Consider the following 55,941-nt stretch of genomic DNA (forward strand, 5'->3'; position numbering starts at 1 on the left):
GAGCGCGAGCGCGGCGCCGAGGATTAGGTGACGCATAATTGTTTTCCTCCTTATGAGCGGCCGAAGCCACCTTTGGTTATGGCAGAGCTTACGCTTTTAGAACAGATTGAGACTGGAAACGCCCGAACCCGCGCTCCTGTCCTGCGACGAAACGAAGCTTCACGGCATAGGTTTCGTCCGCCCTCCGGTATCCGGAGCGTCCACGGGATGCGGTCGCCGCCGGTTTGGCCTACACTCGGCGGCAATCGCCCCCTGCGCCGCGCCAAGGTCTAGACCGGCGCGCCTGAGCGCAGGCTGAAGGCGAATCGATTGCGAGGAGCGCCCATGTCGATCGCCTTTCCCGTGCCGGATGCCGGTGTCGTCGCCCGCCGCGATGCGATCATTGCCGGCCTCGCCCCCCTGGTCGCCCCCGAGGCCCTGGTGATCACCGAGGACGAGCGCCGCGCCTTCGAGACGGATGGCCTCACGGCCTACCGCAGGATGCCCTTGGCCGTGGTGCTGCCCTCGACCACGGCGGAGGTCTCGGCCGTGATGGCGTTCTGCCACGCCAACGGCGTGCGGGTGGTGCCGCGCGGCGCCGGCACCTCGCTCGCCGGCGGCGCCATCGCGCAGGAGGACGCGGTGATCCTGGGTGTGGCCAAGATGAACCGCATCCTCGCCGTCGATTACGAGAATCGCACCGCGCGGGTCGAGGCCGGCATCACCAACCTCGCCATCTCGGGCGCGGTGAGCCACGAGGGCTTCTTCTACGCGCCCGATCCGTCGAGCCAGCTCGCTTGCACCATCGCGGGCAATATCGCGATGAATTCCGGCGGCGCGCACTGCCTCAAGTACGGGGTGACCACCAACAACCTGCTCGGCGTCACCCTGGTGATGAACGACGGCACCGTGGTGGAGATCGGCGGCGAGCACCTCGACGCGCCCGGCTACGACCTCCTCGGTCTCGTCTGCGGCTCGGAGGGGCAGCTCGGCATCGTCACCGAGGCCACCGTGCGCATCCTGCGGGCGGCGGAGGGCGCGCGCCCGGCGCTGGTGGGCTTCGGCTCGGTGGAGGATGCGGGCGCCTGCACGGCCGCCATCATCGGCGCCGGCATCATCCCGGTGGCGATCGAATACATGGACCGCGAGGCGATCCTCATCACCGAGGATTTCGCCCAGGCCGGCTACCCGCGCGACGCCGAGGCCATGCTGATCATCGAGGTCGAGGGCTCGGACGCCGAATGCACGGCGATGCTCGCCCGCATCGAGGCCATCGCCAGCGACTTCAACCCGACCAGCATCCGGGTCTCGAAATCGGAAGCCGAGAGCGCCGCGATCTGGAAGGGCCGCAAGTCCGCCTTCGGCGCCACTGGCCGGATCTCGGACTACATCTGCATGGACGGCACCATCCCGACCGGTCAGCTGCCCGGGGTGCTGGAGCGCATCGGCGCGATCTGCGCCGAGAAGGGCCTGCGCGTCGCCAACGTGTTCCATGCCGGCGACGGCAATCTGCACCCGCTGATCCTGTTCGACATCAACAAGCCCGGCGAGATGGAGAAGGCGGAAGCCGCTGGGGACGAGATCCTCAAGCTCTGCGTCGAGGTCGGCGGCTGCCTCACGGGCGAGCACGGCGTCGGCATCGAGAAGCGCGAACTCATGCGCTTCCAATACGCCCAGGCCGATCTCGAGCAGCAGATGCGGGTGAAGAACGTGTTCGACCCCGGCTGGCTGATGAATCCCGCCAAGGTGTTCCCCCTGGAGGGGCGGGTCGGGATCTGATCCGGCCCCGGTCGGGCCCGCTCACTGCGGGCTCGACAGCTTCATCAGGACGAGGCCGGACACGATCAGGGCCGCCGCGGTGAGCCGCATCGCGCTCGCCTGTTCCCCCAGCACCGCGATGCCGACGAGGAAGGCGCCGACGGCGCCGATGCCCGTCCAGATGGTGTAGGCAGTGCCGAGCGGCAGGGTGCGCATGGCGAGCGCCAGCAGCCCGACGCTGCCCACCATCGCCACCGCCATGATCGTGGACGGCCAGGGCCGGGTGAAGCCGTCCGACAGCTTCATCGCGTAGGCCCACACGACTTCGAGCACGCCCGCGGCGACGAGATAGATCCAGGCCATGGCAGCCCTCCTGAAAGGGCCGGGCCGTCCCGGACTTCTGCCCCGCGCGTGCGGGGGGAGGACGTGGCCTCGCGAGCGGGGAGGTAGGTTGCGGGGGCGGGCGGGTCAACCGTTCCGCGCGCCGGGCAGGGCGTGCGCCTGCCTCCAAGAGGCCGACTGCCTGGACGAAGCCGACCCCCTCGATTAAGCCTTGCGACGTGAGCCCGACGCTCGAGGATCCGGTCGATCCTGTCCCGCCCGGACCCGTGACGCGTGTCCCGCCCATCCGCGGGACGAGGCCGAGAACATCAGGACCCCATGAAGGCAGTCATCCTCGCGGGCGGTCTCGGCACGCGCCTCTCGGAGGAGACGGTGACGCGCCCGAAGCCCATGCTGGAGATCGGCGGGCGGCCGATCCTCTGGCACATCATGCAGATCTTCGCCGCCCACGGGGTGCGCGAGTTCGTGATCTGCCTCGGCTACAAGGGCTACGTCATCAAGGAGTTCTTCCTGAACTACCGGCTGCACCTGTCCGACGTGACCGTCGACATCGGGCGCGGCCACGTCGATTTCCACCGCAGCACCGCCGAGGATTGGCGCGTCTCGCTGATCGAGACCGGCGAGACCACGATGACGGGCGGGCGCCTGAAGCGGGTGCGCGAGTACCTCGGCGACGACGATTTCTTCATGACCTACGGCGACGGTGTCGCCGACGTCGACCTCACAGCGCTGGCCGCCTTCCACCGGGCGCACGGCAAGCTCGCGACGCTCACGGCGGTGACGCCGCCGGGCCGCTTCGGGGCGCTGGAACTCGAGGGCGGCACGGTCCGGCGCTTCCGCGAGAAGCCCGCCGGGGACGGGGCGACCATCAACGGCGGGTTCTTCGTGCTCTCGCCGCGGGTGCTCGACCGGATCGCGGGCGACGCCACGGTCTGGGAGGCCGAACCGCTGGAGGGCTTGGCCGCCGACGGGCAGCTCGCGGCCTACATCCATGCGGGCTTCTGGCAGGCCATGGACACGTTGCGCGACAAGAATCACCTCGAAGCCCTGTGGGCGGGGGACGCGCCGCCCTGGAAGTGCTGGTAGTCTGACGCGCCAGCGAAAGATCGTTTCCGGAGATCGTTTCACAGCGTGCAGCCCTCGCCCTTCCCCCTGCCGCGCACGCGCGACCCGAATCCCGATCCCGCCTTCTGGGCCGGGCGGCGCGTGCTCGTCACCGGCCATACCGGCTTCAAGGGCGGCTGGCTCTGCCTGTGGCTCGAGCGCCTGGGCGCGCGGGTGAGCGGGCTGGCGCTGGCCCCCGACACCGCGCCGAGCCTGTTCGCGGTCGCCGGCATCGGGGACGGCATCGACTCGCACCTCGCCGACATCCGCGACGCGGCGGCCGTGCGCGCGTGTCTGACGGCCACGGCGCCCGAGATCGTCATCCACATGGCGGCCCAGGCCCTGGTGCGCGCGTCCTACGGCGATCCGCTGGGGACCTACGCCACCAACGTGATGGGCACCGCCCACGTGCTGGAGGCGGTGCGGGCGACGCCCTCCGTTCGGGCCGTCGTGGTGGTGACGAGCGACAAGGCCTACGCGAACCGCGAATGGCCCTGGGGCTACCGCGAGACCGAAGCGCTCGGCGGCCACGACCCCTACAGCAGCTCCAAGGGCTGTGCCGAACTGGTGGCGGCGGCTTACCGGACCTCGTTCCTCGACCAGCAGGGGTGCCAAGTGGCCACCGCCCGGGCGGGCAACGTCATCGGCGGCGGCGACTGGTCGGAGGACCGGCTCGTGCCCGACATCGTCCGCGCCTTCGCGCGGGGCGAATCGGTGGAGATCCGCGCCCCCCACGCCACCCGGCCCTGGCAGCACGTGCTCGAACCCTTGAGCGGCTACCTCCGCCTCGCCGAATGCCTGTCGGGGGAAGGGGGCGCGCGCTACGCCGAGGCCTGGAACTTCGGCCCGGCCGAGGAGGATTGCCGCCCGGTGGCCCACCTCGTCGACGAACTCGCCCAGGCCTGGGGGGCGGACGCCCTGTGGCACCTCTCGCAGGCGATCCACCCGCACGAGGCGACCTTCCTCAAGGTCGACTCGGCCAAGGCTCGCACCCATCTCGGCTGGGACCGGCGCCTGCGCCTCGACGCGGCCCTGGCCTGGACCGCGGCCTGGCACCGGGCGCAGGCCGGCGGGGCTTGCGCCCGCGACCTGACCCTGGCGCAGATCGGCGCCTACGAGGCCCTCGGAGCGTGACCGGCGTGAGTGCACATCGTCCCTGCCGCGTCTGCGGCGCGCATCTCGGCCGGAGCCTGGTCGATCTCGGGCTGTCGCCGCTCGCCAACGCCTACGTGCCGGCGGATCGCGCCAACCGGGGCGAGACCTTCCACCCGCTCCACGCCTTCGTCTGCGATGCCTGCTTCCTGGTGCAGCTCGAGGCCTTCGAGACGCCCGAGGCGATCTTCTCGGACTATGCCTATTTCTCGGGCTTCTCCGCAGGCTGGCTCGCCCATGCGGAGGCCTATGTCGCGGCCATGCAGGCGCGCTTCGGCCTCGGGCCCGAGAGCAAGGTCGTGGAGGTGGCGAGCAACGACGGCTACCTGCTGCAATACGTCGTGGCGCGGGGCATCCCGGCCCTCGGGGTGGAGCCGGCCGCCAACGTCGCTGTGGCGGCCCGCGCGCGGGGCGTGCCGACCGAGGTCGCGTTCTTCGGGGCCGAGACCGCCAGGCGCCTTCACGCGGCCGGTCACGCCGCCGACCTGATGGCGGCCAACAACGTGCTCGCCCACGTGCCCGACCTGCATGACTTCGTGGCGGGCTTTGCCATCCTCCTGAAGCGCGAGGGTGTCGCGACCTTCGAGTTCCCGCATCTCCTGCGCATGATCGAGCAGCGCCAGTTCGATACGATCTACCACGAGCACTTCTCGTACCTCTCCCTCGGGGTGGTGATCGATGTCCTGCGCCAACACGGCCTGCGGGTGTTCGACGTCGAGGAATGGCCGACCCATGGCGGCTCGCTGCGCGTCTTCGCCTGCCGCGAGGACGCCGGCCACGCCCCGACGGAGGCCCTCGAGCGCGTGGTGTTGACCGAGCGGGCGGCCCGCCTGTTCGAGCCCGCCGGCTATGCGGGCTTCGGACGGGCGGTGGCCGACATCAAGTGCGCGGCGCTGCGCTTCCTCATCGCGGAGCGGGAGGCGGGCCGCACGGTCTGCGCCTACGGGGCGGCCGCCAAGGGCAACACCTTCCTCAACTATTGCGGCATCGGCCCCGAACTGGTTCGGGCGGTGGCGGACCGCTCGCCTCACAAGCAGGGCATGCTGCTCCCCGGCAGCCGCATCCCGGTGGTGGCGCCGGAGGCCCTGCTCGCGCTGCGGCCGGACTGCGTTCTGATCCTGCCCTGGAACCTGCGCGACGAGATCGCGGGCGAGATGGCGGCGATCCGCGCCTGGGGCGGGCGCTTCTTCACGGCGATCCCGCATCTGGCCGAGTTCTGAGCCGATGCGCTTCGAGGCCCTGCCGCTCGCCGGCGCGTACCGCATCATCCCCGAACCCCATGCCGACGCGCGCGGCTTCTTCGCCCGCACCGCCTGCGCCGAGGACTTCGCCGCGCGCGGACTGATCGGCGCCTTCGCCCAGTCCAGCATTTCCTACAACGCCCGGCGCGGCACCGTGCGGGGCCTGCATTTCGCGGCCGAGCCTCATGCGGAGACCAAGCTCGTGCGCTGCACGGCCGGCGCGATCCACGACGTCATCGTCGACCTGCGGCCGGATTCCGCCACCTATCTCCAGGCCTACGGGACCGAACTCGACGCCGTGAACCGCCACGCCCTCTACATCCCGGCCGGCTTCGGCCACGGCTTCCAGGCCCTCAGCGACGGCGCGGAAGTGCTCTACATGATCGACCGCCCCTACGTGGCCGGCAGCGCTCGGGGCCTGCGCTGGAACGACCCGAGCCTCGCCGTCGTCTGGCCGGAGCCCGTCACGGTGATCGCCGAGCGCGACCTCGCCTATCCCGACTGGGTGCGGTGAGCGGCCGCGTCCTCGTCACGGGTGCGGCCGGCTTCGTCGGCCGCCACGCCGTGCCGGCCCTGCGGGCACGCGGCTTCGAGGTCCACGGCGTCGGGCGCAGCGCGTCTCCCGGGGCGGACTGGCACGCGGCCGACCTGCTGGTGCCCGATGAGCGGCGCGCGCTGATCGCGAAAATCCGGCCGAGCCATCTCCTCCACCTCGCTTGGGACGCGGAGCCGGGCCGCTACTGGACCTCGGCGCGCAACCTCGACTGGGTCGCGGCCAGCCTCGACCTCGCCCAGGCCTTCGCGGCGGCGGGCGGGCGGCGCTTCGTCGGCGCCGGCACCTGTGCCGAGTACGAATGGGGCGCGGCCCGCTTCGACGAGGCGACGACGCCCTGCCGGCCCGCCACGCTCTACGGCGCTGCCAAGGACGGGACCCGGCGCATCCTAGAGGCCTACGCCGCCACGAACGGACTTGGGCTCGCCTGGGGTCGCCTGTTCTACCTCTACGGACCCGGCGAGCGGCCCGGGCGCCTCGTCCCGGATGCGATCCGGGCCCTGTCGACCCGCACGCCGTTCCCGACGACGGCAGGGCACCAGCGCCGCGACTTCCTGCACGTCGCCGATGCCGCCGAGGCTCTGGCCGCCCTTGTCGCGAGCGACGTGACCGGCCCCGTGAATATCGGCTCGGGCGAGGCGATCCCGGTGCGCGAACTTCTCGACGCGCTCGCCGTCCGGATCGGGGGCGCCGAGCACCTGGATTTCGGAGCCCGGCCCCTGAATCCGGCGGAGCCGGCCGTCATCGAGGCCGGGACACACATCCTCACCGGTGTGGTCGGATTCCGGCCGCGCTACGATCTGGTACGCGGCCTCGACGATACGGTCGCGTGGTGGCGTGCCCAGGGGAGCGCGCCGGACTGAGGACGTCAGGTCTTCAGCAGGGCAGCAGGCCCTTCAGCTGCGAAAGGATGTCTTCGCCGGTGCAGGGCCGCGCGATGAACCGGGCGCCCGCCGGCATGCGCTCGGGATCCGGAGCGGCGCGGCCCGAGACGATGACGATGGGCAGTTTGGGCCGGGCTTCCGAGACCGCCGTGGCGAGTTCGAAGCCGTTGGTCTTGCCGGACAATTCGACGTCGGTGATGAGCCCACAGATGTCGGGGCGGGCCTGGATGATGCCCAGCGCACGCTCGGCGGAGGCGCATTGCACAGTCTCGTAGCCGCCATTCTCGAGGACGTCGCCGAGATCCATGATCGTCAGGGCCTCGTCCTCGACCAGGAGGATCACCGGCCGATCGTCGTTCACGTTCGTCGCCTCATCCACCACGATGCACCCTCCAACCTGTTTGCCGGCAGGCACAGCCCCGGAAGACCTGACCGACGCGTCCGGAGCGCTTGGCTCGCGTGACGCGGTCGCGGGCGCAAGGCTGGTGCCACGTACCCCAACGAGCGAAGGGAGCGCAGGTTGCAAGGCGTGCCGCCCGCCTGCGCAGGTCTCCGGGCACCCTCTCAGGGGGCGGTCTCGGCCACCACGGCGCGCATTGCCTCGAGGAGGTGCGCGAGGTCGTCCGCCCCGATGGTGAGGGCCGGCGTCAGGTAGACGATGTCGCCGAAGGGCCGCACCCAGGTGCCCCGCGCGAGGAAGCGGCGCTTCAGGTCGGCAAGGTCGGGCGGCGCACGGAACTGCACGGCGCCGATCGCCCCCAGGACCCGGATGTCGGCCACCTGCGGCAGGTCCCGCAGGGGTTCGAGGCCGTCGGCGAGGGCCGCCGCGATGGTGGCGGCCTGGCGGAGACGCGGCTCTCCCTCGAACAGGTCGAGGCTGGCATTGGCCGCCGCGCAGGCGAGCGGGTTCGCCATGAAGGTCGGCCCGTGCATGAGGGCGGCGGCGGGATCGTCGGACAGGAAGCACTCGAAGACGGCCCCCGTGGCGACGGTGGCGGCCAGCGCCATCGTCCCCCCGGTGAGCGCCTTCGACAGGCACAGGATGTCCGGCACGATGCCGGCCTGCTCGCAGGCGAACAGGGTGCCGGTGCGCCCGAACCCCGTGAAGATCTCGTCTGCGATGAGGGGCAGCCCGTGGCGCTCGGCCAGCCGCGCCACTGTCGCCAGCACCTCGGGCGGGTGCATCCGCATGCCGCCGGCCCCCTGGACCAGGGGCTCCACGATCACCGCCGCCAGGGTCGCGCGCTCGGCCGCCAGGGTTGCGTCGAGGGCGGCGACCTGCGCCGCCGTCCGGGGCAGATCGCAAAACACCTGGGCCGGCAGGTAGGCGCCGAAGCGCCGGTGCATGCCCTCGTCGGGGTCGCAGACCGACATCGCCCCCAGGGTGTCGCCGTGATAGCCCTCGCGGAACGACAGGATGCGGGTGCGGCCGGAAACGCCCCGGTTGATCCACATCTGCACCGCCATCTTCAGGGCGACCTCGACGGCGACCGAGCCGGAATCCGTGAAGAAGACGTGGTCGAGATCGCCGGGCAGCAGGGCCGCCAGACGCGCGGCCAGGCGCTCCGCCGGGGCGTGGGTGAGCCCGCCGAACATCACGTGCGGCATCGCCTCCAGCTGCGCGGCCACGGCGGCGCGGATGTGGGGATGGTTGTAGCCGTGGGCCGCCGTCCACCACGAGGCGATGCCGTCGATCAGTTCGCGCCCGTCGGCGAGCACGATGCGCGATCCATGGGTGCGCACGGCCTCCAGGGGCGGGGCCGCCGACTTCATCTGCGTGTAGGGCCGCCAGAGGTGGTGTTTCTGGGAGCGGTCGTTGGGGCTGGTCATGGCCGGGCAGGGATGTGAGCGCGACGCCGCCGGGTCAAGGCCGCGCCGCGCGCGGCAGATCGGCGGGTTCGCCGGTGCCGAACATCCCGTCGGCGGCCTGTATTTTAGAATACGTCAAGACTGGCGTCCTTTGCTATGCCGTTGCTTTGATTGGAGCGCTTCTAATCTTTGCATCGCAGGTTGTGAATCTGGGTGCGGCGCACTAAGGCGAAGCTTCCGTTCCCCCCGAGACCCGACATGTCGTGCGCCGCCCCAACACCCCGCCATCCATTCCGGCGCCGCCGGCTGGCCGGGGGCGCGCTCTGGCTTCTCTCCGCCGGCGCGGCCTCGGCGCAGGACGCGCCCTCCGCCGTCACCCTTGAGGAGCTCAGCGTCGCGGGCCTCGGCAACGGGCTCGCCACCATCGGCTACCAGCCCCGGCGCTCAACCTTCGGGGCGGGTGCCGACACCGCGATCCTCGACACGCCGGCCAACATCGCCGTGGTGCCGGCCCAGGTGCTGCGCGATCAGCGGGTGATCTCGCTGGACGAGGCCCTGCGCAACGTCAGCGGCATCGCCCAGACCAACAGCGTCGGCGGCACGCAGGAGGCGGTGGTGCGCCGTGGCTTCGGCACGTTTCGCGACGACTCGATCCTGCGGGACGGGCGCCGCACCGTGCTGCAGCAGAACTTCAGCTACGCCATCGAGCGCGTCGAGGTGCTGAAAGGTCCGGCCTCGCTCCTCTACGGCATCACCGACCCGGGCGGGCTGATCAACCTCGTCTCGAAGCGGCCCGAATTCACGCCCCACGGCTCGCTCAACCTGACGAGCACGAGCTTCGGCGGCGGCCTCGTGCAGGGCGACCTCACCGGCCCCGTGGAGGGCACCAACCTCGCCTACCGGATGGTGGCGGACATCCAAAGCTACGATTACTGGCGCAACTTCGGCCATCTCAGCCGGCAGGTCGTGGCGCCCTCGCTCACCTGGAAGGGCGACGACACCACCGTGACGGTGGGCTACGAGTTCAGTCATTACCGCGTGCCCTACGATCGCGGCACGATCTTCGATCCGCGCACCGGGCGCCCCTTGCGGGTGCCGCGCGATCGCCGCTTCGACGAGCGCTCGAGCCAGCACGAGGCCACGAGCCATCTCGCCAGCCTCGACGTCGACCACCGCTTCGACGACGACTGGAAGCTGCATTTCGGCTACACCTACTCCCATCTCGGCTACGACGAGGACCAGATCCGGCCGGTCAGCTACAACGCGGTCACCGGCCTTCTCACCCGCCGGGCCGACGGCACCCGAAACGCCGACTTCAACGCCCACGTCGCCCGCCTCGACCTGACAGGCCGGTTCGATACCTTCGGCCTGCGCCACGACCTCCTGGCCGGCGTGACCTACGAAAACATCGATTACGGCCGGCCCGACATCATCCGGGGTCCGAACCGGGCGGGCTTCAACCCGTTCCGGCCGGTCTACGGCACCCTCGCCACGGTGCCGGTGATCTCAGCCCCCGACAGCAACCTGCGCGAGCGGCTCTCGAACACCAGCCTCTACCTGCAGGACTCGCTGCACCTCAGCGACCAGTGGATCCTGGTGGCCGGGCTCAGCACCCAGATCTTCGACCAGTTCGGCGCCAAGGGGACGCCGGCGGTGGCCTATACCGACATCGACGGAGTGCGGGTCCTGCCGCGCGTCGGCCTGGTCTACAAGCTAGCCCCCAACCTGTCGCTCTACGGCAGCTATTCGCAGTCCTTCAAACCCAACACCTCGCTGGCCAACATCGTGGGTGCCCTGCCGCCGGAGGAGGGCGAGGCCTTCGAGGTCGGCGTGAAGGCGGACGTCGCCGCCGGGCTCACCGTGACGGGCGCGATGTTCGACATCGAGAAGGCGAACGTGCTGGTGACGCAGGTCGTCAACGGCCTCACCGTGGCGAGCACCGCCGGCAAGGTGCGCTCGCGCGGGTTCGAGATCGACGTGGCCGGGCAGATCCTTCCCGATTGGGCGGTGATCGCGAGCTACGGCTTCACACAAGCCCAGGTCACCGACGATCCGGCGCTGGCGGGCAAACAACTCCTGAACACCCCGCGCGTCACCGCCTCGGCCTTCCTCACGCACCAGTTCGGCGCGATCGCGGAGGCGGCGGAGTTCGGCTCGACGCGGCTCGGTGCGGGCTTCCTTGAGGCGGGCTTCGGCGCACGCTACGTCGGCGCCCGGCCCGGGGACGCCACCAACAGCTTCAAGCTGCCCGAATACGTCGTGTGCGACGCGTTCCTGGCCTACAACACTCAGGTGAACGGCTTGGCCACCACGCTCCAGCTCAACCTCAAGAATCTGTTCGACCGCACCTACTATCCCTCCTCGGGGGGCAGCAACCTGCTGGTGGCGGTCGGCGAGCCCTTCCAGGCCCTCGTGACCGCGCGGGTGGCGTGGTGAGGTACCTGCGCGCGGTCCTGTTCCAGCTGCACTGGCTGCTCGGGCTCGGCGCCGGGCTGGTCCTGGCCGTGGCGGGCGTCACGGGCGCTCTCCTGAGCTACGAGGATGCGATCGGCGAGGCCTTCGACGCCGACCTGATCCGGGTCGCGTCCCATTCGGAAGACCGGCTCGCGCCGGATGCGCTGCTGGCCCGCTTCCTGGCCCAGCGGCCCGACACCGTAGCGAGCCTCACCATCGCCGCCGAGCCCGGGACCGCCGCGATGGTGCGCCTCGGCCGCGATTCCGCCACCGGCCAACGCCCGCCCTCGCTCTACCTCGACCCCCATGACGGCACCGTGCGAGGCGCGGCACGGACGGAAGAGGTCTTCGCCACGATCCGGCGCCTGCACCGCTGGCTGCTCCTGCCCGGTGACGGCAAGGGCTGGGGTCGCACCCTCACCGGCGCGAGCCTCGTCGCGCTCCTCGTGCTTCTCTGCACGGGGCTCTATCTGCGCTGGCCGAAGGTGATGTCCCTGCGCATCTGGCTGAAACCCCATCTGCGCCAATGGGGCCGGCCGACCTACTGGTCGCTGCATTCCGTGGCCGGCACCTGGGTCCTGCCCGTCTATATCGTCATCGCGCTGAGCGGCCTGTGGTGGTCCTACGACGGATATCGCGAGGCGGTCACCGCTTTCCTCACGGGCGGCGAGACCATCACCCGGATGGCGGATGGCAAGCCGCCGGCAGGGCAAGAAATCAAGCCGCCGGCACGGAAGGCGATGCCGGAGGCGGATCGCGGGACCAGGCCGGCCGGCCGCAAGGAAGAGGGGCTGGGCAGCTCCGGCGCACCGTCCCTCGACACGGCCTGGGCGGCCTTCCGGGCGGCGGATGCCGGCCGGTTCACCCGCGCGACCTTGCTGCTGCCGGCGGGTTTCGGCGGGCCGGTGCGCATCCGCTCCGAGAACCGGAACGGCTGGCGCGACGACACCCGGATCGAGGCCGCCACCGGGCGCATCCTCGTGCGTGAGGTCGGCGGGGAGCGGCCGCTCGGCGTGCGCATCGCCGGCAATATGCTCGACGTGCACAGCGGCCGCATCTTCGGCGTGCTGGGGCCGCCGATCTTCCTCGTGGCCGCACTCCTCATGCCGCTCTTCCTGATCACCGGGCTGCTGCTCTATATCGGGCGCCGCGCGGCCAAGGCCCGGCGGCGGGCGGACTCCATCATGCCGGCCGGGCCCGCGACCCCCGCGCTCGGCCGGCGCGCTTGACCCTCCGGACGGTTTTCGACAGGTTCCGCCGCCACAGTTTTCGACCCCGACCGCTGCAACTCCCGAGATCCGATGCCGTCAGGCGACGAACCCGCCGTCCCGCCCGCCGCATCCATGCCGGGCCCGAGTCTTCCCGCGCGCGCCCAAGGCTTCACGATCTGCCGCGCGGACGAACCGGTCCCGCCGGCCATCGCCGGGGCCATCGCGGCGATCGGGAATTTCGACGGGGTGCATCTCGGCCATCGCGCCCTGATCGCCGCCGTGCGCGAGACCGCGCGGGCGGCCGGCCGCCCGGCGGTGGTCCTCACCTTCGAGCCACATCCGCGCGCCTACTTTGCGCCGCATCTTCCCATGTTCCGCCTCACCGACGCGGACGCCAAGGAGATCGTGTTCGCCCATCTTGGCCTCGACGGGCTGATCGTGCGCCGCTTCGACGCCACCCTGGCGGGGACGGGCGCGCGCGACTTCGTCGAGGGGTTGCTGGTGCGGGACCTCGGCGTGGCCGGCGTCGTCATCGGCCACGACTTCCACTTCGGGCGGGGTCGTGAGGGCACGCCCGCCCTGCTCGCCGAGCTTTGCGCGGAAGCCGGCTTGAGCTGCCGCATCATTCCCCCCGTCGCCCTGAACGAGGGCGCCGCGCCGGTCTCGTCGAGCGCGATCCGGGCGGCCTTGGCCGAGGGCGCGGTGGCGCGGGCCAACGCGCTCCTGGGCTATCGCTGGTTCGTCTCCGGCGCGGTGCGACACGGCGACAAGCGCGGGCGCACCCTCGGTTATCCCACTGCCAACATGGCGCTTTCCGATTGCGGGCTCGCGCACGGCATCTACGCGGTGCGGGTGCGCCTGCCCGATGGCGCCGTGAAGGACGGGGTGGCGAGCTACGGCCGGCGCCCGACCTTCGACGACGGCGCGCCCCTTCTCGAAGTCAACCTGTTCGATTTCGCCGGCGACCTCTACGGCCAGGAGATCGCGGTGGAGTTCCTGGACTTCATCCGGGGCGAGGAGCGCTTCGACGGGGCCGAGGCCCTGATCGCCCGCATGCACCTCGACGCGGCCGAGGCCCGCCGGATCATCGCCGGGGATCCGGTGCCCTCGATGTTCGCAGCCTGATAGGACCGCGATGAGCGTGACCGATGGGTCGGGCTCACCGAGACCTGGTGTGAGGCGCGCCTACTCCGCGTCGTCCTCGGTCTCCGGCGTGCGGTTGGGCCAGGTCACGATCCGGTCGAGGAGTTCGTCGGCCGTGAACTCCTCCTCGTTGCCCGAAACCCGTCCGCGCACGGAGATGCCGGCCTCGTGCACGCTGGCGGCGCGGCCCGAGACGAGGGGGTGCCAGTCGTAGAGGTCCCGGCCCTCGCGGACCAGGCGGTAGGCGCAGGTCGGCGGCAGCCACGGAATCGTGCGCACGGCTTCCGGCGTCAGGCGCACGCAGTCGGGCACCCGCTTCTGGCGCCGGGGATAGTCGCGGCAGCGGCAGCCATGCCCGTCGAGCAGGGTGCAGCCCACGTCCGTGTGGTAGACCTCCGCTGTGTCCTCGTCCTCGAGCTTGAGGAGGCAGCAGCGGCCGCATCCGTCGCACAGGCTCTCCCACTCGGCCGGCGACATCGCCTCGAGGTCCTTGGTGCGCCAGAACGGCTCGATGGCCGGGGGGGCGGTGGGGGTGGTTTCGGAGAAGGCCCGCGGCGTCGGGGAACGCGCGGCCGAGCGGTCCCGCATGGGGAACACCTTGGGCTGGAGGCGGCAAAGAAATCCGGGTGGTCCGCCCCTGTGCCGCAACGCGAGGGGCGGGGCAAGCGTTGCGGGCTTCGGGGTGCGTGAAAAGTCAAGGCGATCGCGCCACCCGCCCGCCCCAATCCGGCGTCAAGGTTAACGACAGGTTATGGCCTGCGACGGCAGGCCACTTGGCCTACGACGGGCTTTCCCCGCAACGAAACCTCGCGGCGCGGCGCGGGGCTTGTTAGGATCGTCGGGCCCGCCCACGCGCCGGTGCCGGGTGCTCAAGGACTGGAACACAGGTGCGCCTGCCCAAAGCGACCTCGCTGACGACCCGAATCAAGCACGCCGCCCTGGCCTTCGACGCCTGGGTGAACGCGAGCCTGTACGATGGCGGCCGCACGGCCGGGGAGACCTACGAGCGCTTCCAGGAGCGCATGAACGTCTTCGCGGTCCGCGGCTGGAAGCGGGTCGCCCTCGACCTGACCAGCGAGGGCGTGACGATCGGCACCGCCGGCGCCGTGCTGATGCTGGCGCTCGCCCAATCCGCCTTCAACCAGACCAGCGACAACTGGCTCAAGGCCCAGGACCTGGCCGTGACCTTCCTCGACCGCTACGGCACCGAGGTCGGCCGGCGCGGCATCAAGCACGACGATTCGCTCAAGCTCGACGATTTTCCCGACATCATGATCAAGGCCCTGGTCTCGACGGAAGACAGGCGCTTCTACGAGCACTGGGGCATCGATCCGATCGGCACGGCCCGTGCCCTTGTCTCGAATTCGCGCGGCGGCGGCAACACCCAGGGCGGCTCGTCGATCACCCAGCAGCTCGCCAAGAACCTGTTCCTCACGAACGAGCGCTCCATCGAGCGCAAGATCAACGAGGCCTTCCTGGCGCTCTGGCTGGAGAGCCACCTCACCAAGAACGAGATCCTGAAGCTCTACCTCGACCGGGCCTACATGGGCGGCGGCACCTTCGGCGCCGTGGCGGCGGCGGATTATTATTTCGGCAAGCCGCTCAAGGACATCAGCCTGGCCGAGGCCGCGATGCTGGCCGGTCTGTTCAAGGCGCCGACGAAGTACGCGCCCCACGTGAACCTGCCGGCGGCGCGCGCCCGCGCGGCCGACGTGCTGCACAACATGGTCGAGGCCGGCTTCGTCACGGAAGGGCAGATCCAGACGGCCCTGCGCAATCCGGCGACGCCCGTGACCCGTACCCGCGACATCACGGCGGATTATTACCTCGACTGGGCCTTCGGCGAGATCAAGCAGATGGCCGATGCGGGCCGCTTCCGCAACGACCGGGTGCTCACCGTCAAGACGCCCCTCGACCTCACCATCCAGCGCAAGGCCGACGAGGTGGTGCAGGGCACCCTGCGCCGCTTCGGCGACCAGTACGAGGTGGACGAGGCCGCGATGGTGATCCTCGATCCGGACGGGGCCCTGCGCGCCATGGTGGGCGGCGCCGATTACGGCGAGAGCCAGTTCAACCGCGCCACCGACGCGCTCCGCCAGCCCGGCTCATCGTTCAAGCCCTACGTCTACGCGGCGGGCCTGGCCGCCGGCCTGTACCGGCCCGACACCCGCGTGGTCGACCGCCCGGTCTGCATCGGCAACTGGTGCCCGCAGAACTACGGGCGCTCCTTCTCGGGCGCCACGACCCTCACCGTCGCGGTGGCCAAATCCATCAACACCATCCCGATCCAGGTCTCGATCGCGCTGGGCAAGGCCATGGGCATCTCCCACGAGGCGCGGGCGGCGGCGGCCGGGCGCAAGAAGATCATCGAGACGGCGCACGCCATGGGCATCACCACCCAGCTCACCGATTCCGTCTCGCTGCCCATCGGCTCGGCCGAGGTGAACGTCATCGACCAGGCGGCCGGCTACGCGGTGTTCGCCAATGGCGGACGGAAAGCCAAACCCTACGCGGCGATGGAGGTGAAGAATTCCTCCGGCGAGGTGATCTACCGGCACGCGGATGAGCCGATGCCGCAGGTGCTGTCGACCCAAGTGGTCGGCGACATGAACTTCATGCTCACCAAGGTCGTCGAGGAGGGTACCGGCAAGCGCGCGGCCCTGGAGGGCATCAAGGTGGCGGGCAAGTCCGGCACCACGAACGCCTACCGCGATGCGTGGTTCGTCGGCTACACGGGCAACTTCGTCGGTGCCGTCTGGTTCGGCAACGACGATCACACCTCCACCAACAAGATGACCGGCGGCTCGCTGCCCGCCATGACCTGGCACGACGTGATGGAGGTGGCCCACCAGGGCATCGAACTCAAGCCCATGCCGGGCCTGAAGGATCCCGGGCGCGCGGTCGCCCAGTCGGGTCCGAGTGCGGCGCCCGTCAACGCGGCGGCGAGCGCGGCCGGCAAGCTCTCGCGGCGCTCGTTCGAGGTCATCGGCAGCATGAACGGCCTGTTCCGGCAGGTCGAGAAGACTTCGGAGAAGACCTCCGCCCTGCGTCCCGTGAGTGCGCCGGGCGACCTCGCCGAAGGGGCCCGCACGGTCGGCGGCCGCATCGGCATCCCGTAACCGGCATGCGCATGACATTGGCCGACACGGTCGCGCGCCTGCGCCCGGCCCGACCCGCGTTCCCCGAGCCCCGTTCCGGATCGGGCGGCGCGGACGCCCCGCGCCCCGGGCCCGGCCGGCGCGTAGCCGACCTCCTGCGCGACGGGGGCCGGCGGGCCTCCACCGTCACGCTGGTGCTCTACGCCCTGGCGCTCGGCGCCGGACTCGGGCTCCTCACCGCCGATTACGCCACCCGGGGCGGCTATCCCTTCGGCGGCGTGCGCGTGGGTGCCTGGACCGCCTGGCCGCGGGTCGGCTCCCCGGGGGCGGACCCGTATGCCCGCGCGGTCAACGCCCGGCGCGGTGAGATTCCCTTGACGATCGGCGAGGGCATGCTGCTCACCGCCGACCAGGACGATACCGGCCGCGCCCTCGACGCCGCTTGCACCTACGCGGTGGCGGGGGTGACGCCGCCCGCCCGGGCCTGGACCCTGACGGTGGCCGGTCGCGGCGCACGCGAGCCGGGACCGATACCCATGCGCGAAGGCTTCACCGCCACCGAGATTCTGCGCGAGACCGACGGACGCTTCGTGATCACCCTCTCGCCCGAGGTGCAACCGGGGAACTGGCTGCCGATGCCCCGCCCGCGCGGCCCTGTACGGCTGGCGCTTCGCCTCTACGACACGCCCGTTGCGGCGAGCGCGGGCAACCTCGACCGCTCGGCTGTGCCGGCCATCACCCGGGGAGCCTGCGCCGAATGAGCCCGCGCGGACGCTTTCTGCTGGCGACCCTGGCGGGCCTCGTGCTCGCCGGGCTGGTGCACGGGGTCGTGGTGCTGCTGATCCCGCGCCTGTCGGAGACGGACGCGCTGTCGCGGGCCCGCTCCAGCGAGGCCCTGGACCACCCGATGCCGGTCAACACCGTCTCGGCCGGCGATGCGGCGGGCCAGGCGCCAGGTCAGGCAGCCGGCCAGGCCCCGGGTCGAGCCGAGACCTGGCTCCCGATTCCCGACCCCTCGGTGGCGGTGGGGCTCTGCGCCTACGACCTCGCCGACGGGCCGATGCGGGTCTCGGCCCGCACGGGGCCGCTGATGATGTCGCTCGCGGTGCACGGGCGCCGGGGCGCCTTCTACGCGGTCACCGATCAGGCGGCGGTGCGGGGCGCCCTCGACCTCGTGGTGCTCACCCGCGCCCAGTACGACGAGGCGCTGGCCAATGCGGACGAGGACGAGGTCAGCCACGATGTCCGCATCGTCGCCCCGGAGACCCGGGGCTACGTGGTGGTGCGGGTGATCGCCGCCCTGCCGAGCCAGCGCCCGGCCGCCGACGCGGCTGTCCAGGCCGTCTCCTGCACGGTCGACAGTCCGGCCGAGGATGCCAAGCCGGGCGGTTGAGCGTGGCCCGGGCTCAATACTTGGCGATGACGGGAGCCGCTGCGACGGGCGCTGCCACGAGGTCGGCCTCCGGCAGGAGGCCGCAGCGGATCTCGGCCTCCGGCGGCACCAGGGGGTCGAGGATCGGCCGGCGTCCGTCCAGGGCCGCGAGGGTGCGCTCCACCTGAACCGCTTCCGGCCCCGGCGCCTCGATCAGGAGGTGCTCCAGGGCGTAGCGGTAGCCGGCCGCCCGCAGGCCGGTCTCCAGGCGGACCCAGGCGATCAGACAGCGGTTCTCGGCCACACGCATGGCGGCGTGCCGGACATCGCGGTCGTCGAGCGTCTTCACGAAGGGCAGGCTGCGCAGGCGCAGCGCATCCGCCTCCTTCACCCGTGCGGCCAGGGCGGCGAATTGCGGGATCAGGCGGGCGTCGGTGCCGATATCCTCCGACAGGCGGCGATAACGCGAGACCGGCGAGCGGAAGGCGTCTCCCATCAGGGTGTCGTGGTAGTCGGCCGGGTCGGCCGTGCGCCAGGAGGGGGGCAGCAGGCGGCTGCGTGTGAGGTTGGCCAGCACGTCGGTGAAGGCGTCGCGCCCGGCCGCGGGCATCAGGAAGCGCCAGGCCCGGTCGCGCAAGCTCCGCTCGTCGTCCGTGAAGGGAAAGGCGGATGCCGGCTCCGAGCGCTCCCGCGCGGCCAGGGTGCCGGTGGTCTCGACGAGGCTGTTCCACGCGCTCGGCTTGGAGCGCCCGAAATCTCCCTCCTGCGCGCAGCCGGAGAGGAGCGCGAACAGGGCGAGACCGGCCGGGCCGGGCCGCCACGGCGGACGGGCGCTGGGCCGGCCCGTGTCGAAGTTGGGCGACATGCGGGCCTTGCGTGGGGTGCGATTCAGGAGCGGCGGCGCAGGCGCGGCGCGGGGGCGTCCGCCTCGGGACTCCGCTCGTAGCGCACGCCCGTGAAGAGCAAGATGGCGCCCCGGGGGGCATCCGCATCCGGGCGCCGGAAGCGGCGGCCGGTGGGGGGGAGCGCCACCACGGTGGCCGTGGGACGCTCGGCAAGGCGCTCGGGGCCTCGCGTCGGGTGCAACCTGTCGGAGTTCATCGGCTCTTTTCCGATCCCATTCGTCCTCTGGGCGATCCGTCACCGGGTTTCGCCGCCCCCGCCTCCGGGCGTTCCGGCGTACCGGGGGGGCCGGCAGAGATCAGCATGGGGTGGTTAACGGAATGTTGCCGTGGGCCGCCTCGGCCGAGCTTACCCGGCGCGCCGTCGCACCCAGCGGGCGTGCCCCGCCCGAGTGTGTTTTTTCTGCCACGCTCGCGCTCAATCGAGCTGGCGCGTCATTTGCATGGCGGATGAATGCCCATGGCGGGCATTTCCTCCCTTGCACTCGGCCCCGCTCGCCCGGCGAGCGGGGCTTTTTTGTGCGGGCGGCTCGGATCCGCTTTCCCGCCGGGCAGGGAGCGGCGGGAACACCCGGCGCCCGAGGCGCTTGCTAAGGGCGGGGCAGGCCCGATATTCCGGCAGCTTCCGAGCGAAGGCTCGCGCCACGTCCCGACGCCGTTTCATCCAGATGCCATCTCATTCGCAACGAAGGACGCCGCAGCATGCGCGTGGTTACCGCACGACCCTCGAGTTCGACCGTCTGCCTCGGCAGGGTCCTCAAGATTGCGCCGTTCGCCCTGCTGATGCTGGCGGCCAACCCTGCCCAGGCCCAGCGCGAGGACCAGGGCCTCCAGCTCGGCTGCGCGAACGATTACTTCCGCCTCTGCGCCGGGGTCGATCCCAACAGCACCGATGCGGAGCGCTGCATGGAGCGCAACCGCCCGCGCCTCTCCCCCGAGTGCAAGAACGCCATCGGTGACTACGATCGGCGCACCGGCGGCCGGTCGCAGAAATAGGCGGGGGCCCTCCGGCATCGCGGGCGTCGTGCACGGCCGGGGCAGGTTCCAGGACGGAGATGTGAAACCATGGCCCTGACCGTCGCAGTCCAGATGGACCCGATCCAGGCGATCCGGATCGCCGGAGACACCACTTTCGCCCTGCTGCTGGAGGCGCAGGCCCGCGGGCACCGGCTCCTGCACTACACTCCCGACCGGCTGTCGATGCAGGGCAACACGGTGACGGCGCGGGTCGAGGCCCTGACGGTGCAGGACGTCGAGGGGGCGCACGCCACCCTCGGTGCGCCTGAGCGCATCGACCTGTCGGGTGTCGACGTGGTCCTGATGCGCCAGGATCCGCCCTTCGACATGGCCTACATCACCGCCACCCACATGCTGGAGCGCATCCATCCGCGCACCCTGGTGGTGAACAACCCGTCGGAGGTGCGCAACGCGCCCGAGAAGTTGTTCGTCCTTGATTTCCCCGAACTGATGCCGCCGACGCTGATCACCCGCGACAAGGCGGAGATCGAGGCCTTCCGGGCCGAGCACGGCGCCATCGTGATGAAGCCGCTCCACGGCCATGGCGGTGCGGCGGTGTTCCGGGTGCTGCCGGAGGACGCGAATTTCGGCTCGATGTTCGACCTGTTCTCGGTGACCTTCCGCGAGCAATGGGTGGTGCAGCGCTTCCTGCCGCGCATCACCGAGGGCGACAAGCGCATCATCCTCGTCGACGGCGAGCCGATGGGGGCCATCAACCGGGTGCCGGCCCTCAACGACATCCGCTCCAACATGGTGCGGGGCGGGGCGGCGGCGGCCTCCGACCTCACCGAGCGCGAGCGCGCCATCTGTGCGAGCATCGGTCCCGAACTGCGCCGGCGCGGCCTCATCCTGGTCGGCATCGACGTCATCGACGGAAACCTGACCGAGATCAACGTGACCTCGCCCACCGGCATCCGGGCGATCAAGCGCCTCGGCGGGCCCGACCTCGCGATCTCGGTCTGGGACGCGATCGAGGGGCGGCTCGGCGTGGTGGGCTGAGCGTCGGGCGCGGCGCGCGCCGGCCCCCGCATGCCGATCGGTTGATCTCAAACATCGGGCAAGCGCTGGAACGAGCGCGTGAAGCTTGTCGCGACCCTGTTCAACTCCGTGGCCATCGTCACGCTTGCGGCCGCGCTGATCAATCCCATCGCGAGCAAGCACGACGATGTCCTGGCCGATGGCGGAGGAATTTTGCTTCTCGGCGCGGCGTCCTCACATATTGTCGGACAGATCGTGCTGACGTTCTTTCGAGCCGAGGCGTGAGCGCCATGACATACGGGTATGCGCTTCCGGGTATGCGCTTCAGGTGGCGGGAATCATCGCCGGGATGTCCGTGGCCTGCCTGACCGCCCTGACGATCGCCCCGACGATCTTCGACCGCCATACGCGTGCCGATGCCGCGCGCGCGACGGTGGAGGCCGGCAAGGTGCAGGACCGCCATCGGGCCGTTTAGCGGACCCGCTGCGCCGGGTTAATCCGACCCCTCCGGCTTCGGTGCGTAGATCCAGATGGTGTACTCTCAATTCTCCCCGCGCGGGGTCGCGTTCATCTCGGCCCAGTCGAACTCCTCCTCCAGCACGTAGTAGGCGTCGTCGCCGATGTCGCCGGAGCGGCGCAGGGCCAGCACCCGGTCGCGCGCCGCCTCGATGGCGCGCCGCCGGGCGGCGTCGGCGGGCAGCGCTTCGGAGGCGAAGCCCGTGTCGCGGGCCTCGGCCTGCTCCAGGGCGACGCGGAACTCCTCACGCAGGGCCTCGGACGGGGCGTCCCCGGCATTCGTCAGGGTCTCGAGGGCGGCGCGGTAGGCCTCGGTCCGGCCGTGCCCGATCTCGCGACCGACGGGGTCGTTGTCCTCCAGGCCGAGGCGGCCGAGCAGGAGGCGCAGGGTCAGTCCCTGGATCGTGAGCGTGCCGATGATCACGCAGAAGGCGGTGAGCACGATGAGGTCGCGGTAGGGAAAGCCCGGATCGCCGTCGGGCAGGGCCAGCGCCGTCGCGATGGTGACGATCCCGCGCATGCCCGCCCAGGACACCGCGATGCCGGCCGAGAGGCCACGGTCGCGGGTCGCGGTGCCGTCGGCGCCGAGGCGGGCGAGGTGCGCCGTCGGCAGGACCCAGAGGAAGCGCACCACCACCACGGTGAGAAACACCGCTGCGCCGACCAGGGCGTAGGAGACCTGCTGCGCGTGGGTCAGGCGCTCCAGGATCGGTCCGATCTGCAGGCCGATCAGCACGAAGGCGAGCACGTTGAGCACGAACACCGCCGTGTCCCAGACGGCGTAGGACACGATGCGGGTGCGCGGCGGCGTGTGTCCGGGGGCGATGCGCGCCACCGTGATGGCGAAGGTGACGACGGTGAGCACCCCGGACAGGTGGACGTGCTCGGCGCCGATCCAGATCCCGAAGGCGGCCACGAACTGCAGCACGATGACGCTCGGCGCATCGGCGACCGGGCGCGTGGCGGCGCTGTAGAGCAGGGCGAGGACCGGCCCGGCGATGAGGCTGCCGAGGATGCCGACGACGAAGGTCGGCCCGATCTCGGCGACCGAGAACGTACCGGAGACCGCCGCAGTGACGCCGAGGCGGTAGATCAGCAGCGAGCCGGCATCGTTGAGCAGGCTCTCGCCGCGCAGGATCGTGGTGAGGCGATGGGGCAGGGTGACGTGGCGCAGCACCGAGAGGGCAGCGACCGCGTCAGGGGGCGCCACCACAGCGCCGAGGACGATGCAGGCGGCCCAGGGCATGTCGGGCACGAGCCACTTCACCATCACGGCCACGGCCGCCGTGGTCGCCACCACGGCGCCGAAGGCGAGGCCGGCGATCGGCCGCCAATGGGTGCGCAGGTCCCGCACCGAGGTGTCGTAACCCGCATCCAGCAGGACCGGCGCCAGGAACAGGGCCAGGGCCAGGTCCGGATCGAGGACGAGGTTGGGCACCGCCGGAACGAAGGCGAGGCCGATTCCGCCCAGCGCCAGGAACACCGGATAGGGGGCGCCCAACCGCCGGGCGAGGCCCGCCAGGAGTACGGCGCCGAACAGGACGCCGACGATCCACTCGAAAATCATCATGTCGTCGAAAGCACACCATCGCGGCGCCCGGGCGCGGCGCCGGGCGGGGCACCGGGATCACGGACCCCGATGGAGAAAGCCGCCGGCGCGGATCAGTCCTGCGCGGACCTGGCGTCCCGCGCAGCGGAAGGTCGGGCGAGCGCGACGGCGAGCTCCGGCTTGTGGTTCAGGGTCTGGAACACGACGCAGTAGCGCTCGGTCAGCTTCAGGAGCTGGTCGAGCTGTTCCTGGGGGGCGTCGGTGTCGAGCGCGAAGGCGAGACGGATCGCCTGGAAGCCCACGGGCGCCTGCCGGTCGACCCCCAGGGTGCCGCGGAAATCGAGGTCGCCCTCCGCGCTCACCGTACCGGAGCGCAGGTCGACGCCGATCGCGGTCGCGACCGCCTTCAGGGTCACGCCCGCGCAGGCCACCAGTGCCTCGAGCAGCATGTCGCCCGAGCAAAGTTCGGCGCCGGAGCCGCCGGTGGCCGGGTGCAGGCCCGCCACCGCGAGGGCGCGGCCCGTCTCGACCTTGCAGGCGATGGAGGTGTCGTCGAGGCTCCCCCGGGCTCGCAGAGTCACCACGGCCGAGTCCGGGGCGGTCCGGTAGCGGTCCTTGATCGGGGCCTGGAGCGAGCGCAGGGTATCGGCATCCATCGGCATATCCTTCCCGTCGATTGATCTTGCCGTCGATTGGTCTTGGTTCCGGCACGGGGAAATCTAGGGCGCGTCGCGCGGCCGGCGAACCTCGCTTGACCCGGCCCCATGCCCTATCTGAGGGGGGGCCGGCGGATGTCCGCACCCGCCGGGCCGGTTCTGTCAGGAGAGTCCATGCATCGTTCAAGCGTGCTTGCCCGTGCGGCGAAGGCATCGATCGCCGTCCGGAGCACCGTGTGTCCGGGCGTCGCCGGCATCCTGCTCTGCGCGAGCGCGGCGGGCGCCGCTGCCCCGATCTCACTGGCCAACCACCGGGCGGTGTACGATCTCTCCCTGGCCGAGAGCAGCGGCACGCGTGCCGTGGAGAGCGCGCGCGGGCGCATCGTCATCGATTTCACGGGGGATGCCTGCAAGGGCTACACGATGCAGACCCGGCAGGTGACGGTGCTGGAGAGCGGAGAGACGGGGAGCCGGACCTCCGACCTGCGCAACACCACCTTCGAGAGTGGCGACGGGCGCAGCTACCGCTTCAAAACCAGCACGGTCCTCAACGGTACGCCGGGCCAGTCCGTGGACGGCACGGCCGAGGCGGCGCCCGATCTCCTGAAGGTCAAGCTGAAGGAGCCCAAGCGCGACCAGTTCCAGGACACGGGCGAGATCCTGTTCCCCACCGTCCACATGCGGCGGCTGATCCAAGCGGCGCGCGAGGGCCTGAGCACGGTCTCGGTCAAGGTCTTCGACGGCTCGGACGACGGACGCAAGGTCTACGACACCCTGGCGGTCATCGGGCGCCAAGCCCCGGCCCCCGGAAGCAGCCCGGCGCCCGGAGACAAGGGCGGCGATCGGGACAAGCCGCTCCGGGACGGCGCGATGGCCGCCCTGCCGCGCTGGCCCGTGACCTTGAGCTACTACATCCCCGGCCAAGGCGAGCGCACACCGGTCTACGTGCTCAGTTTCGATCTCTATGAGAACGGTGTCAGCGGTGCGCTGCGGCTCAATTACGGCGAGTTTGCCGTGGTCGGCGATCTGACCCGGCTCGAGACGATGCCGACGGCGAGCGATTGCCAGCCCTGAGGCTCGGTCCAAAGCCTCGTCCGAGTGGCTGATCCAAGTGGCCGGCGCCGGTCCGGCGACACCGGGCGGGTTTCCGCGCCATCCGCGATCGCATCATCGCCCTTCGAGCGTGGCGACGGATCGTCATAGCGCTTGCCCGCGTGGCTCCCGCTCGCGGCGGCGCTACCGGTGCGTCCGATGCATAGGATGCCGGCGATCACTCAAATTCTTCGCACTTCCATAAAGAAATCTCCGAGGAGAACGATCTTAGGTCAGTCTGCAACTCCAGGCGGCACATGGACGATCCTCTGAACGGAAATCACACGCGGCTGATCCTGCCGGCACTCTGCTGGAGCCGGTACAGACCAGACTTCTATGCGGTGACGACGGACCTGTCCGTCGCCGGCCTGCGTTTCCGTGCTGCTTCGATCCCCGGCCTCGGTGAGACGCTGACCTGTAGCCTTCGCCATGCGGGCACGCTGGAAGTGCTCGTCGTCCATTGCAACAAGGCGGCGTTCGTCGCCCGTGTCACGCGTGCCGACGTCGCGATCCCCGTAATGGTTCGGCGCCTGTTGGACCTCGCCGAGGACCAAGACAGTGATCCGACGCCGCGCCGCGTTCATCCGCGCTTCGTGCCGGACCGCCCCGACATTCTCGTGACGACGGCCTCGGGTGTTCAGGTCCCGGGCCGGCTCATCAATGTCTCCGCCTCCGGCGCCGCCCTGCAAGTGGATATCCGGCTGGAACCCGGCATGCAGATCACCCTCGGCCGCACCCCCGCCACGGTCGCGCGTCGCTTTGAGGACGGCATCGGCGCCGCCTTCCTGGAGCCCCTGGCGCGCGAGAATATCGGCCCGCATGTCAGCCTGTAGGGGGCTGGGAACCCGGGTCGAACGGGAGGGTGCCCGGTCGGGCCGCCGTGCGTCTTCAGCCGCCGGGGACCCAACTTTCAAGGGCCAGGATTTCGAGAATCCAACTTCTAGGCTGGCGGATGGGCGTACGATTAAGACTCTATCAAAAGGCAGTCTCTAGCCTGCTGACCGGACCATTAGCCGGTGACCTTTACGATGCGGCGCTCGGACGACACGAACACCACGATTAGGGCGCACGAATCCGCGCCCTCGGATTGCGCCAAGGGCGGTCCGACAAGCCGTGCCGCTTGAGGCGATGGCATCGATGTCGTCCCTTCCCACTTCGCCCGTGGCGGCGGTTCCTGCGGCGCTGACGCCCGCGCTGCTGCGCATGCCCGAGCCAGCCTGGAGCCGCCGGGCCGACAATCCGGTGCGCGAGCCGGTTTCCGCGCCGCCCGCGAGCACAGATCCGGATTCGGGCGGGGATTCGATATCCGACCGCTACGAACTGGAAGTCCGGGCCGCACATCTCGACGACGCGCTGGACCTCGCGCCCTCCATCGCCCTGCTCCACACGATGATGGCCGCCACGGTGTTCTTCCTGTTCGCGGATCAGGCGAGCCCGGTCTACCTGGCGGTCCTGTTCCTCGCGGTCGCCCTGCCGTCCGCGATCGCCACCATCGGGGCACGGAGGTATCGCCGTCGGCGTCCGGGAAAGGCGGAGATCGCCACCGGCCGGCGCGTGGCCGCCCTGATCGCCCTGAGTCTGGGCTGTGCCTGGAGCACCATGCCGCCGGTGCTCTTCGCCTCCTCGGATACCACCCACAAGATGTACGTGGTGGGTCTCTGCGCCAGTCTCATTGCCACGACCTATACGTTCGGAGCTTTCCGCGGCCTCGGCCTGCTGTTCTCCGTGCCGATCGCCTTGGCGAGCTTCGCTGCCCTGTTCGGCGCAGGTGGCCTCGCGGCCCAGACAGTCGCCGTCATGCTGCTGATCTCCGCTCTGTTCGTCATCGTCACCGCCGGGCGTCTCTCGCGCCTGTCGCGGGAGCGGATCCTGGACCGGATCCGGGTGGGCGAGCAGAACGAGACCATCAGCCTGCTGCTTCATGATTTCGAGGAGAATACGAGCGACTGGCTCTGGGAGACCGACGCGAAGGAGCGCCTCCAGCACGTCTCCGAGCGCATCGCGCAGGTTGCGGGCGAGTCCGTGGCGGCGCTGCGAAACGCCCCCTTCGAGGCCCTGTTCGTCGGCACCCGCCGGCCTCGCCCGATGGGCGACGACATCGCGGAGATTCTCTCCCTCATGGCGGAACGCAAGGCGTTCCGCGAGCGGGTGGTCGAAGTCACGATGCGCGGCACGACGCGGTGGTGGCGTCTCAGCGGCAGGCCGATCATCGACCGGGACGGCCACTTCCTCGGTTTTCGCGGCGTCGGCTCCGACATCAGCGAGACCCGCCAGTCGGAGGCGCGGATCGCCTACCTGGCGAGCTACGATTCCCTGACCGGGCTCGCCAACCGTGCTCGGTTCCACGATGCGGCGACTCAGGCCTGTGCCCCCGCCGCGCTGCGGGAGCGCCCCTCCGCCCTGCTCTACCTCGACCTCGACGGCTTCAAGTTCGTCAACGACACCTTCGGCCACGCCCTCGGCGACGTGCTGCTGACCCGCGTGGCCCAGCGGCTGACCCGGGCGGTGCCCCCGGACGCCCTGGTTTCGCGCCTGGGCGGCGACGAGTTCGCCATCCTGATCGCCTCCAGGAGCGAGCCGGAGGTGGTCGCCCTCGGCGAACGCCTGATCGAAATCCTGAGCGCGCCCTACACCCTCGGCGGGGTCCAGGTGGAGATCGGCGCCAGTGTCGGCGTCGCGCGGGCTCCTGAAGATGCCCAGAGCCCGGAGGCGCTTCTCTGCAAGGCCGATCTCGCACTCTACCGGGCCAAGGCCAACGGCCGTGGCAAGGTCAGCCTGTTCGCGCCGGACCTCGAAATCTCGGTCCGCCTGCGGCGCGACCTGGAGGCCGACCTCAAGCGCGCCCTCGTACAGGGCGAGTTCAGCCTCCACTACCAGCCCCTGATCGGCCTGTCGGACGGCCGGGTCCGTACCTTCGAGGCCCTGTTGCGCTGGACCCGCCAGTCGGGCGCCGCCGTCTCGCCGGCCGATTTCGTGCCCGTGGCCGAAGCCTCGGGCCTGATCACCGAGATCGGCCGCTGGGTGCTGATCCAGGCCTGCCGCGAGGCGGCGCGCTGGCCGGCGGACATTCGGCTCGCCGTGAACATCTCGCCGATCCAGTTCCGGAACACCGACCTCCTGACCGACGTGACGGATGCGCTGCGCGCGAGCGGCCTGGCGCCCCACCGCCTGGAGATCGAGGTCACCGAATCCGTGTTCTTCGAAATGAACGCGACGACCATCGGCAACCTGAACGAATTGCGGGCCCTCGGCATTCGCGTGGCGCTCGACGATTTCGGCACAGGCTACTCGTCGCTGAGCTACCTGATCCGGTTCCCCGTGGACAAGATCAAGATCGACCGCTCCTTCATCAAGGAGATGGGCAGCCGGCCCGAGTGCCTGGCGATCATCGAGGCGATCCTGACCCTGGCGCACAAGCTGGCGATCACCGTCACCGCCGAGGGCGTCGAGACGGTCGAGCAGGCGCAGATGCTCAAGGCGAGCCGCTGCGACGACATCCAGGGCTTCCTGTTCAGCCCCGGGAGGCCGGCCGACGCGATCCCGCACCTGATCGCGCACCTGCCGGTCCGGTTCGCGGAGATCTTCCCGATCCTGCCGGTCACCTTCCGGAAGGTTGTGGCCTGAGGGCGCGACGGCCGGCGGGCCGATCCGTGCCCTCCCGGCGCCGTCGACGTTCCGGGCACCGACAGCCTGAGAGGCTGTCGGCCACGGCCTCGCCCGCCCGCTGGCCCTCCTCGTAGGCGCCCCCCGCGGTGCCCCATTGCAGGCGCGACAGTGCCTCGCCGGCGAACCAGACCCGGTCCGCCACGGGGGCCTGGAGTGCGGCGCGCGCGCCCGCATGGCCGGGCGGCACCACCGCCCAGGACCCGCGCGCGAACGGGTCGTGGCGCCAATCGCTCACCGCCGGAATGCTCAGGTCGTGCAGGGCGCGGGCGCCGAAATGCGCGGCGAGCGTCGTCCGCACGAGGCGGCGGACCCCGTCCGGCCCGGCCCGGCGGGCGTCGAGGGCGGCGGCCATGGGCGCGTCGAGTTCGAAGAAGTGGAACGGCGTGCCGTCGATCCGGGTCAGGAGGCCGGGGCTCGCGTCCCGCCCGCCCACGAGGCTCGCGAGCCTGTCCGCCCCCCGGAACGGGCAGGAGGGCCAGTGCAGCACCGCGTGCTCGTAGATGCCGGTCGTGAATCCCCTGATCGCTCCCTCGACCTCCGGGGGGAGGGCGGGGGTGAAGAGGGGGGTGGCCCGCAGCACCATGGTGGGAACCGTGACGATGACGGCCCGGGCCGCGAAGCTGCGGGAGCCCGCGCACACCCGCACGCCCGGGCCCCCCCAGTCGATGCCGGTGACCGGCGTCCCAAGGGCGACCGGCAGGCCCTGCGCGAGGCGCGCGAGGTAGCCGCCATAGCCGCCGGCGATGAAGCAGTTGTCGCCGTATTCCATGCTGGGGAAATCCTGCAGGGAGACCCGGTCGAGGCCCTGCCCGGAGACGAGGCCGTGGACGCGCTCCACCCGGCGGCCCCAGGGGCCGAGGCCCGGCGGCAGGGCGGTGGCGGCCGCCCGGTCCGGCCCTGGCCAGGTCGCCTGGGTGCTCATGGCCCGGTCGGCGATCGCGAAGGCACGGCCGAGGGCCGCCGCCTCCGCCGGACGGCCGTGCCGGCGCCCGACCCAGAGGTGGCTGTCCTGCGCCGCCACCCGCAGGGGCTCGCCCCGCGCGGTGCCGAGCCGCACCAGCGGGTTGATCGGTCCCGCATGCAGCCAGTGCCCGCCGAGATCGACGGCGTGACCCCGCAGGGACACGGTCACGAGCCGTCCGCCGACCCGGTCGCGCGCCTCCAGCACCGCCACCCGGACCCCGCGCGCCGTCAGTGCGCGCGCCGCCGCGATGCCGGCGGCGCCCGCCCCGACGACGATCACCTCGGGATCGTCGGGCAGGGGCGCCAACCGCGGCGCGATGCTCGGACGCCAGCGTTCGTGCTCGGGGCGGGACGTCCTCATGGATGACGGTCTCGTTCCTGTCTGAAAGGTGGTGACGGGCCTAGCAGAGGGCGGTGGCCGGCGACACCGCGCCGCCGGTCGCAATCCCGTCACACGACAGAAAACTCAAGCGTCCAGGGTTGCCGCGAATCATCGTCCCGCGCCTGCGGGACGGCCGGGGAAGAGATGGCCCGCACTTGCGCCCGCGCACGGCCATAGCCAGAACCTTTGGCCAGAACCTCGGGACACGGTGCGTGCGGGGGCGACGCAGGCCGGGCCCTCACGACCGGACCGACTTCGAGACGACGGGATTCTCAGGTATGCTCATCCAGGCCGCCTTCGCCGCCGCCCGGCAGGTGTTCTCCGCCCCCTTGCGCGCGATCCTGTGGAAGTCCCTCGGGCTCACGGCGGGCATCCTCGTCCTCGTCTGGTTCGGGCTGACGCGGGCGATCAACTGGTTCCTGTCCCAGCACCACCTCTCGGTGGATTATCCCTTCCTCGACACCCTGGCGGTGTTCTTCGCCGGCGCCGGCCTGTTCGTGGGGCTGGCCTACATCATGCCGGCGGTGTCGATCCTGGTGGCGGGCTACTTCCTCGACGATGCGGCCGAGATCGTCGAGCGGACGGATTTCCCCGGCGATCCGCCGGGCCTTGCCCTGCCCCTCGGCACCGCGATGTTCTACGCGGTGCGCTTCGCCGGCCTCGCCCTGCTGGTGAACCTCGTGGCGCTGATCCTGTTCTTCGTGCCGGGGGTCAATCTCGTGGCGTTCTTCGGCGCCAACGCCTACCTGCTGTCGCGCGAGTATTTCGAACTCGCCGCCGGGCGCTTCCGGCCGATGGCGGAGGCCGGCGCCATGCGGCGCCACTACAGCGGCACCACCCTCCTCGCCGGCGTGCTGCTCGCCGGCCTCATGGTGGTGCCGGTGCTCAACCTCGTCACCCCGCTCTTCGGCATCGCCCTGATGGTGCACGTCCACAAGGGCCTGAGCCGGCGCACCCCAGTCGCGGGCCCGCAGGCCCAGGCGCGCCTGCGCTGAGGGCCGCCTTCGCCCCCGGAACAGCCGGGTCCGAATTTCACCGCGCGGCCTCCCGTCTTGCCGGGAAGTGGTCTAGATACGGTGCATCAGGCTACGGACCGGCGTCGATCCGCGCTTCCCTCGGGGTGCCGGATGATGCACGGGGGCCGCATTTCGAGACGTAACGCGCGATGACCGGCTTCGAGACCCTTCCGCTGACCCGCCCCGCCGCGCAGCTCGTCACCGTGTTCGGCGGGTCCGGCTTCCTTGGGCGCCACGTCGTCCGGGCGCTCGCCAAGCGCGGCTACCGCATCCGGGTTGCTGTGCGCCGGCCGGACCTCGCGCTGTTCCTGCAGCCGCTGGGCAAGGTCGGCCAGATCGTGGCCGTGCAGGCCAACCTGCGTTACCCCGACTCGATCGCCCAGGCGGTCCACGGGGCCGACATCGTCGTCAACCTCGTGGGCATCCTGCAGGAGACCGGCAAGCAGCGCTTCGCGCAGCTGCAGGCCGAGGGCGCGGGCGCCATCGCCCGAGCGGCGGCGGCCGTCGGCGCGCCGGTGGTCCACGTCTCGGCCATCGGGGCGGATGCGGATTCCACTTCGCAGTACGCCCGCACCAAGGCGCTGGGCGAGGCCAAGGTGGCCGAGGCCGGCGGCGCCCACGTGATCCTGCGCCCCTCCCTGGTGTTCGGGCCAGGCGACAGCTTCTTCAACCGCTTCGCGTCGCTGGCCCGGGCCCTGCCGGTGCTGCCGCTCGCGGGCGCCGAGACGCGCTTCCAGCCGGTCTACGTCGCCGACGTGGCGGAGGCCGTGACGCGCGCCGTGGAGGGCCACGTTCCGGCGGGCCGGGTCTATGAGCTCGGCGGCCCCGAGGTCGAGACCCTGGACGCCCTGGTGCGCTACATGCTCAAGGTGACGCTGCGCAAGCGCGCGGTGGTGGCCCTGCCGCTGCCGGCGGCCCTGCTCCAGGCCCGCGCCCTGGAGGTGGTCGACACCCTGACCCTCGGCCTCTTGCCGGACGCCCTCAAGCTCACCCGCGATCAGGTCACCCTGCTCCAGACCGACAACGTCGTGTCCGAGGCCGCCAAGGCCGAGGGCCGCACCCTGGAGGGCATCGGCCTCCAGCCCACCGCCATGGAGGCGGTGGTGCCGGGCTACCTCTGGCGCTTCCGCAAGGCGGGCCAGTTCGCCAAGGTGCAGGACTTCGAGAGCGCCATCCCCGAGACCCTGGCGCCGAAGCCCTTCGTGCCGCGCAGCGGCAGTGGCCCCGCCCTGGGCCCGGATTCGAATGCCCCGAGCCGGATGGGGGTTCGCTGGGGCACGCGGGGGTAAGGGGGCGGATCGGCCCCGGCCTCGCGCCGCCCGACCCGTCGTGCCCTACAGCAGGGTGTCGAGGCGGGCGACGATGACCGCGAGTTCGCTCTGCCGGCCGATGCCGAGTTTGGCGTAAACGGCCTTGAGTTGGCTGCGCACGGTGTGCTCGCTGACCTCGATCTGCCGCGCGGCGTCCCGGGGGCTGTGCCCGCGCCCGACCAGCATGGCGACCTGCGCCTCGGCCTGGGTCAGGCCGAGCTGGACGAGCTTGGGGGCGATGGAGGCGATGATGGCCGCGAACGGGCTCTGGATCAGCAGCAGCAGGCCCTGATCGACGCCGAGGACCTCCGCGCCCCGGAGGGGCAGGCCGCTCACCAGGATGGGCCGGGTGCGCTCCGCGCCCTGAATGAAGCAGGCGCGCGGGCCGTCCCCGGGCGGCACGCCGAGGAAGGCGGCCAGGAGGGCGGCGAGCTTGGGGCGCTCCTTCGGGTTCAGGGGCTCCGGGGGGCGTCCGATCCGGACGCGCAGGTGCCGGCCGATCAGCCCTTCGGCGGCGGCGGAAACGGCGCGGACCTGTCCGCCCGCATCGAGCTCGATCAGGCCGATCCCCGCCCCGTCGATCAGCGTGTCGAGGGTGTGGGCGCGGGCGCACGTGGCCGTGAAGGCCGCTGTCATCCGGAAGGCGCGCGTGACGTGGGGGCCGAGGACGCGGAGCCGCTCGAGTTCGGCCCCGTCGAAGGCGCCCCGATTCAGGGCGCGCGGCACGCTCAGGGCCAGGCTGTGCGGGCTGCGGAAGTCGGAGGCGATGTAGCCGCCGAGATTTCCGAGGCCGTGCCGGGCGAAGAAATCCTGGAAGAACGGGTCGGACCTCGTCTCGCCCGGCGCGAACAGGTGTTCGTCGACGACGATCGAGCCGGGCCCCAACCGCAGCGTCCGCGCGCGGGCGATGCGCGTGTCCCGCTGCCACCAGGTCCGGCCATACTCCGCACCGACGGCGTCGAGGGCCTGCGAGTGGGTGGTCCGCGCCGTCCGTGCCGGATCGTGGGACACGAGGACGGCGCCCCGCCCGCCGACCGCGCGCGCGACCCGGTCGAGCACGTCGGGCCACAGGTCCGGATCGAGGACCGCATCGTAGGACAAGTCGATGATGGATTGGAGCTCAGTGCTCACCGCGCCGGATCTCCAGTGTCCAAATCCCCGATCCGTGGAAATCGGACACCATGCGGTTTTTCAAGTCAATCGACGTTCCGTAAACTGGCGCGCATTGCGTTTCACCTGTGTCGTTCGGGACGAAACCGGAGCCACCCAAAGCGACATGTAGAATTTCGCCACGCCGCGCCGCGCCAGTAGGCACGGCGTCCGACTCGAAACCCGCGCCGAACGAAACCTCGTGATGCCGGGGCCCGGACCCTCGGCCTCCAGCCCACCGCCAGGGAGGCGGTGTGCCGGGCGATCTCCGGCGCTTCCGCAAGGCGGGTCCGTCCGCCAAGGGGCAGGCGTTCGAGGGCGCCATCCCCGAGACCCTGGCGCTGAGCCCCTTCGTGGGGCGCAGCGGCAGCGGCCCTGCCCTGGGGCCGGATTCGAGTGTCCCGAGCTGGATGGGGGTGCGGTGGGGGACGCGGGGGTGAGAACTGCTTTGAGCGCCGGCAACCCGCGAGCGGGCGCCTAAGCTAAACTGTCGTTTTTCGAAGTCGATGTCAGCCGGAGGTGGATGACCGCTTGCTAAGCGGGGCCGGCGATGGTCACAGTCGATGTCGCTGGCAGTCAGAGTCGGTGTCAGCAGGTCGCACTTCTTTCGAAGTGGATGTCGGCAGATGGCGGAGCGGGCACCTGACTTGAGCCTTATCCCCGGACCGCGCTGGCAGGAAACGGAGCGGCGCACGGCGGTGCTTCGCCCTCCGGCCGCCCTACCGGTCTGTTCCCGCGCGCAGGCCCGCGCAGCAGCAGCCACGTTGGGCGTGACCGAACGGCAAGTGTAACGCTTGCTTCGCAGATCCTCGCTGCTCTATCGGAGCGATACGGTTTCCCGGACCCGCATCTATGATCCCCCAAGTCGGAAACGGCGATTTGCAGCGAGCCGCGATCGAGCCGGCCAAGGTGCTGGTGAGCGCCTGCCTGATGGGTAGGCCCGTTCGCTACAACGGCTCTGCCAAAGCCCTCTCGCATCCGCTGTTGGAAAGACTGGCGGCGGAGGGAAGGTTGGTCGTCGTCTGCCCCGAATTATCTGCCGGCTTCAGCGTCCCGCGTCCTGCTGCCGAGATCGCGGACGGATGCGATGGCGATGCAGTCTTGACCGGCACGGCGAAGGTGATCGAGGCGACGGGCGGTGACGTTACGGGCCTCTATATCGCGGGGGCTCACGCCGCGCTGAAACTTGCCGTCGAGAACGGGTGCCGGTTCGCGCTCTTGATCGATGGAAGCCCCTCGTGCGGCAGCGGGTTCATCTACGACGGCAGCTTCGGCGCGACGAAGCACGCGGGATCCGGAGTCACTGCCGCGCTTTTGCGCCAGCACGGCATCGAAGTATTTGCGGATTGTCAGATCGAGGCGCTCGAACATCGGCTGACATCGGCTCCGACACCCCGCTGACATCGACTTCGAAAACGACATAAACCTACAGTTTCTATATATAGTAGTCGTGGAAAACGATCGTTTCCCGGACATCTCGGCATGATCGGTTGCCAGCGTCGCGGAACGGCGCTCCCGATGTCGGAAAAATATGTCAGGTTTCCAAATGTCGGGTAATCGCTGCCGTAGGGCGACGAGGTCGGAAAACACTTCGGCGCCTGTTGGCACCGTTCAGCGTCAAAGTCTGCCTTCCAGACAGCCCTGCGGAGTGCGCCTACCCAGGGACTAGCCCACCCCCCACGCCCCACCCTAAAAGACCCCCATGACCACTGCCCCCCTCGTGCGCTTCGCGCCGTCCCCCACCGGCTACCTGCATATCGGCAATGCCCGGCCCGCCCTGCTGAACGCGCTGTTCGCCCGCGCCCGGGGTGGGCGCTTCCTGCTGCGGCTCGACGACACCGACCGGGAGCGCTCGACGCAAGCCTTCGCGGACGCGGTGTCCGAGGATCTGGCCTGGCTCGGGATCGTGCCCGACCTGTTCGCGCGGCAATCCGACCGGGTGGCGCGCCACGACGCGGCCGCCGAACGGCTCAAGGCCCTGGGCCGGCTCTACCCCTGCTACGAGACGCAAGAGGAACTGGAGCGGCGGCGCCGGCGCCAGCTCGGGCGCGGCCAGCCGCCGATCTACGACCGGGCGGCCCTGAGCCTCACGGAGGCCGAGCGCGCCGCGCTCGAAGCGGAGGGCCGCCACCCCCACTGGCGCTTCAAGCTCGACGTGCGCACCGTGGCCTGGACCGACCTCGTGCGGGGCGAGGCCCATGTGGATTGCGCCTCGCTCTCCGACCCCGTCCTCATCCGCGCCGACGGCAGCTACCTCTACACCCTGCCCTCCGTGGTGGACGACGCCGAGATGGGCATCACCCACGTCATCCGGGGCGAGGACCACGTCACCAACACCGGCGTGCAGGTGCAGATCTTCGAGGCCCTGGACGCTCCGGTCCCGGTCTTCGGCCACCACAACCTCCTGACCACGGCGGACGGGGAGGGGCTCTCGAAGCGCCTCGGCCACCTCTCGCTGCGGGGCCTGCGCGAGGCCGGCTACGAGCCGGGCGCCGTGCGCTCCCTCGCGGTGCTCACGGGCTCGGCGGAATCGGTGCGCGCCGTGGCGGGGCTCGACGAACTGGCCGCCCTCGTCGATCTGGCGCAGATCTCGCGGGCGCCGGCGAAGTTCGACCCGCACGAGCTCGACGGGCTCAACGCCCGCCTCGTCCATGCCATGCCCTACGCCGAGGTGGCCGAGCGGCTGACGGCCCTCGGCGTGCCGCCGGAGCGCGCCGAGTCGTTCTGGGCGACGGTGCGGCCCAACCTCGCCAAGGTCTCGGAGGCCGGCGACTGGTGGCGCGTCGTCGCCGGGCCCGTGACCCCGGTCCTGCCCGATCCGACCTTCATCGGGGCCGCCGCCGCCCTCCTGCCGGCCGAGCCCTGGGACGGCGAGACCTGGAAAGCCTGGACGAACGCCGTGAAGGCCGCCACGGGGGCCAAGGGCAAGGCGCTGTTCATGCCGCTGCGCCTCGCGATCACCGGCCTGGAGCACGGGCCGGACCTCGCCGGCTTGCTGCCGCTGATCGGCCGGGACGCGGTGCTCCGCCGGCTGGCCGGGGCGGCCTGACGCGCAGGCGCCCCTTGCGGTCCACGCGCACCCGCCCCGCCGACACGGGTGGCTGTCGCCGGCGGGCCGGCGCGCCTATATGCGGATCCAACGCATTTTAATCCCGAGCCCTGGACCCGAATGAACATCGACCCCGCCCCGGCGGCACCGGTCGCGGCCGCGCCGCCCGCGCGGCCCGGCCTGGTGGCCACCTATCGCCGCCTCTGGCCCTATCTCTGGCCCCATGGCCGGCCCGACCTGCAGCGGCGCGTCTTCCTGGCCTTCGGCCTGCTGATCGTCGCCAAGTTCGTCACCATGGTGACGCCCTTCACCTTCAAGTGGGCCACCGACGCCCTGGTGGCGATGACGGACGCAAAACCGGGGGCCGCCATACCCACCGGCCTGCTCGCCGCGCCGATGCTGCTCATCGGCCTCTACGGCCTCTCGCGCATCCTGATGGCGGGGCTGACCCAGGTGCGCGACGGCCTGTTCGCCAAGGTGGCGATGCACGCCGTGCGGCGCCTCGCGCTCCAGACCTTCGAGCACATGCACCGGCTCTCCTTGCGCTTCCACCTGGAGCGCAAGACCGGCGGCCTGACCCGCGTTTTGGAGCGTGGGCGCGGCGGCATCGAGGAATTGTCGCGCCTGATGGTGCTGACGCTGGTGCCCACCATCGTGGAGTTCCTGCTCGTTATCGGCGTGCTCGCCTACGAGTTCGACTGGATCTACTCCGTCGTCGTCTTCGTGATGGTGGCCGCCTACCTCGCCTTCACCTGGAAGGCGACGCAGTGGCGCATCGAGATCCGCCGCCGGATGAACAACTCCGACACCGACGCCAACACCAAAGCGGTCGACTCGCTGCTCAACTTCGAGACCGTGAAGTACTTCGGCGCGGAACTCCGCGAGGCCGAGCGCTACGACGTCTCGATGGCGAAATACGAAAAGGCCTCGACGCAGACCTACGTCTCGCTGGCGGTGCTCAACGCGGGCCAAGCTGTGATCTTCACCATCGGCATGACCATCGTGATGTGGCTGGCCGCAACCGACATCATGGCCGGGCGCACCACGCTCGGTGGCTTCGTGCTGGTCAACACCATGCTGGTGCAGCTCTCGATGCCGCTCAACTTCATGGGCATGATCTACCGCGAGATCAAACAGGCGCTGATCGACATCGACGATATGTTCCAGATCCTGCACCGCAACCCGGAGATCGCGGACAGGCCGGACGCCCTCCCGCTCGCCGTGTCGGACGGCGTGGTGCGCTTCGAGAACGTGCGCTTCGCCTACGATCCGGCCCGGCCGATCCTGCGGGGCGTCAGCTTCGACGTGCCGGCGGGGCGTACGGTGGCCATCGTGGGCCCCTCGGGGGCGGGAAAATCCACCCTGTCGCGCCTGCTGTTCCGGTTCTACGAGCCGCAGGCGGGCCGCATCCTCGTCGACGGACAGGATATCGCCGGCGTGCGGCAGGCGTCCTTACGCGCCGCCATCGGCATGGTGCCGCAGGACACGGTGCTGTTCAACGACACCATCGGCTACAACATCCGCTACGGCCGCTGGGACGCCACCCCGGCGGAGGTGCGCGCCGCCGCGTCGCTCGCCCAGATCGACCGCTTCATCTCTGCCCTGCCGGAGGGCTACGACACGCCGGTGGGCGAGCGCGGCCTGAAGCTCTCGGGGGGCGAGAAGCAGCGCGTGGCCATCGCCCGCACCATCCTGAAGGGGCCGCCGATCCTCGTCCTCGACGAGGCGACCTCGGCCCTCGACTCGTTCACCGAGCGCGAGATCCAGGACGCCCTGGACACGGTGAGCCAGGGCCGCACCACGCTCGTCATCGCCCACCGCCTCTCCACGGTGGTGAACGCCGACGAGATCATCGTCCTCGACAAGGGTGTCATCGTCGAGCGCGGCGACCACGCGACCCTGCTGGAGCAGGACGGCGTCTACGCCGCGATGTGGAGCCGCCAGCGCGAGGCCGACGCCGCCTTGGAGATCCTCCAGCGCAACGAGGACGTGGTGCCGGCCGCCAAGCGCCCGACCACCGTGCCGGCGGAATAATCGGGGGCGCCGGGCCGCTAGGCCCGGTGCGCCGCGCGGGGTCATCCGGTTATTCGATGGCCTTAACCGGCTCTTTCCGAGCGGACGCTCACGGAAGTTGCCGCGTATCTACGTCATCTCGCTGAACGTGCGGCCGAAACACACCGCGGTTCTGGATGTCCCTGAGGGGCGTTCGAGTATCCGAGATCGGATCAGGCGGCCCACCTAACCGTGTTGCGGCCTGCCTCTTTCGCGTCGTAGAGCGCTCGATCCGCTCTGCGGGCTATTGCCTGGTAAGTTTCGCCCGGTCTCGACGCGGCAATCCCCATACTCAAAGTGATCATGGTTACGACGTCGTCGTCGATCTCGAGGGGGGATGTCCGAACGGCATTGCGAATGCGCTCGCTGACGGTCTTGGCAAGTTCGAGGTTACTGTTTGGCAGCAAGATCATAAATTCATCACCGCCAATGCGACCGATGAGGTCCAATGCGCGGACATGGCTGGCAATGATGGAATTGAGATGCTTGAGCGCCTGATCGCCCGCGTGATGACCCCAGCGATCGTTGATCTGCTTGAAATGATCAAGGTCTATTGCAATCAAGCTGAAAGGAATATTATTGTAATGTGACGCGAACTTATGTATTTCTGCTTCGAAGCCTCCTCGGTTCAAGGCTCCCGTAAGAGGATCGGTGATTGCGCTGAGCGTCATCCGTTGACCATGCGCAGCGAGAGCCGCTGTAAGGCGGGACCTGGCACTGACTTCAGCGGCGACCGGCAGACATATCAGGAGCGTCACGGCAAGGAACGCCTGAAAGGCCTGAGCCTGCATCGCGGGGCCCGGAAATGCCCGCGCGATGGGTCCATACCCATGCATTGTCGCAATACCACCAATGATGGCGATCAGCATCACCGCCGCCTCTGCCCCGAGGCGGCCCACTCTGAAAGTGATCAGCATCAGCGGCAAAAATATCACAAATACTGTAGGGTATGGCGAAACATAGAAAATCCAATGCGCCGTTGCTCCGACAAATATGAGTAGAGCGAGGCTTTCGGCTCTCTGCAGCCATGACTTCCGTCGAAAGCACATAATGAAGTCGCCGCGAAATGCGGCGTGGAAAAACGGCGTGAAGACGACGAGGCCGAGTCCATCACTGGCAAGCCAAGTCGTGAACGATTTTAGGAATGGCTCCCCATACACGTAGAACGCGGTGGTACCACCCAACAAACCACTGCATGCGGGAGCCAAGAGTCCTGCGAAAACGATGAACCGAGCGACGGCAGGCGTGGATTGTAGAATGCCATCATAGCCCTTTTCTCTCCGTAGACAGGATGTGGCGATCCATATCTCGACTGCATTGGCCAACCCGTAGGCAATGGGTCCGAGTAGCGTCCCCCGCATGACAAGATTGGCTGCGACGCCTCCTGTGAACCCTGCTGTGAGGACGGTTGCCCAGCGGGGGCGGATATCGGCCAACAGAAGGGCAACAAGAATGGCATTCGCTGGCCAAATGGTGGCTATATCTTTCCCGTTGCTTGAAAGATGAATCGTGAGAGCGGCAGCCGAAAAATATGCCAGAAAGGCCATGAGCCAAATCTGACTGCTTTCCTTTGCTAGCTTCATGATTTTCTTTCTTATGGATTTACCATCCTATGTTATCTATTGATGTTTAAAGAACATTTCTTCTTCCCGCTCCAAGCGGTCATTTTTGCACGATGTTTCGTCAGAAATGAAATTTTTCGGTTCATTTCAAACATCGGTGGGTGGCGGACGAGCGAGATAAACTAGCTTTTGGTTCTGTAACCTCCCGCTCACCCTTGGCGGGTCCGCGCGGTCGATCCCTGCGTCGGCACTGCCTGTCCGTCGGGCTCCGGCGAACGCCGGACCTCGTCGTCGCGGATGAACCACAATGGGCACCGTTTCACCCTCGTCTCCTGAAGGAACGGTGAGACCGGGTGCCGCGACTGTCACCGACCGGTCGCGCGCGAAGCAACGCCCGACCAACGTTGCGTCGGGTCTTGTGCCGTCCTCATGACGACCTTCGGGATGCTGCGCTGGAAGGACTTCCGCACCGCGACCCGATCCAGGCGCGGGCGGGAGAATCTTCCTGCTCGCCGATTCTCGAAAGAGAACGACAACGGCGATGAAGGTCGTGGTGGTGTCCGCCATCGCGGTTCGCATGCTCAAGACCGGCTTGGCCGCAACCACCTCCTCGCATGCCTTCGCCCGCCCAACGGCCTCCTTCCGCGCGGAGGCCGTGTTCGCCGCCTTCAGCCGCGCGTGTCGTCCTGGGTTCCCACCGCCGTGCCGTCGCTCGGCAGGACGAAGATCTGGCCCGGATAGATCAGGTCGGGATTGCGGATCTGGGGCTGGTTGGCGTCGAAGATCACCGTGTAGCGGGTGCCCTTGCCGTAGATGCGCCGGCTGATCTGCCAGAGGCTGTCACCCCGGACGATTCGCGCGGTACCGATCTCCGGCACGTAGACCGTCGGGGTTCCGGTCGATGGGCCCGCCTCGGGCGCCGGCCGCGCCGCGCCCGCCGCCGGACCTCCGATGGAGGGGGGCTCGGCCGGATGTGATGCACGGTTCGGTGGCACCGCCTGATTCGGCGACACCGCCGGGTTAGTTGGCGCTGCCGGGTTTGGGGGCCGCGCTGGAATCGGCGGCACCGCCGGAATCGGCGGCGCTATCGCCGCGAGGGCGCCGGGCGCCCCGGCCGGTGGAGCAGGGGGCTCCGTCCGCGCGGGCACGCCGGCCGGCGAGGCGGGGCGGCCCTCGGGCGCCTGGGCCTGAGCCTGATGCTCGGCCCGGTCCCTGATCCGAGCCTGGGCCTGAGCATTGGCCTGAGCCTGGGCGGGCGGCGGGGTCGCGCCCGTCGCGGCGTCCGGCCGCGCCACACTCGCCGGTACCGCGAAGGCGACCTCGGAGCGGGTCTTCACCGTGCCGGTGACGGGATCGACCTGGTCGACCCGGATCCGGTAATCGCCCGGACGCACGCCTCGCCCGATGGTGAAGCTGACGCGGCCGTCGGCGCCCGCGCTGCCGGGGGCCACCAGGGTGTCGTTGAGATAGAGCCGCACCGTGGCGCCGGGCCGGGCTTGGCTCGTCACATAGAGCCGGCCGCCCTCTTCCGCCTCGACGCTGACGATCTTGACCGGCGCGGACTTGTCCGCCTCGGGCTTCCCTCCGGCCGCTCCGGGCACGTTCGTTGCGAGCCGGTCGGCATCGGGCGTCGTTCCGGCCGTGCTGCCCGGCGCTTTGCCCGGCGTCTTGCCTGTCCCGGCCATGCCGGCGCCCGGTTTCTCGCTCCCGGGCTTCGCCGTCGCGGCCTGCCCTGTCCCGGCCTGCGCGGGTGGGGCGGCCACGGGATCGGGCTGGGAGAGCACGATGGTGGGCTTGTCGGGGGAGGTCAGGGCGATGAGGGGCTTGGCGGTGCGGTTCGCGGCGACCACCACCGACACGCTGTCGCGCGAGACGCGCGCCCGGCCGTCGGCTCCGGTCACCCGCAGGGTGATCTCACTGGTGCCGGGGGGCAGGGCGGGCGGCACGATGGCGAATTGGCCGGACGGGTCGACCAGCGCACGGGCAATCGGCCCGTTGTCGCGCAACAGTTCGACGGTGGTGTTGGGCGGCGCCCGGCCCGCGATCACGGCCTCGCCACTGGGCTCGATCCGGATGATGTCGAAGCTCGGCGCCTCGCCCTGCGGCGAGGCCGGGCCTCGATCCGGTCCCGGCTGCCCCTCCAGGGCCGCCCGGGGCTTTCCCGGCTGGGACGTGCCTCCCTCCCCGGAGGGGGCAGGCGCGGGGGCGGGAATCGGGGCCGGAACGGGAGACGGCGCGGCCGACCCGGGCCCCGCGGCCCCGTCGCCGAGCGGCGCGGCCAGGGGAACGGCCTGGTCCTCGGGCGCGCCGCGTCCGGCAAGACCCTGCTTGAACATCGTGCCCGCGCCGTAGAGGGTGACCACGAGGGCGAAGCCCGCCAAAAGCCCCACGCAGGCGAGAAAGATGCTCCGTCGCAACTCCGCCCTCATGACACTCCACTCCTTCGTCCACCGGCGCGGCGGCCGAATTCCGCCGGCGCGGCGGCCGAATTCCGCCGTGCGGGGATCAGGCCCGTCGACAAACCGGCGATTGATGGCGACATATTAACGAACATGACCGGAACACCAAATCGAGCCCGCCCCCCCAAGGCCGGATCTCCCGTAAAATCAGCACTTTGGCGCGTGGACAGCACGCGCGCCCTGGTCGCTTCCCGCAGGGGAGGTCCGTCATGGCGCCGTTGAGGACCGTTTGCGTCTATTGCGGCTCGGGCTTCGGCGGCGACCCGGCCTTCACGGCGGCGGCCGTGACCCTCGGCAAGGCCCTGGCGGAGGCCGGGATCGGCCTCGTCTACGGCGGCGGCAATGTCGGGCTGATGGGCACCGTGGCCCGCGCGGTCATCGAGAACGGCGGCCACGTCACCGGCATCATCCCCGACTTCCTGAAATCGCGCGAGCGGATGCTCGACGAGATCCAGGAGACGATCGTCGTGGAGGACATGCACACCCGCAAGCGGCTGATGTTCGAGCGCTCCGACGCCTTCGTGGCCCTGCCGGGTGGCATCGGCACCCTGGAGGAGCTGGTGGAGCAGCTGACCTGGGCGCAGCTCGGCCAGCACAACAAGCCGATCCTGTTGCTCTCGGTGGCGGATTTCTGGACGCCCCTGCTGACGCTCCTCGACCACATGCGGGCGCAGGGGTTCATCCGCGCGGGGCTCGACCTGAGCTACCTCGTGACCGCCGAGGCGTCGGACGTGGTCGGTCTCCTGCGCGATGCCGCCGGGGCCACCGAGCCTGCGCCCGCCGCCGAGGCCCTCGTGGCCGAGCGCTTCTGACGGTCGCGCCTCACCGCAGGGCGCCGGTCTCCCGGAGGTAGGCGGCGCTCTCGGGGTGGAGCCACGCCGCCGGCACTGCCGCGACGAGGTTGCGCGGCGCGGCATCCCCGCCCGCCGGATAGGCGCGCGCCAGGGCCGCGTTGCCGCGGTCCATCGCCCGCACGAGGCGCGCGACCGCACCGGCCTCGATGCCGGCCCGCGCCAGCACGAAGCTCCACGAGCCCACCGTCTCCACCGGCGTCTCCTGTCCCCTGAGGGCGCCGGCCGGCACGCTCACCCGCCGGAGCGACGGGTGCAACGCCAGGATGGGCTCGATCGCCTCGGGCGCCGGCCCGAAGAAGCGCGCGCCCCCCGGCGCGTCGGCGAGGACCCGGAAGCCCGGCCAGCCGGTGCCCGCGCCCCAGAGGGCGTCGGCCCGCCCGTCCAACACCATGGCGGCCCCGTCGCCCGCCCGGTCCAGCAGGATCGGGGTGATCGCGCCGTCTGGGTCGATCCCGGACCCGCGCAGGACACTCCGGCCCATGACCGTGAGGCCGGACGCGTGCGTGCCGAGGGCGACGCGCCGGCCGCGCAGATCCGCGACGGCGCGGATCGGACTGTCGGCCCGCACCACGAAGAGGCCCGGCGAGGTGCTCACGGGCGCCACGACGCTGAGGCCCGTCTCGGAGCCATTTTGCGCGCCCCTGTCCGCTGCTGACGCTCGCGCGCCCAGGGCATCGTAGGCGTACTCCCCCTGCACCAGGGCGAGGTCGACGCTGCCGGCCCGCAGCAGCACGAGGTTCTCCTGCGAGCCCTTGCTCGGCCTCAGGGTGAGCTCCAGCCCGGGATCGGCCTCCCGCACCGCCTCGGCGAGGGCCTGCCCGAAGGCCGGGAACGAGCCGCCCGGCGTCGCCGTGGCCAGGACGAGCCGCGTACCCGGGTCGACCTGCGCCCGGGCCGGACGCGCCAGCGCCGCCAGTGCGGCGCCGAGGACGAGGGTGCGTCTGCGCATGAAGGATCTCCGGTCGGCGCACGCGCCCCGTGCGGACCGCGATGGTTGCGGCGCATGGGGCGGTTTGGCAACCGGCGCCGCGGCGGGTCCTGGCCGGCCGTACCGGTTCCGGTCAGGCGCAGTGCCGGAGGTCCGCCGGCTCGGGCGCAGGCGCCGCGTCCGGGCCGACCCAGCGCGGCACCCCGGTCCCGGCCAAGGTCACCTGCAGGTGGACCGGTTCCGGGCAGTCCGCCCACAGGCTGGCCGGGAGCAGGGCCGCGCCATCGGTCCAGCGCCAGATCACGGCGCCCTCGCCCTCGACCGGGTGGAAGCCCGCGTCCAGGCGGGCATCGTCCAGGGCGATGTCCCTGGCGCCGCCGAGGGGGTCCAGCACCGCGAGCCCGGTGAGCACCAGGCCCAGGCGGCGACGGTCGGTCGACGCGGCATCGACATGGACCGGCACGCCGGTGGGTGAGACCAGGCACGCATCCCCCGCGCCGGCCGGCAGGACGAAACGGGCGGTGAGGCCGTCCATGTCGGGCCGGATCGTCACGCCGTCGGCCACGAGGTGGAGGTCGCCCGGTCTGGCCTCGATCAGGGCCCAGCCGGCGGCCTCGGCGCGTTCCCGAAGACGGCGGCGCACGAAGTCGACCAGGGGGCCGTCCACGTGGCGGGGCCGGCAGGAGGCGCGGTTGCCGACCTCGAAGCCGCTCTCGGCGGGTAGGTTCTCGGCCAGCAGGATGTCGTGATCCTCAAGTTCGACGCGCCAGTAGGTGACGCGCTCGACCGGGTCCTGGGTCAGGGTGGTGCCGTTGACGAGGCTGCCGGCGGGGATGAGCAATTCGCCGACGAGGTCGAAGCGGAGGGCGTGACTGGGCGAGACGCGCAGGTCGCGCACGGGCCTGTCCGGCCCGAAGGCATGGGCGGCGATGCGTACGGGCAGGCAATCGACCCGGCCCTGGCACGGGATCGTGCGCTGGCCGAGCCAGCGGATGGGACGGGGCTCCCCCGAGGCGGTGACGGCGATGTCGCCCACCACCAGATCCTCGACGGCGATGTCGCTCCGCACCGTCCGGATGCGGGTGCCGACGACGTAGCAGGCCGTGTCGGCCGCGAAGACCTCGGGCGTCCCGGTCGTGTCGCCCGCCACGAGGTTGGCGGCGCTGTCCGAGATGGTGACGAAGGGGCCGTCGGCCGCGATCGCGGCATTGTCGATGAGGTCGGAGCCGCCGCTGGTGTCGGTGGCCTCCGCCTCGCCGGCATCCGTGCTGACGCGCGCGAGGGTGCCGGTGCCGAGGTTCCTGACGAAGACGTCCTCCCGGCCGTTCGCGTCGTCGGCGACGAGATTGGTGGCGGCGCTGGAGAAGACGATGTGGCTACCGTCCGCCGAAATGACGGCGTTGAGGGCGGAATCGTTGCCGGGCGTGACTCCGTCGGGAGCGGTGTTGACCCGGACGATGGCCTGGGTGCTCAGATCCTTGACGTAGACGTCGGTCTGTCCCGCCCGGCCGCCCGGCACGAGGTTGCCGGCATCGCTCAGGAACGCGACGTATCGGCCGTCCGCCGAGATCGTGGCGCCGCTGCTGGTGCCGTCGGCCTGCGTCCCGTCGGCGGCCGTGCTGACGCAGGTGATCGCGCCCGTGCTCAAATCCTGGAGGAAGATGTCCTGCCGACCACTCGTGTCGCCGTCCGTGAGGTCGCCGGAGGCCCACTCGAAGACGACGTAGCGGCCGTCGGCGGATATCCGGCCGCCGCCGCCGAGCGTTCCACCAACCTCGTCGTCCTGTTGTCCGGTCGCATTCGTCGAGGCGTCCGTGATCGCCATGGGTCTGTCCTGATGCTCGCGCGCCGACCTGACGCTTCGTCGGATCTCTACCAGTGCAGCACGAGAAAGGCTGCATCGTCGACCTTGAAACGACAGTCTTCTGTGCCGGATAATCGACTTAGTATATAAATATCATAGGCGAGTGATAAATTATTCCTGTCTCTGCATTGGCGTCGCGACGGATGGTCGTCGAAAATCCCCGAAAAGACGTGCTCACTCTTCGTGCGGCGGGGCGAGCTTCCGACGCCGGTCCTGATCGGCGATCGACTTCGCTTGTGCTTGGCGATCCGCCGGCCGCGGACGACGGTTGACACGGAGCCGAACCTGCCACCTCTGGCAGGCCTCAGGTGGACATCGGGAGCAGCGTCATGAAGGTCGTCGCGGATCTGTGCATCGTTCCGATGGGCGTCGGCCCCTCGGTCTCGCCCTACGTGCGGGAGATCAAGGCGATCCTCGATGCCAGTCCCCTGACGGCGGAGATGCACGCCAACGGGACCAACATCGAGGGCGAGCTGAGCGAGATCTGCGCCCTGGTGGAAGCCTGCGAGGCCCGCCTCAGCGAGCTCGGCGTCCAGCGCGTCTTCTTCACGATGGCTTTCTCGTCGCGCCGCGACAAGGACCAGGCCATGGCCGACAAGCTGAAGGCCGTGCTGTAGGGCCGAAGCTCCGCGTCCAGGAAGTCCGATCGCCGGGGATCTCCGACCGGAATGGGTGATTTGGCGACTGTCCATGTCCGAACTGTCCATGTCCGAGCAGGGAAGAGCGGAAGCGGACGACGTGTCCGGTGCCTTTGCGCCGGTCTCTCAAGGGCCGATTTCGAGGACGATCCGATCGAGGCGCATCCGCGTGATCGCCGCGATTTCGGCGAGCGTCGCTTCCGCCTCGGTCGCCGCATCACGGCTCAGTCGCTGCTCGAACAGCGCCAGGATCTCGTCCCGGCTGCGGCCGCGCACCGCGACGATGAATGGGAAACCGAACTTCGTCCGGTAGGCGGCGTTCAGCCGGTCGAACCGATCGAGATCGGCCGCGCTCAGCCGGTCGAGCCCGGCGCTGCCCTGCTCGCTCACCGAATCCGCCGTCATGCTGCGCGCCCGCGCCTCAGGGCCCGCGAGCTCGGGGTGTCCGTTGAGGAAGGCCAGCCGCTCCGCTTGCGCCGCATCCCGCACCACGCGCATCATCGCCGCGTGCAGGTCGGCGACATCCGTGAACGGGCTGGCGCCGAAAGCACGCTCCGCCACCCATGGTGCATGCTCGAAGGTTTGCCCGAGGAGGGCGACGAAGCCGTCGCGATCGAGGGCATTGACGGCGGTGATGTCCGGCATCGGCGTCCTCTTCAGCTGCCGCGATAGGTCGTGCAGCTGCCGGGCGTGCACAGCAGGGGCACGTGGTAGTGCTGCTTCACGTCGAAGATCGAGAAGCGGACGACGGCGTTGTCCACGAATGGCTCCTCCCCGCCGGCATCGGGAAGCCCCTTGAAGTAGGCGTCGGTGTGAAACTCCAACTGGTACTCGCCGACCCGCGCGTCTGCGGCGGCGACGACCGGCCCGTCGGTGCGGCCGTCGGCGTTGGTGATCATCGTTTTCACCATGCGCCAGGTGTCGCCCTCCCTGACCGAGAGTTCGATCTTCACGCCCGCCGCGGGCCTTCCCCGATCCGTGTCGAGGACGTGGGTGCTGATCCCGGCCATCTTCGGCCTCCTTGTTGCGATGATCGGTTTGACGAGAGCCGTGCAGCCGGTGCGCTAGCTGCCGCGATAGTAGGAATAGCCCCAGGGGGAGAACAGGATCGGCAGGTGATGCCGCTGGCCGACGTCGCGGATGACGAAGCGCACTGGCACGAGACCGAGGAAGTTCGGGCTCGGGAGCTTGACGTCGAGCGCGCGAAAATAGGCCTCGAAATGCATCAGCAACTCGTAGCGGCCGGCCTTGAAGGCGTCGTCGACCAGCAGCGGTTCCGCGGTCCGGCCGGTCGGCGCGGTCGTCACCGTCTTGATCAGCCGATAGGTGTCGCCCTCCCGGATCGAGAGATCGCAGACCATGCCAGCGCCGGGCGTGCCGTGGAAGTTGTCGATGGCATGCATCGTCAGGCGCGGAGACAGGCCCATCTGCGAGGACGGCGCAGTGGTGAGCGTCCCGGGCTTGGGCGGGGCACCAGGTGCCGGGCTCGTCTGCGCGAGGGCACCCGGCGCCGTGCCGGCCATCACGGCGCCGCCGAGGCCGGCGCCGACGAGGCTGCGGCGTGTCAAGGCATGTCGATCCAAAGCTAACTCCTGCAACGTTCCGGTGTTTTGGCTCGGTATCTTGTCCCGGTGTTTTGGCCCGGTATCTTGGCCGATAGCGTCTCGTGCGTGGTCCGCCTCAGGCCTGTTCGTGGGCCGCGCGCGCCTCGGCCCGGTGCTTCAGCGCCGGCGTGGCTGGGGGAATGAAGCGGAGGATCAGCAGAAGCGTGGCCGCCTCGAAGGCCGCCACCAAGTAGAGGCCGGTGGAGGCCGAGCCGGTGTGCTCGCGCAGGTAGCCCATCGCGGACGGCGCTCCGAAGCCCGCGAGGTTGGCAACCGAGTTGATCAACGCGATGCCGGCCGCCGCCGCCGAGCCGGCGAGGAACCGGCCCGGAATCTGCCAGAACACCGGGATCGCGCTCATCGTGCCGACGATCGCTACGGTGAGGGCCAGCATGGCGAGGACCGGACTCGACGGGATCAGGACGCCGACGGCCGCGATGGCCAGCGCGCCGATCGAGGCCGGGATGCCGCAATGCAGCCGTGCCTCCCCGGTGCGATCGGAATGACGGCCGTTGAGGATCATGCCCGCGCCGCCGCAGAGATAGGCCGCCGACATGATCCACCCGACCGTGAGCGGATCGGTGTAGCCGGCCTCCCGCACCACGCTCGGCCCGAAGAAGGTGAGGGCTGAATTGGCGGTGATGATGCAGAAGAAGATGGCGATGCACTGCCAGACGCGCGCGTCCTTCAGGGACGCCAGGATCCCGTGCTCGCGGGGCCCCAGGGCCGCCGCGTCGCGGGCGAGGTCCGCCTCGACCAGGGCCTTCTCCGCGGGCGTGAGCCAGCTGGCCTTGGCTGGGCGATCGGTCAGGTAGAACAACGTGACGACGCCCGCGAGGATCGACGGGATGCCCTCCAGCAGGAAGACCCACTGCCAGCCGGCCCAGCCGTTGACGCCGTTCATGCCGTTGAGAATGGCGCCCGCCAGCGGGCCGCCGATGACGCCCGCCAGGGCGGACGCCGACATGAACAGGCCGAACACCTTGGCGCGCCGCTCGGTGGGGTACCAATAGGTGAGGAACAGGATCACGCCGGGATAGAACCCGGCCTCGAAGACCCCGAGAAAGAAACGCAGCACGTAGAAGAACGCGGGCGTCGTGACGAACATCATCGCCACGCAGCAGATCCCCCACAGGAAGGTGATCCGCGCGATGGTCTTACGGGCGCCGATATATTCGAGCAGCAGATTGCTCGGAACTTCGCAAATGAAATAGCCGAGAAAGAAAATCCCCGCACCGATGCCGTAGACGGTCTCGCTGAACTTGAGATCGCTCAGCATTTGCAGTTTGGCGAAGCCGATATTGACGCGGTCGATCCATGACAGGATCCACAGGACCATCAAGAACGGCAGGAGCCGCAGGGTGATGCGGCGATACGCATTATCGAGGGTTGCCGGCGGCCCGAAGGAATTATCGATGGGGTCCGCCTGCGCTTGGATCGTCATTGGTCACTTTGTAGACAGGTCAGAACGATCGAGACGCTGTCGAGGACGTCCGCTGCCGAAGTTCGCAAAAATCAGACCAGCACCGGAAACGCGCCGCGCACCCCCGCACGCAGGAATTCTGCATCGATCAGGGCTGTCGGTCTACTGTATTCTCCCTGTGGTTCGGTGAGCCGCCCAAAAGCGAACGACCGCTTTCACAGACCGCAAGGATGGCTTGCACAAACCGCAAGGATGGCTTGCTCCGACAAATCTGGGCCGAATGTGGGAGGTCTCTGCTTCCGGGAGCAAGGTTCCGGAAGCAAGGCCAAGGTTCGCTCCCCATCGAGGCCGTGCTCGCCTGGAGAACCTGCCTCTGCTCGCGCAAACCCGCGATCTTCTCCTCGAGCCGCGTCGCGCGCGCCTCGGCGATGTCGCTCGGCCCACGGTCGGCCCGGTCCGGCGCCGCGCGATAAAGACCGATGCTCGCCTCGATCTGCGCGCCTCACCAGATCAGCACGTTTTCACACAGCCTGCACCCAACCACGACGCAGCTCGAGTCTCGGTCGCCGCTTAAAAGTAGACGTCTCCCGCACGGCACGACGGGTGAGCTTTATCGCAACTCACGAGACTGGGCAGATTAGAGAGCTTGGCAGGGTAGGGCAGGCTCGAAATGTGTCCGCGCCCCTATTTGCGACCCGCCGCGCCCGCCACATAGGCGGCAAGCGACTCGATGTCTTCGGGCGAGAGGTCCTCGAACGCCGGCATCACGCCGATGCCGTTGCTGACGGCGGCCTTAACCCGCTCGGCCTCGGGCTTCAGCAGGTCGAGGTTCGGCCCGACCTCCCCGGTCGTACCCGCATCGGCCAGCGTATGGCAGACGCCGCAGCGCGGCTCGGCCCGTTCGAGGAAAATTTGGCGGCCCACCGCGACATCTGGCGCGGCGCCAGCAGGGCACGAGAAGAGGACCAAGGCAAGTCCGGCCACAGGCAAGCGCATGATCCTCACCGTCAAGCTAGGTTCAGTGTCACGGCCGGGCCGCGCCAACCGTTGTGGCTGTAGCCGCCGCCGTTGACCGGGACGTCCTCGGGCTGGATATTCCCGGCGGTGTCGCGGGCGCGGCTGACGAGGACGTGCGTCCCCTCGGGCAATTCGATCGGTAGGGCGAAGAGCCGCCAGGCGAAGCGACCCAGGTCCGGCCCGACGAAGTCGGCCTTGTGCCAGGTCGCTCCTCCATCGGCGGAGACCTCGACGCCCGCGACAGCGTTGACCCCGCCGAAGGCGACGCCCGCGATCACCATCGGCCCGGCCCTTCCGTCCTTCAGCGGCGCGGTGATCCAAGAGCGTACTGGCTGCTCCCAGACCGGGGGCTGGTTCGGTGCCGCCTTCTCGCCGAGCTTGTGAATTCGGTAGCTCGCGGCCTGGATCTTGGCGTCGGTCTCCGTGGCCGTGAGTGCCACCGTCTTCACGTACTTGATGTTGTTCACGCCCGAGTAGCCCGGTACGATCATGCGGAGCGGGCCGCCATGTGCGAGCGAGATCGGCTTGCCATTGAGCGCCCAGGCGAGGATCACCGTATCGAGGGTCGCAAGCGGCACGGAACGCTCGACCATGATGTCCTTCGGCTTGAGGCCTTGGGGAATCTCCTCGCCGCCCGTGCCGGTGATGAACTTGGCGTCGGCGACGGGGCCGCCCATCGCCTCGATCACGGTCCGAAGGGGGACGCCCGTCCAGAGCACGCAACCCGCCGCGCCGACCGTCCAGGCCGTGCCGCTCATCTTCTGGCCAGGCTCCAACGTGTCCTGGAAGTACTTGCGTCCGTTGCCGGAGCATTGCAGCACGGTCGCCACCGTGACGAGGCCGAGTCGCTTCAACGCGCCGACCGTGATCGTTCCGGGGCGCGTCACGCCCTTGATCTCAACCGCCCACGCATCGCGGTCGGCGACGATCGATTCTGGGGGCGGGCTCACGTTGTTTCGGACGTAGAGAACGGACTCGTCAGTGATCAAGCCCGTGCCGAAGGCGGCGCGGCGCGTCTCGATGGTCTGATTTGAGTGGACGATCAGGGCCTCGGCGTCCTTCCAAGAGACGTAGCCCGGAAGAGGATTCCCGGCCGGGGCAGGGGCAGGGGAAGATGCCGCGCCCTGCGCCACTGGCTGGGTCTCGGCCCGCGCCTGCGCCACACCGAGACTCGTGACGGCGGCCCCCGCGAGGAAGCCGCGCCGATGGAGGGGAAGGTCCCGCGTCTCACTCATCGCTTCTCTCCCTTATGAGGGGCTTCTCGCCCGTCTTCTTCTGATCCGATTGTCTTGGCATGTATCATATATCAAGTGTTTGGACAGTCGAATTTTAGACGCCTATGGTACGGCCGCTCATCGTAGACGACATCCGGACTTGCAGTGCTCATAGTTCGATGCAGTATTGATCTGAATTTTTATCAAAAGCGATCGTTTTCGGGCTGTAATTAGCCTGATCCGATGCGGGTGCTAAAAGTTATAAATCAGCAGGGTGTTAAATTGGCGTTGAGCTCGTTTGTGCTCTGCGGCCTATGCAAGGTCGCGGTCTATGACAGCTTGGTTGACGAAGGCTCGGGGCGTCGAACCGCCCAGGGCCATGTGGGGCCGATCATCGTTCTAGTGGCGCCTCCGGTCCTCGATGCGCTCGTGGGCATCGGCAGCGACAGGAACCACGAGGCGTTCAGGCATCCGCACGCAGGCGACCGTCGAACGACGCGATGTGAGCGTTTGCCGTTCGGCTCGCCCGGGCGGGAGAAGTCGAACGCGACCCCGTTCAGGTGGGCCGGTTGACCGCGCGCATGCGCTCCGCGAACTCCGGTCCATTAGAACATCAGGAAGATGGCTCGACGGCTCCGGGGCGGCGCCCCGTCCCGGGCATCGACGCGGACTTGTCCCAGGGCGACGGCGCTCCCCTTCCGCATCACCGCGCCCGGCCCGTCGCTATCCATCGGAGACACCGTGCGTTGCGGAGCATGGTTCGCAAGCACACCCGTAATTGCGTGTCACGGTGCGACAAATAAAAAGGGGGCGCGTGTCGCGAAAATGCTCTATATGCAGAGCGTCGCGGCCGTGTTTTCGGCATTCCGCGCTTGAGAGACGGATGTGCTCCCGCCTTCTATGTGTGGAGAACACTGTGCCGCGCTATTTTTTCGACATTCACGACGGCGCCGAAGTCCAACGTGACGCCCAGGGCGTCGACTGTGCCAGTGCGGCCGCCGCGACCGTCGAAGCCAAGCGCGCGCTGCCGGCCATCGCCGCCGACGAGGTCCCCCGCGACGGGGACCATCGCAATTACACCGTCGTCGTCAGGGACACGCTGGGTGCGCCCCTCTACACGGCGTCCCTGTCGTTCGTCGGAACATGGCTGAACTGACGGTCCTCGTTTTGCCGTGCCTGTTCGCGACGAGATGGCTTCCGCTTTGTCGGAACGCGCCCTAAGCAGGTTCGCCTTGGCAAGACAACGCTTCACCCTGTTTTGGCTCTTTGATAGGGCGCAGGTTTTAGTCGCAAAACCGGCGACCACTTTTGCGAAACCTGCTTAGGCCCGCGGCATGGTGAGGACCAGCGGGCCGTTGCGCGTGGCGATCACGGTGTGCTCGTACTGCACCGTGAGGGCCCTGGGCCGGCTGTAGAGGGTCCAGGGATCGTCGCCGTCCTCGGCGAAGTCGGCCCCCAGGGACAGGAACGGCTCGACGGTGAAGACCAGCCCCTCCGTCATGATCCGGCGCTCGGAGGCGTCGGGCCAGGTCGCGATGGCGGTCGGCTCCTCGTGCAGCGACAGGCCGACTCCGTGGCTGGCGAGGTTGCGCACCAGCGTGTAGCCGTTCTTGCGGGCGAAGCTGCCCACCGCCTGGCCGATACCCGCGAGCGACCGGCCGGTGCCGACCGCGCGCAGGCCCGCCCAGAGCGCCCGGCGCCCGTCCTTGCAGAGCCGTTCGACCGCCCGCGTCACCGGCGGCACCGCGAAGGACGCGCCCGTGTCGGAGAAATAGCCGTCCTTCTCGGCGGAGACGTCGATGTTGACGAGGTCGCCCGGGCCGATCCGACGCTCGCCCGGGATGCCGTGCGCGATCTCCTCGTTGACGCTGATGCAGGTCGCGCCGGGAAAGCCGTAGGCCAGCTCCGGGGCCGGCCGGGCGCCGGCGGATTCCAGGAGGGCACGGCCGATCCCGTCGAGCTCCCGCGTGGTCATGCCGGGCTCGATGGCGCGGCCCATCGCCTCCAGCGTGTCGGCGACGATGCGCCCGATCCGCGTCAGCCCCGCCACGTCCTCTTCGCTCGACGCCGTCATGGGGTCTCCTCGCTCAAGCCCGCGACGCGTCTCAGGACACCACGCTCCAGGTCGTGCCTGCCTTACCGTCCTTCACGGCGATGCCCATCGCCAGGAGTTCGTCGCGGACCCGGTCGGAGGCGGCCCAGTCCTTGGCGGCGCGGGCCGCGCGGCGGGCCTCGATCAGGGCTTCCACGCGGGCGACGTCGATGCCGGCCGCCTGGATCGAGCCCTGCTCGCGGGCCGAGCGGGTCTGGCCGAGGAGGCCGAGCAGGTTCGCCCCCGCCTTCAGGGCCGCCGGATCGTCCAGCCGGTGGAGTTCGGCCAGCGCCGCGGCCGTGTTGAGGTCGTCGAGCAGCGGCTCCAGCACGGTCTCGGGGAGCGTCGGCGCGGGGGGCGTGTCGCCCACGAGCCCGTACCAGCGCTCGATCATCCGGGCGGCCTCCTCGAGGCCGCGCAGGGTCCAGTCGATAGGCTGCCGGTAATGGGTCTTGAGCATGGCGAGCCGCGCGACCTCGCCCGGCCAGTCCTTCAGCACGTCCCGAATGGTGATGAAGTTGCCGAGCGACTTCGACATCTTCTCCCCCTCCACCTGGAGGAAGCCGTTGTGCAGCCAGACATTGGCCATCACGTCGGTCCCGAAGCAGCAACGCGACTGCGCCACCTCGTTCTCGTGGTGGGGAAAGATGAGGTCGATGCCGCCGGCATGGATGTCGAAGCGCTCACCGAGATGCTTCCAGGACATCGCCGAGCACTCGATGTGCCAGCCCGGGCGCCCCGGCTCGGCGATGCCGCAGGGCGAGGGCCAAGCGGGCTCGCCGGGCTTGGAGGGCTTCCAGAGCACGAAGTCGAGGGGCGAGCGCTTGTAGGGCGCGACCTCGACGCGGGCGCCGGCCTCCATCTCGTCCAGCGGCCGCTTCGAGAGAGCGCCGTAATCGGGCATCGAGGGGACGTCGAACAGCACGTGCCCGGCCGCCACGTAGGCGTGGCCGGCCGCCACCAGCCCGTCGATGATCGTGTGCATCTCGCCGATATGGTCGGTGGCGCGGGGCTCGACGAAGCGCGGGCGCTCGCCCGCCACGTTCACGTCCCCGGGCATCAGCACGCCGAGCGCGCGGATGTCGGCGTGAAAGGCCTCGAGCGTTCCGTCGGTGAGTTCACGGATGGTGATCCCGCGCTCGGCCGCGCGCGCGTTGATCTTGTCGTCCACGTCGGTGACGTTGCGCGCATAGGTGACGTGGGCCTCGCCGTAGAGGTGGCGCAGCAGGCGGAACAGGAGGTCGAAGACGATGATCGGCCGGGCGTTGCCGATATGGGCCGCGTCGTAGACCGTCGGACCGCAGGCATACATCCGCACATGGGTCGGATCGATGGGCGCGAAAGCGGCCTTCTCGCGGGTCAGTGTGTTGTAGAGCCGCAACATCGGGGCCATCAAACTTCCCTCAACCGACGCGGGCATCCGCCTGCCCGCGCGTTCCTGGATCACCGCAGCGCCTTGGTTTCGCGCGGCTTTCGCGGCGGTGCACCGAACCGTCCGCCACATCGCCGCCGCGTTCCGCCCCGCACCCTGTTGCGCGGAGGCGACGGCCCGGCGGTGGTTCCTGGGCTACTCCAAAACCATGAGCAATTCGAGAACGACGCCGGACCGGCTTTCCTCGAAAACGATCCTCGGGCGAAAGGGTTTGTTAACCCGACCCTCCGAGATTTTCGCCACCCATGCCCCCGTCATCAGCAAGGTTCTGCCCATGCGCCGCGCGACCGCCAATTTCGGCGCTCTCCTCGCCCTCGCCCTGACCGCCCAGGTTTCCCTTGCTCCGGCCTTCGCGGCCGGCGACGGCGAGAGCCCCGCCAAGGCGCCCGCCGCGATCGAGAAGACGTTCCTCATCCCTTCGAGCGAGGGCTACGGCGTCGGCGACTGCCTCACCAAC

51 protein-coding genes and 2 pseudogenes (1 of these 53 only partly in view) are annotated in these 55,941 nt (G+C 69.7%); 29 read left to right on the forward strand and 24 right to left on the reverse strand.

What is annotated here, in order from left to right; genetic code table 11:
- Positions 1–324 precede the first annotated feature (324 nt).
- On the forward strand, positions 325–1,758 hold the full coding sequence (locus MFF30_RS06380) for an FAD-linked oxidase C-terminal domain-containing protein (protein WP_238277940.1): 1,434 nt from the start codon (positions 325–327) through the stop codon (positions 1,756–1,758).
- Between the two features lie 21 nt (positions 1,759–1,779).
- Here the strand turns inward: MFF30_RS06380 and MFF30_RS06385 are convergent, their stop codons facing one another.
- On the reverse strand, positions 1,780–2,100 hold the full coding sequence (locus MFF30_RS06385) for a DMT family transporter (protein ID WP_238277943.1): 321 nt from the start codon (positions 2,098–2,100) through the stop codon (positions 1,780–1,782).
- Between the two features lie 297 nt (positions 2,101–2,397).
- Between MFF30_RS06385 and rfbF the strand changes: the two genes are divergently transcribed.
- Genes rfbF through MFF30_RS06410 form a run of 5 tightly spaced genes read left to right on the forward strand, consistent with a single transcriptional unit; the run spans position 2,398 to position 6,992 of the window.
- On the forward strand, positions 2,398–3,165 hold the full coding sequence (gene rfbF / locus MFF30_RS06390; protein WP_238277945.1) for a glucose-1-phosphate cytidylyltransferase: 768 nt from the start codon (positions 2,398–2,400) through the stop codon (positions 3,163–3,165).
- A gap of 45 nt (positions 3,166–3,210) precedes the next feature.
- A complete protein-coding gene (gene rfbG, locus MFF30_RS06395; RefSeq protein ID WP_238277947.1) occupies positions 3,211–4,317 on the forward strand; it encodes a CDP-glucose 4,6-dehydratase in 1,107 nt (368 codons plus the stop codon).
- 5 nt (positions 4,318–4,322) lie between these two features.
- On the forward strand, positions 4,323–5,555 hold the full coding sequence (locus MFF30_RS06400) for a class I SAM-dependent methyltransferase (protein WP_238277949.1): 1,233 nt from the start codon (positions 4,323–4,325) through the stop codon (positions 5,553–5,555).
- A 4-nt stretch (positions 5,556–5,559) separates the two neighbouring features.
- Positions 5,560–6,090 (forward strand): dTDP-4-dehydrorhamnose 3,5-epimerase family protein, encoded by a 531-nt coding sequence (locus tag MFF30_RS06405; RefSeq protein WP_238277951.1) that lies wholly within the window; start codon positions 5,560–5,562, stop codon positions 6,088–6,090.
- Positions 6,087–6,992, forward strand: a complete 906-nt coding sequence (locus tag MFF30_RS06410; RefSeq protein ID WP_306424564.1) for an NAD-dependent epimerase/dehydratase family protein — start codon at positions 6,087–6,089, stop codon at positions 6,990–6,992. The genes MFF30_RS06405 and MFF30_RS06410 overlap by 4 nt, the downstream gene beginning before the upstream one ends.
- A 13-nt stretch (positions 6,993–7,005) precedes the next feature.
- Here the strand turns inward: MFF30_RS06410 and MFF30_RS06415 are convergent, their stop codons facing one another.
- Positions 7,006–7,374, reverse strand: a complete 369-nt coding sequence (locus MFF30_RS06415; protein ID WP_283205869.1) for a response regulator — start codon at positions 7,372–7,374, stop codon at positions 7,006–7,008.
- Between the two features lie 203 nt (positions 7,375–7,577).
- Positions 7,578–8,843, reverse strand: coding sequence for an adenosylmethionine--8-amino-7-oxononanoate transaminase (locus MFF30_RS06420; RefSeq protein ID WP_238277953.1), 1,266 nt, complete (start codon positions 8,841–8,843; stop codon positions 7,578–7,580).
- Between the two features lie 237 nt (positions 8,844–9,080).
- Here MFF30_RS06420 and MFF30_RS06425 point away from each other — a divergent pair, with 237 nt between their 5' ends.
- The 3 genes from MFF30_RS06425 to MFF30_RS06435 all read left to right on the forward strand — a co-directional run bounded on the left by MFF30_RS06425 (position 9,081) and on the right by MFF30_RS06435 (position 13,612).
- Positions 9,081–11,258, forward strand: coding sequence for a TonB-dependent siderophore receptor (locus MFF30_RS06425; protein WP_238277955.1), 2,178 nt, complete (start codon positions 9,081–9,083; stop codon positions 11,256–11,258).
- Complete coding sequence (locus MFF30_RS06430; RefSeq protein WP_238277957.1) at positions 11,255–12,505, forward strand: PepSY-associated TM helix domain-containing protein; 1,251 nt, start codon at positions 11,255–11,257, stop codon at positions 12,503–12,505. The genes MFF30_RS06425 and MFF30_RS06430 overlap by 4 nt, the downstream gene beginning before the upstream one ends.
- A 72-nt stretch (positions 12,506–12,577) precedes the next feature.
- Positions 12,578–13,612 (forward strand): bifunctional riboflavin kinase/FAD synthetase, encoded by a 1,035-nt coding sequence (locus tag MFF30_RS06435; RefSeq protein WP_238277958.1) that lies wholly within the window; start codon positions 12,578–12,580, stop codon positions 13,610–13,612.
- Between the two features lie 60 nt (positions 13,613–13,672).
- Here the strand turns inward: MFF30_RS06435 and MFF30_RS06440 are convergent, their stop codons facing one another.
- Positions 13,673–14,107 (reverse strand): YcgN family cysteine cluster protein, encoded by a 435-nt coding sequence (locus MFF30_RS06440; RefSeq protein ID WP_238278035.1) that lies wholly within the window; start codon positions 14,105–14,107, stop codon positions 13,673–13,675.
- A gap of 410 nt (positions 14,108–14,517) precedes the next feature.
- On the opposite strand from MFF30_RS06440, the gene MFF30_RS06445 reads away from it, so the two are divergent.
- From MFF30_RS06445 to MFF30_RS06455, 3 genes are read left to right on the forward strand one after another with little or no spacing between them, the layout of a single operon-like run.
- The gene (locus tag MFF30_RS06445; protein WP_238277960.1) at positions 14,518–16,749 is read left to right on the forward strand and encodes a transglycosylase domain-containing protein; all 2,232 of its coding nucleotides are present in this window, start codon (positions 14,518–14,520) and stop codon (positions 16,747–16,749) included.
- 5 nt (positions 16,750–16,754) lie between these two features.
- Positions 16,755–17,489, forward strand: a complete 735-nt coding sequence (locus tag MFF30_RS06450) for a DUF1214 domain-containing protein (protein ID WP_238277962.1) — start codon at positions 16,755–16,757, stop codon at positions 17,487–17,489.
- Complete coding sequence (locus MFF30_RS06455; protein ID WP_238277964.1) at positions 17,486–18,121, forward strand: DUF1254 domain-containing protein; 636 nt, start codon at positions 17,486–17,488, stop codon at positions 18,119–18,121. Before MFF30_RS06450 ends, MFF30_RS06455 begins: the two co-directional genes overlap by 4 nt.
- A 13-nt stretch (positions 18,122–18,134) precedes the next feature.
- On the opposite strand, the gene MFF30_RS06460 is transcribed toward MFF30_RS06455, so the two are convergent.
- A complete protein-coding gene (locus MFF30_RS06460; protein WP_238277966.1) occupies positions 18,135–18,965 on the reverse strand; it encodes a hypothetical protein in 831 nt (276 codons plus the stop codon).
- Between the two features lie 23 nt (positions 18,966–18,988).
- Positions 18,989–19,201 (reverse strand): hypothetical protein, encoded by a 213-nt coding sequence (locus MFF30_RS06465; RefSeq protein WP_238277968.1) that lies wholly within the window; start codon positions 19,199–19,201, stop codon positions 18,989–18,991.
- Between the two features lie 503 nt (positions 19,202–19,704).
- Here MFF30_RS06465 and MFF30_RS06470 point away from each other — a divergent pair.
- The 4 genes from MFF30_RS06470 (at position 19,705) to MFF30_RS06485 (ending at position 21,472) form a co-directional block, all read left to right on the forward strand.
- A complete protein-coding gene (locus tag MFF30_RS06470; protein WP_373320857.1) occupies positions 19,705–19,998 on the forward strand; it encodes a hypothetical protein in 294 nt (97 codons plus the stop codon).
- Between the two features lie 69 nt (positions 19,999–20,067).
- The gene (gshB, locus tag MFF30_RS06475) at positions 20,068–21,018 is read left to right on the forward strand and encodes a glutathione synthase (protein WP_238277969.1); all 951 of its coding nucleotides are present in this window, start codon (positions 20,068–20,070) and stop codon (positions 21,016–21,018) included.
- A 78-nt stretch (positions 21,019–21,096) separates the two neighbouring features.
- Positions 21,097–21,282, forward strand: coding sequence for a hypothetical protein (locus tag MFF30_RS06480; protein WP_238277971.1), 186 nt, complete (start codon positions 21,097–21,099; stop codon positions 21,280–21,282).
- 43 nt (positions 21,283–21,325) lie between these two features.
- A complete protein-coding gene (locus tag MFF30_RS06485) occupies positions 21,326–21,472 on the forward strand; it encodes a hypothetical protein (protein WP_238277973.1) in 147 nt (48 codons plus the stop codon).
- A 66-nt stretch (positions 21,473–21,538) separates the two neighbouring features.
- On the opposite strand, the gene MFF30_RS06490 is transcribed toward MFF30_RS06485, so the two are convergent.
- A complete protein-coding gene (locus MFF30_RS06490; RefSeq protein ID WP_238277975.1) occupies positions 21,539–23,083 on the reverse strand; it encodes a cation:proton antiporter in 1,545 nt (514 codons plus the stop codon).
- A gap of 92 nt (positions 23,084–23,175) precedes the next feature.
- Complete coding sequence (locus MFF30_RS06495; protein ID WP_238277977.1) at positions 23,176–23,718, reverse strand: OsmC family protein; 543 nt, start codon at positions 23,716–23,718, stop codon at positions 23,176–23,178.
- Between the two features lie 174 nt (positions 23,719–23,892).
- Here MFF30_RS06495 and MFF30_RS06500 point away from each other — a divergent pair, with 174 nt between their 5' ends.
- From MFF30_RS06500 to MFF30_RS06510, 3 genes are all read left to right on the forward strand, one after another.
- Positions 23,893–24,792 carry a cell envelope integrity EipB family protein gene (locus tag MFF30_RS06500; RefSeq protein WP_238277978.1) on the forward strand — a complete coding sequence of 300 codons (900 nt, stop codon included), beginning with the start codon at positions 23,893–23,895 and terminating at the stop codon, positions 24,790–24,792.
- A gap of 275 nt (positions 24,793–25,067) precedes the next feature.
- The gene (locus MFF30_RS06505) at positions 25,068–25,643 is read left to right on the forward strand and encodes a PilZ domain-containing protein (RefSeq protein ID WP_238277980.1); all 576 of its coding nucleotides are present in this window, start codon (positions 25,068–25,070) and stop codon (positions 25,641–25,643) included.
- Between the two features lie 304 nt (positions 25,644–25,947).
- Positions 25,948–28,434: a putative bifunctional diguanylate cyclase/phosphodiesterase gene (locus tag MFF30_RS06510; protein ID WP_238277982.1), complete on the forward strand. Its 2,487-nt coding sequence runs from the start codon at positions 25,948–25,950 to the stop codon at positions 28,432–28,434.
- Here MFF30_RS06510 and MFF30_RS06515 read toward each other — a convergent pair.
- Complete coding sequence (locus tag MFF30_RS06515; RefSeq protein WP_238277984.1) at positions 28,409–29,800, reverse strand: flavin monoamine oxidase family protein; 1,392 nt, start codon at positions 29,798–29,800, stop codon at positions 28,409–28,411. The two genes, MFF30_RS06510 and MFF30_RS06515, sit on opposite strands and share 26 nt — an antisense overlap.
- A gap of 299 nt (positions 29,801–30,099) precedes the next feature.
- Between MFF30_RS06515 and MFF30_RS06520 the strand changes: the two genes are divergently transcribed.
- Positions 30,100–30,816, forward strand: coding sequence for a sulfate transporter family protein (locus tag MFF30_RS06520; RefSeq protein ID WP_238277986.1), 717 nt, complete (start codon positions 30,100–30,102; stop codon positions 30,814–30,816).
- 170 nt (positions 30,817–30,986) lie between these two features.
- Complete coding sequence (locus MFF30_RS06525; RefSeq protein ID WP_238277988.1) at positions 30,987–32,126, forward strand: complex I NDUFA9 subunit family protein; 1,140 nt, start codon at positions 30,987–30,989, stop codon at positions 32,124–32,126.
- Between the two features lie 45 nt (positions 32,127–32,171).
- Here the strand turns inward: MFF30_RS06525 and MFF30_RS06530 are convergent, their stop codons facing one another.
- Positions 32,172–33,278 carry a helix-turn-helix transcriptional regulator gene (locus MFF30_RS06530; RefSeq protein ID WP_238277990.1) on the reverse strand — a complete coding sequence of 369 codons (1,107 nt, stop codon included), beginning with the start codon at positions 33,276–33,278 and terminating at the stop codon, positions 32,172–32,174.
- Between the two features lie 272 nt (positions 33,279–33,550).
- On the opposite strand from MFF30_RS06530, the gene MFF30_RS06535 reads away from it, so the two are divergent.
- The 4 genes from MFF30_RS06535 to MFF30_RS06550 all read left to right on the forward strand — a co-directional run bounded on the left by MFF30_RS06535 (position 33,551) and on the right by MFF30_RS06550 (position 38,379).
- Positions 33,551–33,736 (forward strand): hypothetical protein, encoded by a 186-nt coding sequence (locus tag MFF30_RS06535; protein ID WP_238277992.1) that lies wholly within the window; start codon positions 33,551–33,553, stop codon positions 33,734–33,736.
- Positions 33,737–34,148: 412 nt separating this feature from the next.
- Positions 34,149–34,697 carry a 2-thiouracil desulfurase family protein gene (locus MFF30_RS06540; RefSeq protein WP_238277994.1) on the forward strand — a complete coding sequence of 183 codons (549 nt, stop codon included), beginning with the start codon at positions 34,149–34,151 and terminating at the stop codon, positions 34,695–34,697.
- 301 nt (positions 34,698–34,998) lie between these two features.
- The gene (gltX, locus tag MFF30_RS06545) at positions 34,999–36,345 is read left to right on the forward strand and encodes a glutamate--tRNA ligase (protein WP_238277996.1); all 1,347 of its coding nucleotides are present in this window, start codon (positions 34,999–35,001) and stop codon (positions 36,343–36,345) included.
- Between the two features lie 120 nt (positions 36,346–36,465).
- Positions 36,466–38,379 carry an ABCB family ABC transporter ATP-binding protein/permease gene (locus tag MFF30_RS06550; protein ID WP_238277998.1) on the forward strand — a complete coding sequence of 638 codons (1,914 nt, stop codon included), beginning with the start codon at positions 36,466–36,468 and terminating at the stop codon, positions 38,377–38,379.
- Positions 38,380–38,570: 191 nt separating this feature from the next.
- On the opposite strand, the gene MFF30_RS06555 is transcribed toward MFF30_RS06550, so the two are convergent.
- The gene (locus MFF30_RS06555) at positions 38,571–39,980 is read right to left on the reverse strand and encodes a GGDEF domain-containing protein (protein WP_238278000.1); all 1,410 of its coding nucleotides are present in this window, start codon (positions 39,978–39,980) and stop codon (positions 38,571–38,573) included.
- Between the two features lie 647 nt (positions 39,981–40,627).
- Positions 40,628–42,388 (reverse strand): LysM peptidoglycan-binding domain-containing protein, encoded by a 1,761-nt coding sequence (locus MFF30_RS06560; protein WP_238278002.1) that lies wholly within the window; start codon positions 42,386–42,388, stop codon positions 40,628–40,630.
- 239 nt (positions 42,389–42,627) lie between these two features.
- Here MFF30_RS06560 and MFF30_RS06565 point away from each other — a divergent pair, with 239 nt between their 5' ends.
- Positions 42,628–43,230 (forward strand): LOG family protein, encoded by a 603-nt coding sequence (locus tag MFF30_RS06565; protein ID WP_238278004.1) that lies wholly within the window; start codon positions 42,628–42,630, stop codon positions 43,228–43,230.
- Positions 43,231–43,240: 10 nt separating this feature from the next.
- Here the strand turns inward: MFF30_RS06565 and MFF30_RS06570 are convergent, their stop codons facing one another.
- Positions 43,241–44,221 carry a TAXI family TRAP transporter solute-binding subunit gene (locus MFF30_RS06570; RefSeq protein WP_238278006.1) on the reverse strand — a complete coding sequence of 327 codons (981 nt, stop codon included), beginning with the start codon at positions 44,219–44,221 and terminating at the stop codon, positions 43,241–43,243.
- Between the two features lie 112 nt (positions 44,222–44,333).
- A complete protein-coding gene (locus tag MFF30_RS06575) occupies positions 44,334–46,025 on the reverse strand; it encodes a Hint domain-containing protein (protein WP_238278008.1) in 1,692 nt (563 codons plus the stop codon).
- A gap of 368 nt (positions 46,026–46,393) precedes the next feature.
- Between MFF30_RS06575 and MFF30_RS06580 the strand changes: the two genes are divergently transcribed.
- Positions 46,394–46,681: an MTH1187 family thiamine-binding protein gene (locus tag MFF30_RS06580; RefSeq protein ID WP_238278010.1), complete on the forward strand. Its 288-nt coding sequence runs from the start codon at positions 46,394–46,396 to the stop codon at positions 46,679–46,681.
- 147 nt (positions 46,682–46,828) lie between these two features.
- Here the strand turns inward: MFF30_RS06580 and uraD are convergent, their stop codons facing one another.
- From uraD to MFF30_RS06620, 8 genes and pseudogenes are all read right to left on the reverse strand, one after another.
- Positions 46,829–47,347 carry a 2-oxo-4-hydroxy-4-carboxy-5-ureidoimidazoline decarboxylase gene (gene uraD, locus MFF30_RS06585; RefSeq protein WP_238278012.1) on the reverse strand — a complete coding sequence of 173 codons (519 nt, stop codon included), beginning with the start codon at positions 47,345–47,347 and terminating at the stop codon, positions 46,829–46,831.
- 11 nt (positions 47,348–47,358) lie between these two features.
- On the reverse strand, positions 47,359–47,712 hold the full coding sequence (gene uraH, locus MFF30_RS06590; protein WP_238278014.1) for a hydroxyisourate hydrolase: 354 nt from the start codon (positions 47,710–47,712) through the stop codon (positions 47,359–47,361).
- 54 nt (positions 47,713–47,766) lie between these two features.
- The gene (locus tag MFF30_RS06595; protein ID WP_238278016.1) at positions 47,767–48,270 is read right to left on the reverse strand and encodes a hydroxyisourate hydrolase; all 504 of its coding nucleotides are present in this window, start codon (positions 48,268–48,270) and stop codon (positions 47,767–47,769) included.
- Positions 48,271–48,382: 112 nt separating this feature from the next.
- Positions 48,383–49,750: an MFS transporter gene (locus tag MFF30_RS06600; protein ID WP_238278018.1), complete on the reverse strand. Its 1,368-nt coding sequence runs from the start codon at positions 49,748–49,750 to the stop codon at positions 48,383–48,385.
- A 307-nt stretch (positions 49,751–50,057) separates the two neighbouring features.
- Positions 50,058–50,228: pseudogene (locus MFF30_RS06605) on the reverse strand (IS5/IS1182 family transposase); the annotation flags it as partial.
- Positions 50,229–50,413: 185 nt separating this feature from the next.
- Complete coding sequence (gene sorU / locus MFF30_RS06610) at positions 50,414–50,698, reverse strand: SorU family sulfite dehydrogenase c-type cytochrome subunit (protein WP_238278020.1); 285 nt, start codon at positions 50,696–50,698, stop codon at positions 50,414–50,416.
- A gap of 38 nt (positions 50,699–50,736) precedes the next feature.
- Positions 50,737–51,981 carry a SorT family sulfite dehydrogenase catalytic subunit gene (gene sorT, locus MFF30_RS06615; protein WP_238278022.1) on the reverse strand — a complete coding sequence of 415 codons (1,245 nt, stop codon included), beginning with the start codon at positions 51,979–51,981 and terminating at the stop codon, positions 50,737–50,739.
- Positions 51,982–52,272: 291 nt separating this feature from the next.
- A pseudogene (locus tag MFF30_RS06620) lies at positions 52,273–52,567 on the reverse strand (integrase core domain-containing protein); the annotation flags it as partial.
- Between the two features lie 309 nt (positions 52,568–52,876).
- Between MFF30_RS06620 and MFF30_RS06625 the strand changes: the two are divergent.
- Positions 52,877–53,116, forward strand: coding sequence for a DUF6894 family protein (locus MFF30_RS06625; protein ID WP_238278024.1), 240 nt, complete (start codon positions 52,877–52,879; stop codon positions 53,114–53,116).
- A 165-nt stretch (positions 53,117–53,281) separates the two neighbouring features.
- Here MFF30_RS06625 and map read toward each other — a convergent pair whose 3' ends face one another.
- Positions 53,282–54,034, reverse strand: a complete 753-nt coding sequence (map, locus tag MFF30_RS06630; protein WP_238278026.1) for a type I methionyl aminopeptidase — start codon at positions 54,032–54,034, stop codon at positions 53,282–53,284.
- Positions 54,035–54,065: 31 nt separating this feature from the next.
- Positions 54,066–55,445: a cysteine--tRNA ligase gene (gene cysS, locus MFF30_RS06635; RefSeq protein WP_238278028.1), complete on the reverse strand. Its 1,380-nt coding sequence runs from the start codon at positions 55,443–55,445 to the stop codon at positions 54,066–54,068.
- Between the two features lie 313 nt (positions 55,446–55,758).
- On the opposite strand from cysS, the gene MFF30_RS06640 reads away from it, so the two are divergent.
- Positions 55,759–55,941, forward strand: partial view of a hypothetical protein gene (locus MFF30_RS06640; protein WP_238278030.1) — the 5' portion only. 171 nt of this gene lie beyond the right edge of the window; 183 of the gene's 354 nt are visible here — the first part of the coding sequence; it begins with the start codon at positions 55,759–55,761; the stop codon falls past the right edge of the window.

The sequence above is a fragment of the Methylobacterium goesingense genome, assembly GCF_022179225.1.
In the GTDB taxonomy this organism is placed as follows: domain Bacteria; phylum Pseudomonadota; class Alphaproteobacteria; order Rhizobiales; family Beijerinckiaceae; genus Methylobacterium; species Methylobacterium goesingense.

Bases quoted from the DNA above. Each gene is read 5' to 3' on its own strand.
- uraD (WP_238278012.1), bottom strand. From the start codon at position 47,347: ATGCCGGACATCACCGCCGTCAATGCCCTCGATCGCGACGGCTTCGTC.
- MFF30_RS06380 (WP_238277940.1), top strand. From the start codon at position 325: ATGTCGATCGCCTTTCCCGTGCCGGATGCCGGTGTCGTCGCCCGCCGC.
- MFF30_RS06495 (WP_238277977.1), bottom strand. From the start codon at position 23,718: ATGGATGCCGATACCCTGCGCTCGCTCCAGGCCCCGATCAAGGACCGC.
- MFF30_RS06405 (WP_238277951.1), top strand. From the start codon at position 5,560: ATGCGCTTCGAGGCCCTGCCGCTCGCCGGCGCGTACCGCATCATCCCC.
- cysS (WP_238278028.1), bottom strand. From the start codon at position 55,445: ATGGCCCCGATGTTGCGGCTCTACAACACACTGACCCGCGAGAAGGCC.
- MFF30_RS06465 (WP_238277968.1), bottom strand. From the start codon at position 19,201: ATGAACTCCGACAGGTTGCACCCGACGCGAGGCCCCGAGCGCCTTGCC.
- MFF30_RS06455 (WP_238277964.1), top strand. From the start codon at position 17,486: ATGAGCCCGCGCGGACGCTTTCTGCTGGCGACCCTGGCGGGCCTCGTG.
- MFF30_RS06420 (WP_238277953.1), bottom strand. From the start codon at position 8,843: ATGACCAGCCCCAACGACCGCTCCCAGAAACACCACCTCTGGCGGCCC.
- gltX (WP_238277996.1), top strand. From the start codon at position 34,999: ATGACCACTGCCCCCCTCGTGCGCTTCGCGCCGTCCCCCACCGGCTAC.
- MFF30_RS06525 (WP_238277988.1), top strand. From the start codon at position 30,987: ATGACCGGCTTCGAGACCCTTCCGCTGACCCGCCCCGCCGCGCAGCTC.
- MFF30_RS06385 (WP_238277943.1), bottom strand. From the start codon at position 2,100: ATGGCCTGGATCTATCTCGTCGCCGCGGGCGTGCTCGAAGTCGTGTGG.
- MFF30_RS06600 (WP_238278018.1), bottom strand. From the start codon at position 49,750: ATGACGATCCAAGCGCAGGCGGACCCCATCGATAATTCCTTCGGGCCG.
- MFF30_RS06580 (WP_238278010.1), top strand. From the start codon at position 46,394: ATGAAGGTCGTCGCGGATCTGTGCATCGTTCCGATGGGCGTCGGCCCC.
- MFF30_RS06500 (WP_238277978.1), top strand. From the start codon at position 23,893: ATGCATCGTTCAAGCGTGCTTGCCCGTGCGGCGAAGGCATCGATCGCC.
- uraH (WP_238278014.1), bottom strand. From the start codon at position 47,712: ATGGCCGGGATCAGCACCCACGTCCTCGACACGGATCGGGGAAGGCCC.
- MFF30_RS06440 (WP_238278035.1), bottom strand. From the start codon at position 14,107: ATGTCGCCGGCCGAGTGGGAGAGCCTGTGCGACGGATGCGGCCGCTGC.
- MFF30_RS06435 (WP_238277958.1), top strand. From the start codon at position 12,578: ATGCCGTCAGGCGACGAACCCGCCGTCCCGCCCGCCGCATCCATGCCG.
- MFF30_RS06570 (WP_238278006.1), bottom strand. From the start codon at position 44,221: ATGCGCAGACGCACCCTCGTCCTCGGCGCCGCACTGGCGGCGCTGGCG.
- MFF30_RS06555 (WP_238278000.1), bottom strand. From the start codon at position 39,980: ATGAAGCTAGCAAAGGAAAGCAGTCAGATTTGGCTCATGGCCTTTCTG.
- MFF30_RS06425 (WP_238277955.1), top strand. From the start codon at position 9,081: ATGTCGTGCGCCGCCCCAACACCCCGCCATCCATTCCGGCGCCGCCGG.
- MFF30_RS06520 (WP_238277986.1), top strand. From the start codon at position 30,100: ATGCTCATCCAGGCCGCCTTCGCCGCCGCCCGGCAGGTGTTCTCCGCC.
- MFF30_RS06560 (WP_238278002.1), bottom strand. From the start codon at position 42,388: ATGAGGGCGGAGTTGCGACGGAGCATCTTTCTCGCCTGCGTGGGGCTT.
- MFF30_RS06550 (WP_238277998.1), top strand. From the start codon at position 36,466: ATGAACATCGACCCCGCCCCGGCGGCACCGGTCGCGGCCGCGCCGCCC.
- MFF30_RS06575 (WP_238278008.1), bottom strand. From the start codon at position 46,025: ATGGCGATCACGGACGCCTCGACGAATGCGACCGGACAACAGGACGAC.
- MFF30_RS06505 (WP_238277980.1), top strand. From the start codon at position 25,068: ATGGACGATCCTCTGAACGGAAATCACACGCGGCTGATCCTGCCGGCA.
- MFF30_RS06460 (WP_238277966.1), bottom strand. From the start codon at position 18,965: ATGTCGCCCAACTTCGACACGGGCCGGCCCAGCGCCCGTCCGCCGTGG.
- map (WP_238278026.1), bottom strand. From the start codon at position 54,034: ATGACGGCGTCGAGCGAAGAGGACGTGGCGGGGCTGACGCGGATCGGG.
- MFF30_RS06540 (WP_238277994.1), top strand. From the start codon at position 34,149: ATGATCCCCCAAGTCGGAAACGGCGATTTGCAGCGAGCCGCGATCGAG.
- MFF30_RS06450 (WP_238277962.1), top strand. From the start codon at position 16,755: ATGCGCATGACATTGGCCGACACGGTCGCGCGCCTGCGCCCGGCCCGA.
- gshB (WP_238277969.1), top strand. From the start codon at position 20,068: ATGGCCCTGACCGTCGCAGTCCAGATGGACCCGATCCAGGCGATCCGG.
- MFF30_RS06510 (WP_238277982.1), top strand. From the start codon at position 25,948: ATGTCGTCCCTTCCCACTTCGCCCGTGGCGGCGGTTCCTGCGGCGCTG.
- MFF30_RS06515 (WP_238277984.1), bottom strand. From the start codon at position 29,800: ATGAGGACGTCCCGCCCCGAGCACGAACGCTGGCGTCCGAGCATCGCG.
- MFF30_RS06470 (WP_373320857.1), top strand. From the start codon at position 19,705: ATGCGCGTGGTTACCGCACGACCCTCGAGTTCGACCGTCTGCCTCGGC.
- rfbF (WP_238277945.1), top strand. From the start codon at position 2,398: ATGAAGGCAGTCATCCTCGCGGGCGGTCTCGGCACGCGCCTCTCGGAG.
- MFF30_RS06565 (WP_238278004.1), top strand. From the start codon at position 42,628: ATGGCGCCGTTGAGGACCGTTTGCGTCTATTGCGGCTCGGGCTTCGGC.
- sorT (WP_238278022.1), bottom strand. From the start codon at position 51,981: ATGAGTGAGACGCGGGACCTTCCCCTCCATCGGCGCGGCTTCCTCGCG.
- MFF30_RS06490 (WP_238277975.1), bottom strand. From the start codon at position 23,083: ATGATGATTTTCGAGTGGATCGTCGGCGTCCTGTTCGGCGCCGTACTC.